The sequence below is a fragment of the Cnuella takakiae genome (assembly GCF_001953305.1).
GTDB lineage: Bacteria > Bacteroidota > Bacteroidia > Chitinophagales > Chitinophagaceae > Flavisolibacter > Flavisolibacter takakiae.
The window spans coordinates 5,495,269-5,552,939 of sequence record NZ_MTFE01000010.1; the positions used below are offsets into that span (position 1 = coordinate 5,495,269).

Annotated in this window: 60 protein-coding genes (1 of these 60 running past the window's edge); 34 read left to right on the forward strand and 26 right to left on the reverse strand. The window is 43.9% G+C overall.

From position 1 onward, the window contains the following. On the forward strand, positions 1-1,135 hold a 1,135-nt coding region (locus BUE76_RS24985; protein WP_254049543.1), incomplete at its 5' end, for a type IV secretory system conjugative DNA transfer family protein. A 1,065-nt stretch (positions 1,136-2,200) separates the two neighbouring features. Here BUE76_RS24985 and BUE76_RS25530 read toward each other — a convergent pair. Next, positions 2,201-2,302 carry a hypothetical protein gene (locus tag BUE76_RS25530; RefSeq protein WP_216820730.1) on the reverse strand — a complete coding sequence of 34 codons (102 nt, stop codon included), beginning with the start codon at positions 2,300-2,302 and terminating at the stop codon, positions 2,201-2,203. Between the two features lie 212 nt (positions 2,303-2,514). Here BUE76_RS25530 and BUE76_RS23445 point away from each other — a divergent pair, with 212 nt between their 5' ends. The 14 genes from BUE76_RS23445 to BUE76_RS23515 all read left to right on the forward strand — a co-directional run bounded on the left by BUE76_RS23445 (position 2,515) and on the right by BUE76_RS23515 (position 13,808). After that, positions 2,515-3,162: a Crp/Fnr family transcriptional regulator gene (locus BUE76_RS23445; RefSeq protein ID WP_073038995.1), complete on the forward strand. Its 648-nt coding sequence runs from the start codon at positions 2,515-2,517 to the stop codon at positions 3,160-3,162. A 58-nt stretch (positions 3,163-3,220) separates the two neighbouring features. Then, a complete protein-coding gene (locus BUE76_RS23450; protein ID WP_073038997.1) occupies positions 3,221-4,036 on the forward strand; it encodes a sulfite exporter TauE/SafE family protein in 816 nt (271 codons plus the stop codon). A gap of 83 nt (positions 4,037-4,119) precedes the next feature. Continuing rightward, a complete protein-coding gene (locus BUE76_RS23455; protein WP_073038998.1) occupies positions 4,120-5,535 on the forward strand; it encodes an MBL fold metallo-hydrolase in 1,416 nt (471 codons plus the stop codon). 120 nt (positions 5,536-5,655) lie between these two features. Beyond that, positions 5,656-7,044 carry an OprD family outer membrane porin gene (locus tag BUE76_RS23460; RefSeq protein WP_073038999.1) on the forward strand — a complete coding sequence of 463 codons (1,389 nt, stop codon included), beginning with the start codon at positions 5,656-5,658 and terminating at the stop codon, positions 7,042-7,044. A gap of 170 nt (positions 7,045-7,214) precedes the next feature. Further along, positions 7,215-7,493, forward strand: coding sequence for a rhodanese-like domain-containing protein (locus BUE76_RS23465; protein WP_073039000.1), 279 nt, complete (start codon positions 7,215-7,217; stop codon positions 7,491-7,493). Next, positions 7,477-7,785, forward strand: coding sequence for a rhodanese-like domain-containing protein (locus BUE76_RS23470; protein ID WP_073039002.1), 309 nt, complete (start codon positions 7,477-7,479; stop codon positions 7,783-7,785). The genes BUE76_RS23465 and BUE76_RS23470 overlap by 17 nt, the downstream gene beginning before the upstream one ends. Continuing rightward, the gene (locus tag BUE76_RS23475) at positions 7,782-8,033 is read left to right on the forward strand and encodes a hypothetical protein (RefSeq protein WP_073039003.1); all 252 of its coding nucleotides are present in this window, start codon (positions 7,782-7,784) and stop codon (positions 8,031-8,033) included. The genes BUE76_RS23470 and BUE76_RS23475 overlap by 4 nt, the downstream gene beginning before the upstream one ends. Then, complete coding sequence (locus BUE76_RS23480) at positions 8,020-8,229, forward strand: DUF6132 family protein (RefSeq protein ID WP_245798239.1); 210 nt, start codon at positions 8,020-8,022, stop codon at positions 8,227-8,229. The genes BUE76_RS23475 and BUE76_RS23480 overlap by 14 nt, the downstream gene beginning before the upstream one ends. A 3-nt stretch (positions 8,230-8,232) precedes the next feature. Further along, on the forward strand, positions 8,233-8,691 hold the full coding sequence (locus BUE76_RS23485) for a DsrE family protein (RefSeq protein WP_083596270.1): 459 nt from the start codon (positions 8,233-8,235) through the stop codon (positions 8,689-8,691). Positions 8,692-8,754: 63 nt separating this feature from the next. Next, positions 8,755-10,107: an MBL fold metallo-hydrolase gene (locus BUE76_RS23490; protein ID WP_073039008.1), complete on the forward strand. Its 1,353-nt coding sequence runs from the start codon at positions 8,755-8,757 to the stop codon at positions 10,105-10,107. Between the two features lie 26 nt (positions 10,108-10,133). Continuing rightward, on the forward strand, positions 10,134-10,520 hold the full coding sequence (locus BUE76_RS23495) for a DUF302 domain-containing protein (RefSeq protein WP_073039009.1): 387 nt from the start codon (positions 10,134-10,136) through the stop codon (positions 10,518-10,520). Between the two features lie 48 nt (positions 10,521-10,568). Continuing rightward, positions 10,569-11,306, forward strand: a complete 738-nt coding sequence (locus BUE76_RS23500) for a substrate-binding domain-containing protein (protein ID WP_073039011.1) — start codon at positions 10,569-10,571, stop codon at positions 11,304-11,306. A 10-nt stretch (positions 11,307-11,316) separates the two neighbouring features. After that, positions 11,317-12,747 (forward strand): bifunctional metallophosphatase/5'-nucleotidase, encoded by a 1,431-nt coding sequence (locus BUE76_RS23505; protein ID WP_073039013.1) that lies wholly within the window; start codon positions 11,317-11,319, stop codon positions 12,745-12,747. Between the two features lie 620 nt (positions 12,748-13,367). Then, positions 13,368-13,808, forward strand: coding sequence for a hypothetical protein (locus BUE76_RS23515; RefSeq protein ID WP_073039015.1), 441 nt, complete (start codon positions 13,368-13,370; stop codon positions 13,806-13,808). A 734-nt stretch (positions 13,809-14,542) separates the two neighbouring features. Here BUE76_RS23515 and BUE76_RS23520 read toward each other — a convergent pair. After that, positions 14,543-14,953, reverse strand: a complete 411-nt coding sequence (locus BUE76_RS23520) for a hypothetical protein (protein WP_073039017.1) — start codon at positions 14,951-14,953, stop codon at positions 14,543-14,545. A gap of 310 nt (positions 14,954-15,263) precedes the next feature. Next, a complete protein-coding gene (locus BUE76_RS23525; protein WP_073039020.1) occupies positions 15,264-15,650 on the reverse strand; it encodes a YidH family protein in 387 nt (128 codons plus the stop codon). A 301-nt stretch (positions 15,651-15,951) separates the two neighbouring features. Between BUE76_RS23525 and BUE76_RS25535 the strand changes: the two genes are divergently transcribed. From BUE76_RS25535 to BUE76_RS23585, 13 genes are all read left to right on the forward strand, one after another. After that, entirely contained in the window at positions 15,952-16,155 is a 204-nt protein-coding gene (locus BUE76_RS25535; RefSeq protein WP_394333557.1) for a YgaP family membrane protein, read from the forward strand. Continuing rightward, the gene (locus tag BUE76_RS23535; RefSeq protein ID WP_394333558.1) at positions 16,058-16,753 is read left to right on the forward strand and encodes a rhodanese-like domain-containing protein; all 696 of its coding nucleotides are present in this window, start codon (positions 16,058-16,060) and stop codon (positions 16,751-16,753) included. Before BUE76_RS25535 ends, BUE76_RS23535 begins: the two co-directional genes overlap by 98 nt. 123 nt (positions 16,754-16,876) lie before the next feature. After that, on the forward strand, positions 16,877-17,893 hold the full coding sequence (locus BUE76_RS23540; RefSeq protein ID WP_073039027.1) for a c-type cytochrome: 1,017 nt from the start codon (positions 16,877-16,879) through the stop codon (positions 17,891-17,893). A gap of 12 nt (positions 17,894-17,905) precedes the next feature. Continuing rightward, positions 17,906-19,603: a bifunctional metallophosphatase/5'-nucleotidase gene (locus BUE76_RS23545; protein ID WP_073039029.1), complete on the forward strand. Its 1,698-nt coding sequence runs from the start codon at positions 17,906-17,908 to the stop codon at positions 19,601-19,603. Between the two features lie 72 nt (positions 19,604-19,675). Beyond that, entirely contained in the window at positions 19,676-20,239 is a 564-nt protein-coding gene (locus BUE76_RS23550; RefSeq protein ID WP_073039031.1) for a YeeE/YedE family protein, read from the forward strand. 31 nt (positions 20,240-20,270) lie between these two features. Further along, entirely contained in the window at positions 20,271-20,795 is a 525-nt protein-coding gene (locus BUE76_RS23555; protein ID WP_245798241.1) for a DUF6691 family protein, read from the forward strand. 326 nt (positions 20,796-21,121) lie between these two features. Next, on the forward strand, positions 21,122-21,541 hold the full coding sequence (locus BUE76_RS24360; RefSeq protein WP_143157151.1) for a hypothetical protein: 420 nt from the start codon (positions 21,122-21,124) through the stop codon (positions 21,539-21,541). A gap of 49 nt (positions 21,542-21,590) precedes the next feature. Next, positions 21,591-22,991 (forward strand): TolC family protein, encoded by a 1,401-nt coding sequence (locus BUE76_RS23560; protein WP_083596272.1) that lies wholly within the window; start codon positions 21,591-21,593, stop codon positions 22,989-22,991. A gap of 5 nt (positions 22,992-22,996) precedes the next feature. After that, on the forward strand, positions 22,997-26,194 hold the full coding sequence (locus tag BUE76_RS23565; RefSeq protein ID WP_073039036.1) for an efflux RND transporter permease subunit: 3,198 nt from the start codon (positions 22,997-22,999) through the stop codon (positions 26,192-26,194). Positions 26,195-26,294: 100 nt separating this feature from the next. Further along, entirely contained in the window at positions 26,295-27,281 is a 987-nt protein-coding gene (locus tag BUE76_RS23570) for an efflux RND transporter periplasmic adaptor subunit (RefSeq protein ID WP_158070035.1), read from the forward strand. A 27-nt stretch (positions 27,282-27,308) separates the two neighbouring features. After that, complete coding sequence (locus BUE76_RS23575; RefSeq protein ID WP_083596274.1) at positions 27,309-27,902, forward strand: TlpA family protein disulfide reductase; 594 nt, start codon at positions 27,309-27,311, stop codon at positions 27,900-27,902. 38 nt (positions 27,903-27,940) lie between these two features. Further along, positions 27,941-28,498: a TlpA family protein disulfide reductase gene (locus BUE76_RS23580; RefSeq protein WP_073039040.1), complete on the forward strand. Its 558-nt coding sequence runs from the start codon at positions 27,941-27,943 to the stop codon at positions 28,496-28,498. A 62-nt stretch (positions 28,499-28,560) separates the two neighbouring features. Continuing rightward, a complete protein-coding gene (locus tag BUE76_RS23585; RefSeq protein WP_073039042.1) occupies positions 28,561-29,328 on the forward strand; it encodes a phosphosulfolactate synthase in 768 nt (255 codons plus the stop codon). Between the two features lie 40 nt (positions 29,329-29,368). Here the strand turns inward: BUE76_RS23585 and trxA are convergent, their stop codons facing one another. The 3 genes from trxA to BUE76_RS23600 all read right to left on the reverse strand — a co-directional run bounded on the left by trxA (position 29,369) and on the right by BUE76_RS23600 (position 31,799). After that, positions 29,369-29,734: a thioredoxin gene (gene trxA, locus BUE76_RS23590; protein ID WP_073039044.1), complete on the reverse strand. Its 366-nt coding sequence runs from the start codon at positions 29,732-29,734 to the stop codon at positions 29,369-29,371. 124 nt (positions 29,735-29,858) lie between these two features. Further along, positions 29,859-30,455, reverse strand: coding sequence for a class I SAM-dependent methyltransferase (locus tag BUE76_RS23595; protein WP_073039046.1), 597 nt, complete (start codon positions 30,453-30,455; stop codon positions 29,859-29,861). Between the two features lie 63 nt (positions 30,456-30,518). Further along, positions 30,519-31,799 (reverse strand): MFS transporter, encoded by a 1,281-nt coding sequence (locus BUE76_RS23600; protein WP_245798243.1) that lies wholly within the window; start codon positions 31,797-31,799, stop codon positions 30,519-30,521. Between the two features lie 54 nt (positions 31,800-31,853). Between BUE76_RS23600 and BUE76_RS23605 the strand changes: the two genes are divergently transcribed. The 3 genes from BUE76_RS23605 to BUE76_RS23615 all read left to right on the forward strand — a co-directional run bounded on the left by BUE76_RS23605 (position 31,854) and on the right by BUE76_RS23615 (position 33,958). After that, on the forward strand, positions 31,854-32,294 hold the full coding sequence (locus BUE76_RS23605; protein WP_073039048.1) for a DUF983 domain-containing protein: 441 nt from the start codon (positions 31,854-31,856) through the stop codon (positions 32,292-32,294). Positions 32,295-32,722: 428 nt separating this feature from the next. Then, positions 32,723-33,226: a rhodanese-like domain-containing protein gene (locus tag BUE76_RS23610; RefSeq protein ID WP_073039050.1), complete on the forward strand. Its 504-nt coding sequence runs from the start codon at positions 32,723-32,725 to the stop codon at positions 33,224-33,226. A gap of 12 nt (positions 33,227-33,238) precedes the next feature. Next, the gene (locus BUE76_RS23615) at positions 33,239-33,958 is read left to right on the forward strand and encodes a sterol desaturase family protein (protein WP_073039053.1); all 720 of its coding nucleotides are present in this window, start codon (positions 33,239-33,241) and stop codon (positions 33,956-33,958) included. A 535-nt stretch (positions 33,959-34,493) separates the two neighbouring features. On the opposite strand, the gene BUE76_RS23620 is transcribed toward BUE76_RS23615, so the two are convergent. The 20 genes from BUE76_RS23620 to BUE76_RS23705 all read right to left on the reverse strand — a co-directional run bounded on the left by BUE76_RS23620 (position 34,494) and on the right by BUE76_RS23705 (position 53,799). Continuing rightward, positions 34,494-34,988 (reverse strand): DUF2243 domain-containing protein, encoded by a 495-nt coding sequence (locus BUE76_RS23620; protein WP_073039055.1) that lies wholly within the window; start codon positions 34,986-34,988, stop codon positions 34,494-34,496. 17 nt (positions 34,989-35,005) lie between these two features. Continuing rightward, positions 35,006-35,218 carry a hypothetical protein gene (locus BUE76_RS24995; protein WP_143157152.1) on the reverse strand — a complete coding sequence of 71 codons (213 nt, stop codon included), beginning with the start codon at positions 35,216-35,218 and terminating at the stop codon, positions 35,006-35,008. A 973-nt stretch (positions 35,219-36,191) separates the two neighbouring features. Next, a complete protein-coding gene (locus tag BUE76_RS23625; RefSeq protein ID WP_073039057.1) occupies positions 36,192-36,752 on the reverse strand; it encodes a helix-turn-helix domain-containing protein in 561 nt (186 codons plus the stop codon). A gap of 18 nt (positions 36,753-36,770) precedes the next feature. Further along, the gene (locus BUE76_RS23630) at positions 36,771-37,529 is read right to left on the reverse strand and encodes a PepSY domain-containing protein (protein WP_073039059.1); all 759 of its coding nucleotides are present in this window, start codon (positions 37,527-37,529) and stop codon (positions 36,771-36,773) included. Between the two features lie 10 nt (positions 37,530-37,539). Continuing rightward, entirely contained in the window at positions 37,540-38,613 is a 1,074-nt protein-coding gene (locus BUE76_RS23635) for a class I fructose-bisphosphate aldolase (RefSeq protein WP_073039061.1), read from the reverse strand. Between the two features lie 113 nt (positions 38,614-38,726). After that, positions 38,727-39,485, reverse strand: coding sequence for a sialidase/neuraminidase family protein (locus BUE76_RS23640; RefSeq protein WP_083596275.1), 759 nt, complete (start codon positions 39,483-39,485; stop codon positions 38,727-38,729). Beyond that, the gene (locus BUE76_RS25000; RefSeq protein ID WP_083596276.1) at positions 39,479-39,781 is read right to left on the reverse strand and encodes a hypothetical protein; all 303 of its coding nucleotides are present in this window, start codon (positions 39,779-39,781) and stop codon (positions 39,479-39,481) included. Before BUE76_RS25000 ends, BUE76_RS23640 begins: the two co-directional genes overlap by 7 nt. A gap of 11 nt (positions 39,782-39,792) precedes the next feature. Continuing rightward, positions 39,793-41,895, reverse strand: coding sequence for a copper-translocating P-type ATPase (locus BUE76_RS23645; protein WP_073039063.1), 2,103 nt, complete (start codon positions 41,893-41,895; stop codon positions 39,793-39,795). Between the two features lie 80 nt (positions 41,896-41,975). Continuing rightward, positions 41,976-42,656: a class I SAM-dependent methyltransferase gene (locus tag BUE76_RS23650; RefSeq protein WP_073039065.1), complete on the reverse strand. Its 681-nt coding sequence runs from the start codon at positions 42,654-42,656 to the stop codon at positions 41,976-41,978. Positions 42,657-42,756: 100 nt separating this feature from the next. Continuing rightward, complete coding sequence (locus tag BUE76_RS23655) at positions 42,757-43,329, reverse strand: DUF2911 domain-containing protein (protein ID WP_073039067.1); 573 nt, start codon at positions 43,327-43,329, stop codon at positions 42,757-42,759. Positions 43,330-43,361: 32 nt separating this feature from the next. Further along, the gene (locus BUE76_RS23660) at positions 43,362-43,961 is read right to left on the reverse strand and encodes a DUF3347 domain-containing protein (protein ID WP_216820731.1); all 600 of its coding nucleotides are present in this window, start codon (positions 43,959-43,961) and stop codon (positions 43,362-43,364) included. Continuing rightward, positions 43,954-45,171, reverse strand: coding sequence for an efflux RND transporter periplasmic adaptor subunit (locus BUE76_RS23665; protein WP_073039069.1), 1,218 nt, complete (start codon positions 45,169-45,171; stop codon positions 43,954-43,956). Before BUE76_RS23665 ends, BUE76_RS23660 begins: the two co-directional genes overlap by 8 nt. A gap of 3 nt (positions 45,172-45,174) precedes the next feature. Continuing rightward, positions 45,175-46,407 (reverse strand): efflux RND transporter periplasmic adaptor subunit, encoded by a 1,233-nt coding sequence (locus tag BUE76_RS23670; RefSeq protein ID WP_216820732.1) that lies wholly within the window; start codon positions 46,405-46,407, stop codon positions 45,175-45,177. Between the two features lie 115 nt (positions 46,408-46,522). Further along, entirely contained in the window at positions 46,523-47,773 is a 1,251-nt protein-coding gene (locus tag BUE76_RS23675) for a TolC family protein (protein WP_216820733.1), read from the reverse strand. Further along, entirely contained in the window at positions 47,757-49,691 is a 1,935-nt protein-coding gene (locus BUE76_RS23680) for an efflux RND transporter permease subunit (protein ID WP_073039074.1), read from the reverse strand. The genes BUE76_RS23675 and BUE76_RS23680 overlap by 17 nt, the downstream gene beginning before the upstream one ends. A 4-nt stretch (positions 49,692-49,695) precedes the next feature. Then, entirely contained in the window at positions 49,696-50,991 is a 1,296-nt protein-coding gene (locus BUE76_RS23685) for an efflux RND transporter permease subunit (protein ID WP_073039075.1), read from the reverse strand. A gap of 63 nt (positions 50,992-51,054) precedes the next feature. After that, the gene (locus tag BUE76_RS23690; protein ID WP_073039077.1) at positions 51,055-51,417 is read right to left on the reverse strand and encodes a heavy-metal-associated domain-containing protein; all 363 of its coding nucleotides are present in this window, start codon (positions 51,415-51,417) and stop codon (positions 51,055-51,057) included. Positions 51,418-51,455: 38 nt separating this feature from the next. After that, entirely contained in the window at positions 51,456-52,544 is a 1,089-nt protein-coding gene (locus BUE76_RS23695; RefSeq protein ID WP_073039079.1) for a hypothetical protein, read from the reverse strand. A gap of 111 nt (positions 52,545-52,655) precedes the next feature. Continuing rightward, on the reverse strand, positions 52,656-53,264 hold the full coding sequence (locus BUE76_RS23700) for a DUF3347 domain-containing protein (protein WP_073039080.1): 609 nt from the start codon (positions 53,262-53,264) through the stop codon (positions 52,656-52,658). Positions 53,265-53,388: 124 nt separating this feature from the next. Further along, positions 53,389-53,799, reverse strand: a complete 411-nt coding sequence (locus BUE76_RS23705; protein ID WP_449506037.1) for an HYC_CC_PP family protein — start codon at positions 53,797-53,799, stop codon at positions 53,389-53,391. Between the two features lie 402 nt (positions 53,800-54,201). On the opposite strand from BUE76_RS23705, the gene BUE76_RS25250 reads away from it, so the two are divergent. From BUE76_RS25250 to BUE76_RS23725, 3 genes are all read left to right on the forward strand, one after another. After that, positions 54,202-54,372, forward strand: coding sequence for an ArsR family transcriptional regulator (locus BUE76_RS25250; protein WP_245798244.1), 171 nt, complete (start codon positions 54,202-54,204; stop codon positions 54,370-54,372). Between the two features lie 96 nt (positions 54,373-54,468). Then, positions 54,469-54,849 carry a hypothetical protein gene (locus BUE76_RS23715; RefSeq protein WP_073039082.1) on the forward strand — a complete coding sequence of 127 codons (381 nt, stop codon included), beginning with the start codon at positions 54,469-54,471 and terminating at the stop codon, positions 54,847-54,849. A 225-nt stretch (positions 54,850-55,074) separates the two neighbouring features. After that, a protein-coding gene (locus BUE76_RS23725; RefSeq protein ID WP_073039086.1) for a CusA/CzcA family heavy metal efflux RND transporter crosses the window boundary here: on the forward strand, positions 55,075-57,671 show its 5' portion. The gene runs 1,768 nt beyond the window's last position; only the first 2,597 of its 4,365 coding nucleotides appear in the window; the start codon lies at positions 55,075-55,077; the stop codon falls past the right edge of the window.

A 57,671-nucleotide genomic window follows, 5' to 3' on the forward strand; every position in this document is an offset into this window, starting at 1 on the left:
CGTCATCAACTTCGACGACCTATCCCGCACCCATCGGTGCAATCCCCTGAACCCCGGAACCATGCACGACATCACCGATGCGGCAGAATCGGCAAGGGCTATCTTGCTGGGACTAAACCGGGAGTGGATCAATAAGCAGGGCGACTTCTTTGTTGAATCGCCCATCAACTTCTTAACTGCGGTGATCTGGTTTTTACGCAAATACGAAGAAGGACGGTATTGTACCCTGCCGCATGTAATAGAGCTGATGCAGTTGCCCTACGAACAACTCTTTCCCATGCTTAGCGGCGAACCGGAAATTGAAGTGCTGATCAACCCGTTTATATCAGCTTACCAGAACGATGCGATGGAGCAACTGGAAGGCCAAGTGGCTTCCGCAAAGATTGGCATGGCAAGGCTGGCTTCGCCTCAACTGTATTGGGTGCTTTCCGGCGATGATTTCACGCTGGACATCAACAATCCTAAAGCGCCCAAAATTGTTTGCATGGGCAACAACCCCGAGAAACAGCAGGTTTATGGGGGAGTGCTCTCCCTGTACCTTTCCAGGATGGTACGGCAGGTAAACAAAAGAGGGGGACACAAATGCAGCTTGGTGTTTGATGAATTCCCCACCCTGTTCCTGAACCATATTGATTCGCTTATTGCAACAGCCCGCAGCAACAAGGTAGCTACTACCCTATGCATGCAGGACTTCAGCCAGCTCAAAAAAGACTATGGCCGCGATCAGGCAGAAGTAATCATGAATATAACTGGCAACATCATCAGCGGGCAGGTAATGGGTGAAACAGCTAAACAACTATCTGAACGCTTTGGCAAGATCATGCAGGAACGGGAAAGCCTGTCTGTTAACCGCACAGACACCTCAATAAGCCGCTCCAGGCAACTGGAGTATGCAATTCCCCTCTCCAAAATATCAGCACTCTCCTCAGGCTCTTTTGTGGGTATGGTAGCCGACAACCCGGATTGCCCTATGGAACTAAAGATGTTTCACAACAAACTGCGGGCCCCGGCAGAAGCAGGCATGCTCCAAAAGGAGCAATGGCATGACCGGCAATTTGGCAATGTCGATACTGAACGCATAACGAAAACTTTTCACCGGATCAAAAAAGAGATCAAAGAATTGGTAAGCCCCTAAAGGATGAGAAAGTGAAATGTTGTGGCGTTTATTGAATAGCTTGTATAGCGATTCATTCCAGTAAAAATGAGAGTAAAATATAGTTTTACCAAAGTATGCAAAACTACCATCCAGCCATAACTAAACTAAAGCAATGTGTAAATGAAAACGAAAAGCGTTTGCAAGATGTGCTTTTGAAACAAGCAGTAATTTTTGGTTTAGACAATACTGCTAATTGTTAGTTTAATTTTTATCATCTAAAAATCAATTTCTATAATACCATCTTTATAAAAAGTTTTTAAAATAAAAATTTGCTATAGTAACGCGAAATACAATTTTTGATATGGTATAAATCAAGATTAAAAAGAACCTTAGTATCATTCAGCACAACGTTTCAAATAGAATTGAAATATTGTAGATCAGTTATAAAATTATTTTAGTTATTCTATTTATCATAAGAAAAGTTATAGGCACATAAATCTAGAAAGGAAAAGAATTCCTGTTTAACATAATAAATCCACTTTATTAATTATATAAATTCAAAATGATTTAAAATTAAAACTGACCATTATGGTTACCGTATGCACCTACACAAACACAGCATTAGATTAACCCATGTATTCGTCAAATCTTTTAACTTTAAAAAACTTATATAGCCCAGCGAGCGTTCTTTGATACCCCCACTTCTGCTCCAGGTATCTGTTATAAGAATAAAAGTAAAAGCTCTTATCTTGGAAGTACTGTTTAACAGTAATTCGCCCCAACTGCAATGCCTTGTTTAGAAAGGCAGGATTGTTGAGCGATGCCAGCAGGATATTATATTCTACCATTCGAATTTTACGTAACTCCAACTGCTCGTATAACCACCGATTTTCCAGCTGGTGCTCAAGGCAATGCCGGTATTGCAGCTGGTAGCTTTAATGAGTTTCATTTGGTGCAATATATCACCTCTTTTAAAGCGCTTTTGATCATGTTCAGTGCAGGTCTCCTTAACGCTCCCTACTGGGTTGTTGCCTACAACTTTGCATAGATATGCACCGCAAGATTTCCGGAGTGAGGGAATAACATCTTTTTCCCGTTCGCCCCTCACCTCAATTTTGAATTGATCGATTTTCTGCCTTTGCTTTTTATAATCGAAATAATATCAATTGCACTGCAACTGCCGAGAGCTGCTAATAATAGTTGCACAGGACGAAAGCCTTAGTCATTACCTCCATTGCTAGCGCTACTATCGGTTTGAATAAAATGGTTGAGCTAGTCCTGTATTTCAAAGCCAAAATCACCAATTTTCCGATTTAATATTATAGTTGTCATGGTTTTAGGCAAAAATAGCTACTCGCTGAAGGGGTGAACGAGACTTTAGTCACGCTATTGACCGATAGCCTGAATATCTTTGTAATATGACAGAAAAAGAGCTTTCTCTACATTTTCCTTCCTTGGAAAAGGGCTTGATTGATGAGTTATTAAAAGTAGCGGATGTAAAAACGGTGCAGGAAGGTGATGTCCTAATGCGTACAGGGCAGAATATCCGTTCGGCCCTATTAGTTCTAGATGGGCTGGTTAAAATCTACCGGGAAGATGATCAGGGTAATGAATTCTTTATGTATTACATAAATTCGGGTAAGGCCTGTGCTATTTCTCTGGTTTGTGCATTAGGGCAGGAAACGAGCGGACTCATGGCAAAAGCTGTGACACCTGCAACTGTTTTAAGTATTCCCGTACATTATGTAGATGAATGGATGGGCAAATACAAGAGCTGGGCGCAATTTGCAGTTAGTTCTTACCGGGAACGCTTCGATGAACTTTTGCAAACCATTGACCATATAGCTTTTCGTAACATGGACGAACGCCTGTTGTTTTACTTAAAACGTCATCAAGAAAAGTTGAACAGTAACATTATACCTATTTCTTTTACTGAAATTGCACACGAGCTGAACTCTTCTCGTGAAGTCATCTCCCGCCTCATGAAGAAACTGTCTGACAGGGGTATTGTAAAGCTACATCGTTCTCACATTGAAGTCATTAATTTAGAAAAATTGCTTTCGTGACCTATATCACGAAATAAAAAAAGAGGATCAACCAGATTTGCATGCAAATAATAATAGCATGGAAATCGCAGGATATGTAGCCTCTTTAATCATAGGGGTATCACTTGGTCTTATCGGAGGCGGAGGTTCAATCTTAACTGTACCGGCTTTGGTTTACCTGTTCAATGTTGAACCGGTACTGGCTACTTCGTATTCATTAATGATCGTTGGTACAACAAGCTTAGTAGGCGCAGTACCAAAATATAAGCAAGGTTTAGTCAACCTAAAAACGGCGCTTATATTTGGTATCCCCTCTATTGCAGCGGTGTTTGCTACACGTAAGTTTATTGTTCCGCTTATTCCATCAGAAGTATTTACCATTGGAAGCTTTGTTATCACCAAGAACATATTAATGATGCTCATTTTTGCGGTATTGATGGTTGCCGCTTCCATCTCTATGATCAGAGAAAAAAGCGTAAAGGATGAGAACCCAGAGCCAGCAGAGCAAAAATTTAATTACCCATTGATCTTTCTTGAGGGCGCCATTGTCGGCACATTAACAGGGCTTGTCGGAGCAGGTGGAGGGTTTCTGATTATACCAGCTTTGGTATTGTTGAGTAAACTGCCCATGAAGCAAGCTGTGGGCACCTCACTGTTGATTATTGCAGCCAAGTCCATTATTGGCTTTACAGGAGATTTATCAAACTACAAAATGGACTGGCATTTATTACTGATCGTAACAGCGCTTGCCATTGCAGGTATATTCATTGGTAATGGTTTAAGTAAGAAAGTGCCAGGACAAAAACTGAAAAAAGGATTTGGCTGGTTTGTGCTCGTGATGGGTATTTACATCATTATAAAAGAAATGCTATTTCCAGGCACCGGAGGACATTAATCTAGACCATACCCTCGTGATTTCAGTCACGAAAAAGTACAAAATCTAAAGTCAATTTTACAATATAAAGTAAACTCCATAAAATGAAAATAGAGCAGATTTACACAGGATGTTTAGCACAAGGTGCATATTACATCGAAAGCGAAGGTGAAGCAGTCGTTATTGACCCACTGCGTGAAGTAGAACCTTACCTGCAAAAAGCAGAAAAGGCCGGCGCTAAAATCAAATACGTTTTTGAAACACACTTTCACGCTGATTTTGTTTCAGGGCACGTTGACCTTTCAAAACAAGCGGGAGCACCCATTGTTTACGGTCCCAATGCGAATCCTACATTCGATGCAATCATAGCAGAAGATGGCCAGGAATTCAAGGTAGGGAAAGTAACTTTTAAAGTGCTGCACACACCTGGGCATACAATGGAAAGCACCTGTTACCTGCTGAAAGATGAGAGTGGCAAAAATGTCGCCCTGTTTTCCGGAGACACCTTGTTTATTGGCGATGTGGGAAGACCCGACCTAGCCCAGAAAGCAGCAAGCATGACACAGGAAGACTTAGCTGGAACACTATTCGATTCCTTGCGCAACAAAGTAATGACACTCGCTGATGATATCATTGTCTACCCTGCCCACGGTGCGGGAAGTGCTTGTGGAAAGAACATGAGTAAAGAAACTTCTGATACGTTGGGTAATCAAAAGAAAACGAACTATGCTTTAAGAGCAAACATGACCAGGGAAGAGTTTATCAAGGAAGTCACCGACGGGCTGGCTACGCCACCTGCCTATTTCCCGCTCAACGTTATGTTGAATAAGCAAGGATATGAGAGCATCACAGAAGTCATGCAGCGTGGAAACCAGGCATTGTCGCCCGATGCATTTGAAGCAGCCGCAAATGAAACAGGAGCCGTTATATTAGATACACGAGATCCGCAAACATTTGCTAAAGGATTCATCCCGAACTCAATCAATATTGGCATTGATGGCAGCTTTGCTCCTTGGGTTGGCGCTTTGATTCCGGATATCAAACAACAGATTCTTTTGGTAACTGATGAAGGCAGAGAGGAAGAAGTGATTACCCGGCTTGCAAGAGTTGGCTACGATTACACCATTGGTTACCTGAAAGGCGGCTTCAATGTCTGGAAAGAGGCCGGTAAAGAAGTAGACCAAATCAACTCCATTGATGCTACAGAACTGGCGCAAAAACTAAAAGAAGAAAAGATTAAAGTGCTTGATGTGCGCAAGCCTGGAGAATACATTAGTGAACACGTTGATGGTGCTCTAAACTTGCCGCTGGACAACATCAATGATCACCTGGCGCAACTGGATAAAGATCATTCATATTTTGTTCACTGTGCTGGTGGATATCGCTCCATGATCTTTAATTCTATCCTGAAGGCAAGGGGTTTTGATAATCTTGTTGATATCAAAGGCGGGTTCAAGGCTATTAAAGATGCAGGTTCAATCCCTGTTTCGGATTATGTATGCCCCAGCACACTTAAATAAGGATTCTCAGAAATCACAAGACCGAAAGACTAATCGTAAAAGCCTTGCCCTGCCACATCCCATCGGCAATAAATGGCAAGGCTTTTCTAATTGACTTCAAACAATTTAAATTATTGCAAAATGAAATGGCAATGGTTGCTGGTAATGATTTTACCGGCGCTACATACCTATGCACAGCACGAAGAGGTGCCAAGTAATAAAGTAACCGATACAACTTCCTTTCAATCGGCATTCAAAAGAGGAAAAGTGTCTGGTCACTTTCGTAATTTCTTTATGGTAACTAATAATGAAGGCAACCTTCCAGATTATCATGCCAATGCAATTGGAGGTGGTTTAAAATATGAAACTGCACCCTTTCATGGTTTTAAACTGGGTATTGGAGGATTCTACATTTTCAATATAGGCTCTTCAAATCTGGGAGCGCGTGATTCTATTAGTGGAGCCACAAACAGGTATGAAATAGCGCTGTTTGATATAGAAGACCCAACTAACAAAACGGATATTGACCGGTTGGAGGAATTATATCTGGCATACAATCATAAGGATCTAAATATTGTTTTTGGCAAGCAAATTATCAATACGCCTTTTATCAATCCGCAGGACAGCAGAATGAGGCCAACAGAAGTTGAGGGACTCATGATAAATGGAAAAGTGCGCAAAAACCTGCAATGGGACGCTGGCTGGCTTTATAATATTTCGCCCAGAAGTACCGTAAAATGGTATTCTGTTGCCCAATCCATTGGCGTGTACACACAAGGCGTTAACAAGAATGGAGATGCTGCCGACTACCACGACAACTTAGTTTCAAAAGGCATTGGCTTATTGGGTGCGCATTATAAAATTCGTAGTGGGATAAATATCTCTTTGTGGGAGCAATATGTACAAAACATCTTCAATACGGCGCAGATTCAATTTGACTTTGAAAAAGAGACTGGACAGCTCCGGTACTTTGCATCCCTGCAATATATCAGGCAAGACCCATTGAATAATGGTGGAAATGCCGACCCGCATAAAACGTATTTTGACAAAAACAACAGGTCGAATATTTTAGGAGCAAGGGCAGGCCTAGCTAAAAAGAACTGGGAAGGCTCACTCAACTATACCCGCATAACTTCGGATGGAAAATTTCTTATGCCTAGGGAGTGGGGACAAGAGCCATTTTTCACCTACTTATCCAGAGAAAGAAACGAAGGGCTTGGTGATGTACACGCTATTGCAGCAAAATTAAAGTACAATTTTTTGGAAGATCGCTTAAAGCTGGAAGCGGGATATGGACAATATTATTCACCGGATGTTACCAATTATGCTTTAAATAAATACGGATTACCTTCTTACCGCCATATAAGAATTATGGGTGACTATGCCTTTAAAAACTTCTTGCAAGGATTTGACATTGCTTTATTGGTAACTTTTAAAGACAAGCTGGGCAACGATCCCTTACCACCAAAAAACATAGTTAACAAAGTGAATGTTTTCAACGGTAATATAATTATGAATTACAGGTTTTGATATCTCTAGCAAGCATTACACTTAATACAGTTCCCGTGACCAAAGTCACGTTACTGGTTAACAATACTTCCGAGATTTGAATAGAGCAGAAAAGCTCAATCAGCCCTTAAACATCATGTAATGATGAAGTGATTTTGGCCATAATAATTCCTGATACCAAACAAAAAAATATGAAAAACAACCAGAAAACGATTATCGATGTGCGAACACCTGAAGAATTTAATAGTGGCCACGTAGCCAGCGCCATCAATGTTCCACTTGACAAGGTGCCGCAACGCATACCTGAATTTCAACAAATGCAAACACCAATAGAAGTGTATTGTCGCAGTGGCAACCGAAGTGCAATGGCGGTATCTATTTTAAAACAAAATGGGATAACAGAAGTTTATAACGGCGGCGGATTGGATGAAATGCTGCAAAAAATGAATCGTGATGCTGTCGCTGATTAAAAGACTGTTTGGCTCAAGGGCCAACCTGAAAGAGGCGCTGTCAAAAGGCGCTCTAATTGTAGATGTACGAACAAAGAAAGAATACGAAGCGGGGCATATTGATGGCTCTCTCAATGTTCCGCTGGACACCATAACATCTCAACTGCCTGTCATAAAAAAAAGAGGCAAACCGATAATAACCGTTTGTGCCAGCGGTACACGCAGTGCCATTGCCAGAGGCATTTTAAAGAACGCTGATGTGGAGGCCTATAATGGCGGGTCTTGGCTCAGCTTTAAAAACAAATACAAATGAAGGCAATCTTAACAAATTGGAATTTTTTCCGGTTCATCCGGTTGATTCTGGGCATTGCCGTGGTGGTAAAAGGCATCATGGACGGCGAAACCATTTTTGCTTTTGCCGGAGGCCTGGTAGCATTTATGGCGCTTGCAAACATTGGCTGCTGCGGCACTTCAGGTTGTGCTCTTCCTGATAACCGTCGCTTAGGAGATCAACAATCTAGAACAAAGGTTTTTTATGAAGAGGTGGATGCAACAAAATAAGCTTTACGCAATTGGCGCTCTGGTTGGAGCAGCAGCAGGTTTATTGTACTGGAAATACATTGGCTGCCTTACCGGCACCTGTGCCATTACATCTAATGCTTTTCGTAGCACCATTTATTTTGCTGTGATGGGTTCAGTGCTGTTTGGGCTGTTTAAAAGACAAAAGGTGTTAATTGAGAAACATTATAAAAATTAAAAAATGAAAGTAATCCTAGTGGTGACCTTGTTAGTTACCGGTCTTTCTCTTACTATACCGGCAGCGGCACAACAAGCTAAAAAGACACCAGTGCAAAGTACTCAGGTACAAAATAATCACAAGGTGGTGATGCAGTTAAGCTCTGCCGATACTTCGGAACACAGAGGGCTGATGAATAATTTAAAACATTTGAAGGAAGGATGGGGTGATAGCGTTATGGTGGAAGTGGTGGTTCATGGTCCTGGTATTGACCTTGTAACAAAAGGGAAAAGCACCCAGCAGCAGGCTTTACAGGCTATGATGGCAAAAGGTGTAAAATTTGTTGTTTGCCGCAATACCATGAAGCAAAAGAATATTACTGAAGAACAAATCCTTCCCAATGTGGGCTTTGTGCCGATGGGCATTGGAGAGATTATACAAAAGCAGGAACAGGGTTGGAGTTATTTAAAAGCGGGCTTTTAGCGGCGTGACAAGTGTCACGAAGTAAGTAGTTTATGCCTTATAATTTTAAAAAAATGATTGAATATGGATATAAAACAATGGGAAGACAAGAACCTTTCGCACTTTAGCTACGCTGTTTTAAGTGAGTCTGAAAAAAAAGTGGTTCTAATAGACCCTGCCCGTAACCCTCAACCTTACTACGATTATGCAAAACAGCACGGTGCGCAAATTGTAGCTGTCATTGAAACTCATCCGCATGCTGATTTTGTCAGCAGCCATTTAGAGATTGCCGAAGTCACCGGAGCCATTATTTACGTGAGCAAATTGGTGCATGCACAATATCCGCATCAAACCTTTGATGAGGGTGATCAGATAGCGATAGGAAAAATCAGGCTTTCTGCTATCAATACACCAGGCCATTCACCAGACAGTATTAGCGTGAAACTGGAACATGAAGACAAAATTGAAGCTATCTTCACCGGAGACACCTTATTCATTGGCGACTGTGGCCGGCCGGATTTGCGGGAAGGAGCTGGCAATATCAAAGCCACCCGGCATGATTTGGCAAAGCAGATGTATTACTCTTTAAGAGAGAAGTTGGCCACACTGCCAGGCGAAACGAAAGTTTACCCGGCACATGGAGCAGGCACGCTTTGTGGCAAGTCGTTGAGCAAGGCCCATAGCAGTACTATTGCCGCAGAACGAAAGACAAACTGGTCTTTGCAGGAAGCAACGGAAGAAGAATTTGTGACGAACCTGCTGACCGACCAACCGTTTGTGCCCCTTTATTTTCCATATGATGTGGAGTTGAACCGGAAAGGAGCACCTGCTTTTAATCAATCTATCAAGAAGGTCAATATAGCAGGTGAAATCAGCAATGAAGAAAGTGCACAAAGGTTAAATCCAGCACTGTGGATGATTGATGCAAGAAAAGCAGACACATACAAAAAAGGACACCTTCCCCACTCCATCAACCTTATGGAGGAAGGAAAGTTTGAAACCTGGCTGGGAAGCATCATCAAGCCCGGTGAAAAGTTTTACCTGGGCGGCGAATCGGAAACGCAACTGAAAAACCTTATTGCTCGTACGGCAGCCATTGGCTACGAGGAGCAGATTGAAGCAGCTTTTGTTATCAACTATGGTCAGCAGCATGCAGCGGAATTTAACCTCAACACCTTCAAAGCACAGCAGGAAAATTATACCATCATTGACGTTCGCAATCCTTCCGAGGTAAAGGAAGGAAAGCCTTTTTCAAACAGCCTGTCCATTCCATTAGCAGAGGTGAGAGAAAGAGTAGGCGAGATACCCACCGACAAACCCCTTGTGGTGCATTGTGCCGGAGGCTATCGCAGTGCAGCCGCCAGTTCACTGCTTCAGTCAACTCTAAATGGCAAAGCAATTGTGTTTGACCTGGGAGAGGCTGTTAAAGCCTTTTAATAAAAATCATTAAAAAACAAGCAGCTATGTCATTTACATTCAGTAAAACAACAAATCACAACTTTAACGATGCTGTAAAAGCAGTTACCGAAGAATTGAAAAAGGAAGGCTTTGGAGTGATCACAGAAATTGACCTAAGGGAGAAGTTCAAAGAAAAGCTTGGTGTTGATTTTCACCATTACAAAATTCTTGGTGCCTGCAATCCGGCACTGGCATACAAGGCAGTTCAGGTAGAGCCAAACATTGGCGTCATGCTACCCTGCAATGTGCTGGTGCAGGAAAGGGAAAACGGCGAAGTAGAAATTGCTGCCATCAACCCCCTGAATTCCATTGGTGCCATTGATAACAATCACCTGCAGTCGCTGGCAAAAGAAGTAAGCGACAAGTTGCAAGCGGTGATGGAGCGGATGTAAGATTATTTAGCGCGCCTCGTATTCTTAAACGTATTAAGAACGACAACAATGAAGCCGGTTTCTTATTTTCTCCTGTTCACCTGTATATATTTCAAGGCCCATAGCCAGGATACATTGTTTGTGTATGGCCCCGGAGGCCCCCAGGCGCCGGTAGAAGAATGCGCCAGGCTCTTTTCACAGCGGTTTTCCATTCCGGTGAAAGTAACAGCCGGTCCTGAAGCCAAATGGATAGAAGAAGCCAAACAAAAAGCAGACATTGTTTTCGGCGGTGCCGAATACATGCTTACTCAATTTGCACTGCAACATCCCGGCATAATCGACAGCACCACCCGAGACGAATTATACAAACGAGCCGCCGGCATTTTGGTAAGGCCCGGCAATCCGAAGAGAATTCGCTCCTTAAAAGACCTGGGAAAGCCAGGTATAAAAATCCTCGATGTCAATGGAGCCGGACAGCTGGGCATGTGGGAAGATCTTGCCGGAAGACAAAATCTTATTGGAGGAATTCAAAAAAATATAGGAGGCTCATTTGAAAATACAGCTTTGGGAATTGAAGCCTGGAAGAGAGATAAAAGCTACGATGCCTGGATCACTTTTGCCTCCTGGCACAACCGGTTGAAAAATGTTACTACCTTAATAAGACTGCCTCCTGCGCAGACGGTTTACCGGGGCACACCTATTGCTGTAACGACCATCACAAATCAAAAAGACTTGTCGCTTCAATTTATAAAATACTTGCAATCACCAGAGGCGCATCAGGTATTTGTTAATTGGGGTTGGGAATAGCCATATTTCAATGAAATTATCCATAGTCTACTTTAACGACGTGCACGGCTACTTGCAGGAGCATCCGGAAATCTTTTTTCAAGGTCCTGCTGAAGTGATAAAGACCGCAGGCGGCTACAGCCGGATATTATCGTTTATAAAGTCGATAAGAAACGAAAACCCTAATACACTTGTCTTTGATGGCGGCGACACCTTCCATGGCACTTATCCAGTAGTGCAAACAAAGGGCGAGATCATTGTACCAATACTAAATGAAATAGGTATTGCGGCTATGGTTGGGCATTGGGATTTTGCGTATGGCAGCGAGCAGTTAGAACACCTAGCCGCAGGCTTAAACTACCCGGTTTTAGGTATCAACGTTTATAAAAAGGACGGTCAATTGCTGCTGCCGCCTTTTTTGATGAAACAAGCCGGAGGTGTGACGATTGGCGTTATTGGCATTTGCAGCAATATCATCAATAATACGATTCCCAGCCGTTTCAGCGAAGAGCTAATAATTACCGATGGTAAAGAAGAATTGCCGCAATATATAAAGGAAGTGAGAGAAAAGGGTGCAGACATTGTTATGCTGTTATCTCATAACGGTTTTCCGCAGGACTGTGCCTTAATAAGTAAAATTGAAGGCATAGATGTGTGCCTTAGTGCACATACCCATAACCGGTTGCATCAGCCTGCGGTAATTAACAACACGCCGATTATTCAATGTGGCTGTCACGGTTCTTTTGTTGGTCACCTGGAACTGAATATTGCCGGCAAAAAAGTTTTGGAATATTCCTATAGGTTAGTACCAATGGATGAAACCGTTGAAAAGGATGAAGCATTGGATAAACAAATTGCAAAAGCGATTGAAGCATTTAACCATTTAAAAGACGAAGACTTAGGAGTTACTTCCCAGAACCTTCATCGTTACAATACCTTGAATGGAAAAATGGATAATTTGTTGTTGGCATCCATTGCCCATGCGGCTGATACAAAGATTGCGTTTTCCAACGGATGGCGCTATGGAAGTCCAGTGCCGGCTGGTACCATAACTCTGAATGATTTATACAACATCATACCCATAAATCCACCCGTTTCCACAACAGAACTTAGCGGGAAGGAAATTAAAGGCATGCTTGAGGAAAATATCGAACGCACTTTTGCCTGTGATGCCTTTCATCAGATGGGTGGTTATTTGAAAAGATGCTTTGGAGTAACAGCATACATTAAGCTGGAAAATCCAAAAGGACAACGCATACAGCAGTTGTTTATTGATAAACAGCCGGTGGATAAAGAACGCAGCTATACCGTCGCTTTTGTTACCAAACAGGGAGTTCCAGAGAATGTAGGAACAAACAGAAAGGACTTAGACATCAAAGCCGTGGATGCCATGCAGCGTTTTTTAGTTGAAAACTTGCTTACAGACGAGATCATTAATACAACCGCTTTTGTTACGGTTTGATGTACCTTATTCGATAACTCAAGATAAATACATAATCATACAGCTAAAAGCGCTTACAAATTGCAAACATTGCATCCTATTTATTTTTAACCATTAAAACAGTCGATGTGAATGGTTATCATCAGTATCAGTCGTGCATTGAAGCATGTTTAAAATGTGCCGCCATTTGTAATCATTGTGCGTCATCCTACACCCAGGAAGAAGAGATGAAGATGATGGAGCGATGCATTCAGCTCGACATGGAATGTTCCGCACTCTGTTATGCCGCCGCCTAACTCATGAGCTTAGGAAGCAGTAAGGCAGCCGAGATCTGCCGCATTTGTGCAGATATTTGTGAAGCGTGCGGAGCAGAATGTGCAAAGCACACGCATATGGAGCACTGCAGGGAATGTGCAGAAGCCTGTAAAGCCTAGGCTGCTGAATGCAGAAGCATGGCAGCTTAGATTAGGAAAGCAGCTCAGCACCGGGCTGCTTTCTTAATGGCCTCCTGTACACCTTCGGGTAAAATGGTTTTATTTCTGTTGCCCCTGTAGGCCTATAGCAGCTTATTGTTATTCAGTTAGTGAAGAAGGTAAAAAGGATAGAACAGATTGGTGATTAATCTTACACTATGAACCATTATGAAAGGTGCGAAAACCTCGATTTTTAAAAGAACAGGGCTGTGGCGTGAAGCCCTCCGCTCTGGCACATTTGCCGCCATTGCAATGATTCCTTTTGGCGTGTTGTTCAGCAAGCTGGGCCTCCGCATTAATGAATATGGACAAAAAATCATTCAAATGGCTTTCCCGCATTTTTCAAAAGGCATCCGTTTTGCGCTATTTGTGCTGGAACATTTTGTACTAAGCTGGATCATCGCCATGCCTCTGCTGCTATTGTTGAAGTATTTTCATCATCGCATTCACCACCTTCTTTTAGGTTTTATATATGGTTTATTATTCTATATAGCGATAAACTCACTGTTGCTGCCGGCTTTGTTCAAAGATGCTACCCCTGGAAAATCGGTTTCAATAAAACTGTTTTTCCAAGTCTTTTCGTGCATACCATGTCCGGTCTTTCTATAGCATTTTCCTCCAAACGTTTTGTTATTCGAGACACCCAATAAGCCGCTACGGGTATCTTTTGCTTGCAGGTGAGTGCCTTTACAATAGCTATTAGGCATTATTTAGACCTTTCTTCCCTTGGCCAAAAGCTTGGAAACATCAATGCCGCAGAAGCAAAATTTATCACGGCACCTTTAAAAACAATAAATGCAGAACTTTTTATTTGCCATTATGGCGTATAAGTGATAAGCCCCATCTCGGCACTAAAGTCAGCAGAACCTTTTGAAAGCGAATCAAATACGGGACTTCTGCCGGAAGCATGACTTCCGCCTGCGGCGGCTAGGTTCATGGTTGTACCATAAACCACTACAGCCAGTAGGCCATTCGGAGCGCCAAAGCGGAAAGCATCTTTTTATGAAGGAAAATCATTAGCCCCACAAAAAGTAGTGGTAAATCTGGCAGTCTTTTAATAATACCGATCTGAAACAGGGAAAGCACACCAAAATCGATTGAACCCAACACTGAAAACCCAATAATTTTTCTTCTTCATTCAAGATCGTCCGATGTTCACTTTCGCAGCTCATTACGTATCGCTATTACATCCATATGGGAAAGTTTGAGGTAAATGGAAAATATGGATGCCATTGTAACCTCACCGCAATTGTAAATCCGGCAATGTTCGGGATTACCAAACGTGGCAGTTAAATCAATGGTCTATTCAAACGTTAAAATGGAAATATATTTTGCTTTAACCCTTATTTGTATCCTAGCGTATCAGCTCCCCTACCTCGTAAAATATCTCTTAAGGCATATTTCTCACGGTCTATTTCTTGCCTGGACCTAACGCCCAACTGACGGAATAAAGCAATAGGTGGACACCAACCCTGTATGGAATGTTGAATGAGAAACGATGTAACTACGCCTGGTAGCCATAACCACTTTTTATGTACGGTGGCTGCTAGAATAACACCCGATAAAGAAAGAACAGCTGCGTTTAAGCCCAACATTCTTGAAACATCCCATTCTGTATCGAGCTCTGCTATTCGTTCTTCAATGGCTTCCGGGCTCTGTTGTTGAAAGTGTTGTAAACTTTGCTCTATTTCCGCATCAATTTTTTGATTTACTTTTTTGGGTGTTACCTTTCTGGTAAGATCAATGGTTTGCATAATTTTTTTTAATTACTTCAAAGGTTATACCATCATCCGAAAGGGTACATGAATTGCACTAGTAATTTGTACGCTGCAATTCTTTTTTTGGGTTGTGAGACAACGTTTCAACTATCCCTTGCATCTTTTTGGTGTTTACCTTATTTTAAATGGGGTTGAACGATTTTCTATTGGGAAGATAAAGGTGAATTACGGGTATAATTGGGGCTTCATACAACCGGCGCAATTGTAAATTACTTCCATATTGGTTGTGGCGACTGGCATCGTCATTTTAATATTTTACAAAAAGCATAAATTTTCCTTACATATTTCACGCATTCGGCAATAAGTAAAAGACCAGAAATATACTTCCAACCAACGTTAGCAAGGTAAGTAAAAAAATGAGTCCGGATGAAGAGCGATAGGAATTGCTATTCAATTGTCGTTCTATGCTTTTAAATCTCAGATAGGCGAGCAATGACATCACAGCGCCTAAGGCCACCAGAAAAATACCGATTAGACCAGAATAACCTTTGCTTGGCACTACAATGTTCTTATCCGTGACTACAAGAGATAACTGCTTTACAAACAATGAGAATTTTACCACCACAAAGCCAAAAGCCATAATAGCAATAGCTGTTCGTATCCAGGCAAGGAAGGTACGTTCATTGGCAAGATGATCGGTGGCATTGGTTTTCTTGAATTCCTTGTTTTCCATAAACTGAAAGCTATAAAATATCTCCGAACAGGCGTAGGCATTATAGCCGTGACTTATGTCACGGCTATAATGCCTACTCTCACGTAATTTTCGCCATGAAGCAATGGTCAATGTGGTTAAAATTAACCCTTGCCTGCATTTTATGCATCGGCACTGTTTGATTTATTGTTGTTATCTCAAAAGAATGATTATGTGATAAACATGGGCTCCGCCGACCGTATGTTCCGAACTTCTTTAGCTGTAACAGGGGCTATTCTTTGATACGGACGTTATTATTGGTACGGTTGCCGTTGTACTGTTGGTGCTTGCCGGAATTTTCATTTTAACCAGCTTCGTGGGATTTTGTCTCCTTTATACCCTGTTAGGCATGAACACTTGTCCAGACGAAGCAATCAATCAAGAGTATGATGACAATAAATTCAATTCCCCTTTTACTGATTTTACTGACAGTGGCGTCCTGCGCTTCCAATGCACAAAAAATGGACATTTCCGTAATTCAATTTAAAGAGGGAATTTCAAAACAGGATATACAAATATTAGATGTGCGCACACAGGCAGAGTATAATAGCGGGCATTTGAAAAATGCTTTTTTGGCCGACTGGACACAACCAAAAGTGTTTGAAGAAAGGATAAAATCGCTTGATCAAAACAGGCCTGTTTACACCTATTGCTTAAGCGGAGGCAGAAGCAGTGCCGCAGCGGAGAAGTTGCGTCAGCTAGGCTTTAAAGAAGTGTATAATATGGAAGGCGGAATAATGGCCTGGAAAGCTGCTCAAATGCCGGTGGAAGGAACCCCCACTACAAAACCGATGATCATGGAAGAATATTTAGCCCTCATACCGAAAGACAAAACCGTTTTGGTTGACATTGGTGCAGTATGGTGCCCGCCATGCAAAAAAATGGCGCCTGTAATTGCTGATTTGGTTCGGAACAGTAAGGATACTTTTGAACTGGTGAACATTGATGGCGGTGCTCAGGAAGGCCTGGCTAGTCAACTAAAGGCCGATGCTTTCCCAACATTTATCATTTATAAAGAGGGCCAAGAAATATGGCGGCAAAGCGGAATTGTTTCAAAAGAAACTCTACTTCAGCACTTGCAATAAACTTCTTTTATTTCCTTTTTTAAGCGGTGCAAGCACCGCTTTTTTAGTTAAAAAGAATAGGCTGTGACATAAGTCACGAAATCGCAACGGAAAGTTTTTCAACTTGAACATAATTCGTTCAAAATGAAAGAGGCCTTACGTTCAAATATGTTTTTGGTTATACTTTTCCTGATAATAGGAATCGTTATAGCCGTTGAGCTTATTAACAATAAGAGCTCTGAAAAGCAAATAGTGGTAAAGCCTGAAACTCCCGATAGTACCTGGGTGGCACCCAGCTTATTTTCTGATCAACTTACACAAGGTAAGCAACGAGAGATGGTAATTTATGGACAAGAACTTATAACAAATACGGCAAAATATCTAGGCCCTCACGGTTCGGTTTCACAGATAACCAATGGCATGAATTGCCAAAACTGTCATTTAGATGCAGGCACCAGGCCATGGGGCAATAATTATAGTGCTGTTTATTCAACCTACCCGAAGTTTAGAGCCCGAAGCGGCACGATAGAGAACATATACAAGCGGGTGAACGACTGCTTTGAAAGAAGCTTGAATGGAAAGCCATTGGACACTGCCTCATATGAAATGCAGTCAATTTACACCTACCTCAAATGGCTGGGCCAGGATGTATCTAAAGGCAAAAAACCACATAGTGCCGGCTTAGCCACGCTGGCTTTCATGGACCGAGCTGCCGACCCGCAAAAAGGCAAGATTATTTATACCAATTCTTGTCAAAGTTGCCATGGGCAAAATGGTGAAGGCGTGCCAAACCCGGATGGCATTACATTCATCTATCCACCCCTTTGGGGAGATCAAAGCTATAATGACGGTGCAGGCCTGTACCGCATTACTAAATTTTCATCATTTGTAAAGAGCAACATGCCGTTCAACCAGGCCACACATCGGTCGCCTAAATTAACGGATGAAGAAGCCTGGGATGTTGCTGCCTTTGTCAACTCGCAACTCCGTCCCCATAAAGACCAAAGTAAAGATTGGGTTGATATTTCACAAAAATCAGTGGATGAGCCTTTTGGCCCTTATGTCGACGGGTTCAGCGAGGCACAACACAAGTATGGTCCATTTAAACCCATACAAGGAGCCCGTAAAGCAAAAGCTGCAAATAAAAACATTGCCAAATAAATAGTAGCGAAAATGAATGACACTAATTCCCGGAGAAACTTTTTACGGTACACTACGCTTGCGGGGTTCGGCCTGAGCCTAAATCCACTGGCATCCCTTGCCAATAATCAACATAACCTGCTGAATGAATCAGAAGGTAGTAAAGAGTTGACCCATAAGCAACACATCGTAACGATCCTGCAAACAACAGATGTACACTGCCAGCTTCACCCGCATGATGAACTTTTCTGGGAGAACGAAAAAGCTGTTTTCAGGACTGCCGGAGGCTACGCCCATTTGGCCAATCTTTTTAAAAATATACGGGCTAAAAATCCCGATACTTTTATCATTGATACCGGAGATATGTTTCAAGGCAGCCAGTTGAGCGTGGAAACAACCGGCAAAGCATTGCAACCTATTTTAAATGCGATGGGCTACAATCTTTACCTGCCCGGCAATTGGGAAGTAGTTTACTACAAAGAAGCCATGCAAAAATTATTAGGCGGGTTGGATGCGCCCAAGATTTGCGCTAACATGTATCACGACTTAGGTGACGGTAAAAAAGGAGAACTTATTTTTCCACCCTACTACACCTGGAGTGCCGGCGGTATTAAAATTGGATTTGTTGGATACACTGACCCTTTAGTGCCTATCCGGCAATCGCCTGCATACAGCAAAGGAATTATTTATACCAAACCGGAAGAAAACCTGGAACATTACGTAAAAGTGCTGCGAGACCAAGAACAGTGTGATTTTGTCATTTTGCTTTCTCATCTTGGATTATCACAACAGATTGCATTGGCAAATGATAAAGTCTGTGAAGGTGTAGATTATATTTTTGGTGGAGATACCCATGAAAGAGTGCGCAAGCCTATTCAATGCAAATATGCAAAAGTTGTGGAACCAGGTGCCTTCGGAACATTTGTTGGCAGATTGGATTTAGTTGTAGAAAACGGAAAGATAGTTGACGACCGGTATGCGCTTATTGAGGTAGACGCCACCAACAACAAAGCTGATACCCAAGTGGCGTCGGTCATCAAGGCGAATGAAGGTCCCTATGCAGCAGAAATCAATAAAGTGATTGGGTACAGTGCAGTACCGCTTTATAGATACTTTGTTGTGGAAAATACGATAGACACACTGATTATCGATGCCCTAAAATGGAAAATTAAACCTGACATTGTTTTGTCAAATGGCTTTCGGTTTTGCCCACCCCGAAAGAAAAAGGATGCAACAGGCAACATTCCTATCACCGAAGGATACTTGTATGACATGCTGCCGGTTGATTCGCAGGTACGAACAGTAAAAGTTACAGGGGCGCAATTAACCGAATGGCTGGAAAAAGAATTAAACAATGTGTTTGCAAAAGATGCATCTAAACGGCTCGGTGGTTGGGTAGTAAAGTTCAAAGGCATGAAAGTGGAGTTTAAAGCATTTGAAGATATGGGTAAAAGGGTAAGGAAAGTTTCCATAAATGGTACTCCACTTGTAGCAGATAAACTTTATTCGGTTTGTGCCTGTGAACGGGAAGGCGATGCGCCGGATATGCTTTGCAGGATGCCTAACGTGAAAGATGCCGCTAACACTCCTTACACCTTGCACCAAGTATTAAAAGATTACTTAAAAGTAAATTCCCCGGTATCTCCTTTACCGAAAGGAAACGCCATTATTTTGGATGCGCCACAAACACTGCTGACGCAGGTTACCGGTGTTGATTATAATTTCACATAATCAGCTGGTGTATCGTGATTTTTGTCACAAGTGCCTTAATTATAATCGTTCATTTTTGTAAAAAATATATTTATGTTGGAGTTTTTGAGACAACCGTGGACCTGGTATGTGGCTGGCACACTCATTGGTCTGACAGTGCCTGCACTACTAATTTTGGGAAACAAACATTTTGGCATTTCTGCTAACCTGCGGCATGCCTGTGCCGCCTGCCTGCCGGCAAACATCAAGTTTTTTAAATATGATTGGAAAAAGGAAATCTGGAATTTTTTCTTTGTTGGCGGTGTCATCATCGGTGCCTTTTTTGCCACCCAGTTTTTGTCGAACCCAGAGCCGGTACAGGTAGCACCAGCCTTATTGGCTGAATTAAAAGGTTATGGCATAGAAGACCACTCAAAGCTTTTGCCTCGTGAATTATTTAGTATCGAAAGTCTGTTTACACTTCGTGGATTTATCATGTTAGTGGTTGGCGGGTTTCTGGTTGGTTTTGGAGCAAGGTACGCCGGAGGATGTACAAGCGGACATGCAATTATGGGCATCAGCGACCTGCAAGTGCCGTCTGTGATTGCAACTGCGTCTTTTATGGTCGGCGGCTTTATAATGGCTAACCTGATCTTACCTTCTATCCTTAGATTATAAAATAATTATCAACAATTCAACCTAATTAGAAGTGAATAATAAACGAAATTCAACAATAGCAATAGAAACATTGCCACAAACTGACTTTGAAGTCCGTTCAATGGACACCATGTGTGTTAATGAATCGCATCTGAAACACAGATGGTATCATAACCTTAAGTATGCGGTGGTAGGTATTTTCTTTGGCATTGCCTTTACCAAAGCAGAAATCATCTCCTGGTTCCGTATTCAGGAAATGTTCCGTCTGCAAAGCTTTCACATGTATGGTGTGATTGGAACTGCAATCGTTATAGGAATGATTTCAGTATGGCTGATTAAAAAATTCAAGGTAAAAACGATTCACAGTGAGTCTATAGAGTTTCATCCTAAAAAATTTAATAAGGGGCAGATTATTGGCGGTGTAATTTTTGGGCTCGGCTGGGCCATGACCGGAGCTTGTCCCGGGCCGTTGTTTGCACAAATTGGCGCCGGTTTCCTGGTGATTGTTGTGGTGTTGTTGAGTGCTATTGCTGGCACCTGGGTGTATGGTTACTTTCGGGAACGATTGCCGCATTGACCTTGTAGTAATACAAAAATTCATGCTTGCGAATAAAATCAAACATGGCGGCAATTTATTTTCTGCTACATGCTTTCAATAACCAGGTGATAGCATTACCTCTACCACAAGGCCTACTATTGCAAACATTTAAATGTGTAATGATTGTGCGCAATGGGGACACACTTAGTGATTATACATTCCACTGCATATTTTTTATCGCCAAAAGATAGAATAAGCATAATGAGATAAACTACGAACAATGTACAATGATAATTTTCAGCTCTTAACAACCTTTTATAGGGAATACATACTTACCTCTGCAACTGATTATTAACTTCGCTCACATGCAAAACAGAAACTTAAATCAACGCAACTTATCTGGCAGAGTTGGTGCTGCAGGTTTAGTTGCGTTGGCTGTTTTGTTGCTATTTTTTTCCTGCCCGATGAAGCGGCTACTGCACGAGCACGTATCTATTCCGGTTGCGGCGAATAAGGGCCAGCATACAAAGACTCGTCATATTGTAGCGTTTCAATTTGAAAGCGGAACATTTTGCTATGCTACTCAAAAGCAGGAGTCTGTAACAGGAGCCAGGGTTACCCATAAGCAAAATTTACCTTCATCAGACAACGTTACTACTGATGGCCAGAGCGGCTTTTCCATTTACTATTTTCTAAGCGGAATCTACAATTCGACATTCTCATTTTCAACTACACCGCTTACTCAACTTCCCCTCTTTTTGCAGCATCGCCGCCTGCTGATATAATATTTCTTTCCTTTTTTTCGAGTCATCCTGCTGTCAGCATTTCGCTGATATGGCAATTGTTCATCTATACGGAAAGAAAATGAAATTAAAAATCTGGCTGCTGGCAACATTGTTGCCAATGGCAACCTCTGTATTCGCCCAAAAGAAAATTTACACCTTAGAAGAAGTTTGGCAAAAAGTATTGCTTTATCCCTCCGTTACTTCAAAAGAAGAACTGGTTCGCAGGCAGCAAGCGTTGAAAAATTTGATCCAACAGCAAAGCATGCCCGAAGTACAGGTTCAGGCACAGCAAACGTATGGCAGCTATGCTTCCGTTCCTGGCTCGTTCTTTCCGCTTCCGGGCATTTACAATACCAGCGGAACCAAGCAGTCCAACGAAGCCCTTTATGGCTCAAACATGTATGTCTCCGCCTTGCTTCAATGGGATTTTATGCAGTTTGGCAGACAACAGAAAAAGATTGCCGTTGCTGACAGCCGTATAAAACTGAGCCAGGCTGCCGTTTCGCAAGAGGCCTTTCGTTTGCAGTCCCTCAGCACACGCTATTATTTTGGGGTGCTTGAAAGCAGCACTCTTTTGACGCATTTTACCGCTGATGCCAAACGCTTATCGGACTTGCTGGACCTGGAAAGAGCGCAAGCCGATGCCGGGCTGCGTCCGGGTGCAGATACCCTGCTGGTAAAGGCGGCGTATCTGGATGCTATATCCCGAATAGCAAACCAACAGGCGATTCTTGCCTCTCTTCGCGAACAACTCTCCGCACTTACAGGAGAAGCAGCTTTTAACTTCGGGTTTGACACGACGCTTTACCAACGCTTTACCGAAAGCACTTATTTAGAGGGGGCACCTAAATCCACCCATCCTTATTTGGTTTACCTGGATGCGGCCATCCAACAATACAACGCAGAGTTAGCGGCTGTTAAAAAGGAGCCATACCCTTCTATTGGGCTTCTAGCCGGCACAGGAATCAGAGGCTCAGGCATTGAGGTGAACGGCGATATCAATAAAAGCATCACCGCACCCTGGACAAACAACAACGGTAGCTATTTAGTGGGTGTAGGTGTTACCTGGAAGCTTTCTTCCCTCTACAATAACCGGCAGAAGCGCAAAGCCGTCGTTCACCAGGCGGAAGCTGCTAAATCGGAATATGAAGCGGCGGATCGCCAGCTGCAAGCCGCATACGCCGCTGCTTTGGAAAGCTGGAAAGAGCAAAAACTCAAAGTGCAAAATGCCCGTCTCTCACTGCAGGCGTCACAGCAGGCTTACGATCTATACACCGTCCGTTACGAAAGTGGGTTAATTAGTTTGGTTGAGCTGCTGCAACTGCAAAAAAGCCTGCAGGATGCAGAAATCAATTACGTCCGCTCGGTTTTCACTTTCTGGAATAGTCTTATCGAGCAAAGTGAAGCCTTTGGAGATCCATCCCTTTTATTAACCGCTATTAAACCTTAACCCAGATGAACATTATTCGATTAGCACTAAGGAAGCCAATTGCCGTTATGGTGATGGTGTTGGCCATAGGCTATTTCTCTTTTCTGGTTGTCAAAAAAATCAACGTTGATATCTTTCCTAAAATCGAATCCCCTGCTATCTATATTGCCATGCCATATGGTGGTTTAACGCCGTCTTATATGGATGGTTTTATGGCCAATGAGTTTCAAAAAGTATTGGTCTTTGTCAGCGGCGTGAAAGACATCGAGTTTAAAAGTATTCAAGGCTTTACGCTCATGAAACTTAGCTTCTACGCGGGTACCGACATGGCACAAGCCGCTGCCGAAGTATCAACACAAGTTTCGCGGGCCATGGGATTTTTACCGCCCGGAGCCGTTCCACCGCAGGTTGTTAGGTTTGACGGCAGTTCCCTACCGATTGGCCAACTGGTGTTTGAAAGCGACAAACGTTCCATTGGCGAAGTTCAAAACCTGGTGATGACCCGCATCCGCCCACAATTTGTATCCATACCCGGCATTACAGCTCCCGCACCTTTTGGTGGCAATGTCCGCTCGATTGTCGTAAAAGTAAACCCTGGCTTGATGCAATCTTATGGCTTGTCGGAAGAGCAGGTGATGACCGCTATTGCAAAAAATAACCTGCCCTCGCCTGCGGGCAATATTCGCATTGGTGATAAGAATTACATGAGCCCCGTAAACTCTATGGCGAAAGGACCCGAAGAATTTCTGAATCTGCCAGTACGAACGGAAGGCGCGGCTACAGTTTTTATCAGGGACATTGCCACCGTAGAGGATGGAGCCGACGTAACCACCGGGTATGCCGTGATCAACGGGAAACGGTCGGTTTATTTGCCTGTCATTAAGAAAGCTGATGCTTCCACGCTCAAAGTGGTAGAGAGTCTAAAGTCTTCTTTACCCATGTTAAAAGAGAGCCTGCCGGACGATGTCAACATTGATTATGTTTTTGACCAATCGGTTTATATCGAACGTTCCATTGAAAATTTAATTCACGAAGGTATCCTGGGAGCAATTCTTACAGGCCTTATGGTGTTATTGTTCCTGGGCGACAACCGCGGAGCACTTATCGTTGTGCTTACCATTCCCATCTCTATTTTAACAGCGGTGCTTTTGTTGTCTGCATTTGGCCAAACCATCAATATGATGACCCTGAGCGGTCTGGCACTGGCTATTGGCATCCTGGTAGATGAAGCTACTGTAACGATAGAAAACATTCACCAGCACTTTGAAAAAGGCAAGTACAAATCCCGGGCCATTGTGGATGCCTTGTTAGAAATATCGATCCCCAAATTGCTTATTTTATTGTGCATCCTTGCGGTATTGCTTCCCTCGTTCATTATGACCGGCATTCCAAAAGACATGTTTTTGCCGCTCTCACTTGCGGTGGGCTTTTCAATGATTGCTTCGTTTGTTTTCTCACAAACGTTTGTACCGGTCATGGCCAATTGGCTTATGAAGATAAAAAAGCACAAGCATCATGTAGATAAGAACGGGAAGATGAAACTGACCCGTTTTGAGAAATTTAAGCGGCGTTATTTGGTGCTCACCCGGAGTTTTCAACGCAACCGAAAGACGGTCGTTGCCACTTACGCCATTGTTGTAGGTGCTTTGGTTGCTGTTGGCTTTATGTCCATCGGCACCGACATTATGCCGCCGAGTGGAACCACTGATTTGCAAGTGCGGATAACAGCACCTGCCGGTACACGGATAGAAAAAACCGAAGAATACCTGCACAGTGTCATGGATATTGTTTCTGCTGAAGCCGGCGCGGAGGCAGTAACCATTACATCGGCCTTTGTGGGCACCCAACCTTCCGGCACGGCCATCAACCCGATTTTTCTTTTTACCAGCGGCTCGCAGGAAGCAGTGCTTCAAATTTCCCTGGATAAGAATGGTTTACCTAATTCAATTGATGCCATAAAAGAAGGTATCCGTAAAAGCGTAGCGGAAAAGCTTCCCGAATTACAGCTGTCGTTTGAGCCGATTGAACTGGTAGAAAAGATCATGAGCAGCGGGACCAATACACCAGTACAAATACGGGTGGCTGCCGGTCAACTGGCGCAGGCAGCGGTATATGCAAAAAAGATTGAGGCCAATTTGAAGCAGGTGCATTTTTTACGTGATGTGCGCATGGAGGAAGCGGTACATTATCCCAGCCTTCAAATAGAAGTTGATCGTGAAAGGGCAGCGCAGTTCGGGCTAACCATGCAAGACGTTACGCAGGTCATGACAATGGCAACTTCCTCTACTCGTTTTGTCAATAAGACGTTGTGGCGGGACCCGAAATCAGGATTGATTTTCCAGGTGCAATTGCAGGTTCCGGAAGCCAGCATGCAAACCATTAACGACATAAAGATGCTTCCGCTAAAGGCCGGCCAGGCACGCCCTATTTTGGATGATGTATCCAGCATATCGGCAGGCATGGAACCAGGGCAGGTTAACCGGCAGGGGGCGAACCGATACGTAACCGTCGCTGCCAATATCCATCAAAAAGATTTGGGTGCTGCGGCTGAGGCCGTGAAAAAAGCCATTGAAGGCGCAGGCGAACGGCCTAAAGGGGTGCTTGTTTCTACGCAGGGGCAGCTAACCCTTTTGGCCGATACGCTGGACGGGCTGAAGACAGGACTGGTCATCGCCATTGTAGTGATCTTCCTGCTATTGGCGGCCTATTACCAATCATTTGCTTTATCGGCTATGATTTTATCGGTAATTCCGGCAGTAATTGCCGGCAGCTTGTTGGTGTTACTGGCTTTTGGCAGTACGCTCAACCTGCAATCCTACATGGGTATTATCATGTCCGTCGGCGTATCAGTCTCCAATGCATTTCTCCTGGCTGATCATGCAGAGCGGAGCCGCTTTAAATATAAACTTGATACCGGCGTATCGGCCATACTATCCGCTTCGTCCCGTCTGCGGCCCATCATCATGACCACGCTGGCCATGATTGCCGGCATGGTACCGATGGCCATAGGCTTTGGTGAAGGTGGCGAACAGGTCGCACCGCTAGGGCAATCAGTCATAGGTGGATTGTTGATGTCAACTCTTACGACATTGCTAGTGATGCCGCACCTTTTTGTAATGGTACGTAAAAAAGCTACCCTTCAGAGTGCATCGCTTGACCCGGATGACAGTGAAAGCCGGTTTTTCAAAAAAGAAACGCTCATTCTTGAACCTCAAAAATTTTAAACGAATGCAAAAGATATTTTTATTGATTTTACCGGCACTTGTACTGGCCCAAAGTTGCTCACAGAAGCAGGAAACAAAAGTTCCTGCGGCAAAAAAGGAAATGAAAACATTCAAACTGGCAACGGTTGTTTCAGACCAGCCCTCCTTTACGATTACTTTGCCCGGCGAATTAAAGCCGTATGAAGAAGTGAAAATTTATCCCAAGATCAAAGGGTTTGTAAAAAAGACCTATGTGGACCGGGGCAGCTATGTACGTAAAGGACAACTGCTAGCACAACTGGAAGCAGGTGAAATTGGTGCTCAATATGCCGCCCGAACATCGTCCAGCACCACAGCCTACCAAAAATTGTTATTCAGCAGGCAGTCCTATCATCGCTTAAAAGAGGCGGCCAAAAAGAACGGTGCGGTGGCCACTATTGAATTAGAAAGGGCCTATGCGCAATATCTTGCCGACAGTGCTGCTTACAGCAGCAGCAGGTCGGAAGCGGCTGCCACCGGGCAGGTTGCGAACTATTTGCGCATCACGGCACCTTTTGATGGTGTTATAACAGGGCGGTTTGTATCGGAAGGGGCTCTTGTTGGGGAAGGCGGCGCCAGCACAGAACCCATGTTTCAATTAACACAGCAAAGCAAACTGCGTTTGGAAGTAGCTATTCCCGAAAAGCAGGCACAAGCCTTACAACCCGGCAGCAAAGCCACATTCAGGTTGTTGGATAACCCAGGACAGACATTCACGGCCACGCTTTCAAGGAACAGCAGGGCACTTGATGGCCAAACCAAATCACTGCTTGCGGAGTTTGACGTGGATAATGCCGGTTCAGCCCTGCGATCAGGCCAATACGCCAAGGCGATTGTGCAACTGCGGCGGCCACAGGCTACGTTATGGGTACCGGTGAGTAGCGTGGTGCAATCGCAGGCCGATATATTTGTCGTTAAAGCTGCGAGTGGCGTCGCGAAGAGAGTGCCAGTGCAGACAGGCGTATCAAAAGACAGTTTGATTGAAGTTTTTGGCGACCTCACCGCAGGAGACAAGGTGCTGTTGAAAGGCACTGAAGAATTGAAAGAGGGTACAAAGATTGGACAATAAATAAGCCTTTAAAATAAAAAGACAATTATGGATAATCAGAAACAGGCAAGAAAAAAGAGAATCATCAAAACTGCTGGAAATATTATTTTTTTTGGCGTATTCCTGCTTCTGGTTTTTAATGCCGATGCAAAAGCCTGGCTGCTGCGCCAGCTTATGAGTATTGGGCTTTTTAATACGGAAATTAAGGCTAGTAAGCAACCGGCAACCGAAGAGGTAACACCTGCCTTTACGTATTATGATGCCACTGGCAATACGGTGTCCACAAGTGATCTAAAAGGCAAGGTGGTTTTTGTCAACTTCTGGGCAACCTGGTGTCCGCCTTGCCTTGCAGAGATGCCTTCCTTGCAGTCCCTCTACCAGCAATTTGAAAAAGATAACCGGATTGTGTTCTTGTTTATGAATGAGGATGATGATCCGTCAAAAGGAATACAGTATTTGCAACAGAAGGGTTACAGTGTTCCTCTGGCAAATCGGGCAGGCAGCATTCCATCCGAACTATTTAGCGGCACTCTGCCTACCACGATAATACTCGATAAGGAAGGGAAGGTGGTGTATAAACACGAGGGGCTGGCGCAGTACAACACAAAAAACTTTGTCAGTCAGTTAAAAGCCCTATTGTAAGCTTATTTCAACAACTATTAAAAACAAAATACCTACGCATGAAACAATTATTTTTTTTATCCGCAGTCATATTCAGCAGTTCCCTCGTTGCATGTTCTAACAACGCAGCAGAACAAAATACAACATCAACGGCTACGGAACAAACAATCAGCACCAGCGAAAACGCTGCTGCCGCACCGTCTGCCAATACAAACGCTACATCGTTGCCGGCCTTTGCCATGCAGGATGTAAACGGCAACCCTGTAAGCCTCGAGTCGTTTAAAGGGAAAAAAGTCTTTGTAAATCTTTGGGCCTCCTGGTGTCCTCCCTGCAGACGGGAGATGTCTTCGATAGAAAAGCTCCGAAACGGCGTTGACTCCAATAAAGTGGCTTTCGTTATGCTCTCGTTAGACGACAATTTTAACAAGGCGAAAACATTCATTAAGCGGCAAAAGCTTTCACTGCCACTTTATTATCCAGCGGAAAACTTGCCTGCGCTATTTAATGTACAGGCTATACCCACAACATTCATATTTAATGAAGCTGGAAATCTATTGCAGCGTGTAGACGGAGGCGATGAGTATAATTCAGAGGCGTATCGCAAGTTGTTGCAGTAGAACTCAAAATAAGTCTAATTATTTTTGACTCTCTATTTCGATTTCAAATTAATAGTCTGTTGATGAATTTTTCCCTTTCCAAAATCCCCGCCCGTACCGTACAGCCGCGTAAGCATGGATTGACCGTAGTGAGCGACAAAGGGCTTAGCTTAATGGAAACAAAAAACCTAATGTCAGGTGCAGCGCCCTATGTTGATATGATAAAACTTGCCTTTGGTACGGCACTGGTTACACCTATGCTTAAAGAAAAAATCCAGTTGTACCAATCCTATAATGTCCCGGTTTTCTTTGGCGGGCTTTTGTTCGAAGCCTTTGTCATTCGAAATGAACTGGCTGCATTTGAACGACTGGTTGATGAACACAACATTCCTTGTATGGAAATCTCCGATGGCGCTATTGATATTTCGCACGAACAAAAATGCGCCTATATCCGTCGTTTTAGCCAGGAGAGAGTCGTGCTGAGTGAGATCGGTTCTAAGGACAAGGACAAAGTACAGGTAACGCCACCATACAAATGGATCCAGTTGATGCAGGCAGAACTGGAGGCAGGTTCTTCCTATCTTATAGCTGAAGCTAAGGAGCTGGGTAATGTGGGCTTGTACCGCGATTCAGGTGAAGTGAGGGAAGGACTGGTACAGGAAATCTTAACAAAAATTCCTGCTGAAAAGATTATTTGGGAAGCACCTGCAAAAGATCAGCAATTAAATTTCATCGAGCTGTTAGGCTGCAATGCCAATCTCGGGAACATCAACCCCTCAGAAATCATCGCATTGGAAGCAATGCGTGTTGGTTTACGAAGTGACAGTTTCTCGTTTTTCTTGAATAATTAAATAGAGAGCGATTCTTTCGGGAATCGCTCTTTTGTTTTGTTTACTTCAATGTTTGCAGCAGGCGTTCTTCAATCACCTGTTGAAACGCCTTTTTCGGAAGCGCACCGGGCTGCATGACAGGCTCACCCTTTACTGGTATAAATAAAAAAGTAGGAATACTCCGGATGCCAAATATCGCAGAAAGTTCTCCTTCTTTTTCTGTATCTATTTTATAGATCACTAATTCGCCTTCATATTGCTTTGAGAGTTCTTCCAGCACTGGCGCTACCATTTTACAGGGTCCGCACCAGTCGGCATAAAAATCAATGACTGCAGGAACAGAACCTTTGTATTTCCATTCCTGCTCCTTTTCATAGTCAAAAACCTTGTCCTTAAAATCCTGTGTTGTTAATTGAATCGTCGCCATTTTACTGCTTTGTTGTAAAGATAAAATTGAAGTGAATGATAAACCGTGACACGAGTCACACCAAAAAGCCCTTTGTAGAAACAAAGGGCTCAACCAAAACCAACTGCCACGTGGACGTAGTTTATTATAACTTTTGGCCTACTAGCTGTAAAACGGCTGCCTTGCCTTTATGAAATTTACCCTCATTCAATTCAATTTCTTTTTGTCCGCAGGATAGCAAATGGAGAAAAGGAAAATCACTGCAAATGGAAGGCGCATCATATAACATTTGCTTGTCCTTCGGCCCGCCAGAATCAAATTCTACCTGTTCCTTCGCAAATGCCTCTAAAATGAGATACCCGCCTGAGTTTAGCGATTTAAATATCTGTTCATGGAATAAAGAGCGCAGGGCCTGAGGCAGATGCACATAAATCAAGGCAACAGCGTCATATTTTTTCTCGGCCTTGTAGGTCTCAATTTCCTGAACCCAATAGTTGATGGTTACATTTTTTGCAGTGGCTTGTAGCAGCGCTTTTTCTCTGGCCACCTCGCTAAAGTCAAATGCATCAACCAGCCAACCTTTCGAAGCTGCATAGATTGCATTGCGTCCTTCCCCTTCAGCCGGCAACAAAATTGAACCGGGTTTGTGTTTATCAATATACTGCTTAAAGTAATGGTTGGGCTCTTGCCCATACACTGATGCATTTTCTATATAGCGTGTATTCCAAAACTCTTGTTTCATAAGAGCAAAAATGCAAGGATGCTGTCGCAATTGTCGTGATAACAGTCACGTCAAACCCATATCTTACCTAAGCTCCGGACAGCGGGTGCTTTTCCATAAGAACTTTGCAGTACAGCACATGCGTAAATGTGCCAATAACCCACCGGCTCCTGTCAAAGCTGCTACGAAAACAAAGGTAACAGACAGACCAAATTTGTCAGCCAGAAAGCCCGAAAGTAAAGCACCCGCCACATAGCCGCTGTCCCGCCAAAAACGGAAGATGCTTAAGCTTTCGGAACGTTGTTGGGGGTGGGTGTGTTCAGCAATGACCGTTAGAAAATTAGGATAAACCAAGGCTGTTCCCAGGCCCATCAGTACCATCGCCGCCAGGGCCATATAAAAGTTAGAAGCATAGGTCAACAGTAGCAGACCAATAGCTTGTAGTAACATGCCAGTGGTTATTAATTGCTTTTTACAGAAAACATCGCCCATTTTACCGGTAGCCATCTGCCCAAGGCCCCATACAGCAGGATATACTCCTGCCAACAATCCAATTTCAGACAGATTAAACTGTTTGTTTAGCAATAACACAGGCAGCAATCCCCAGATTACCCCATCGTTAAGATTATTTATAAAACCACTGATGGTAACACTACCAAGGTTGTAATGCTGAAAAGTCGTTTGCTTCCAGATACACTTCAAAATCGACTGCTTGCTTTGCTGTGCTTCTACCTGGACATGCCTCTCTGTATCTTTTACAAATAAAAGCGTTAGGATCAATCCTCCCATCGAAAAAAGAATGCCTGGCAGAAATGGATAAAAACTAAAGCCTTTTGCCGATGCAATCTGCGTAGCCAGAAAGGCAGCAAAGCCTACTGTTAAGTATCCTGCAAACTCATTCAAGCCCATTGCGAAGCCACGATCTTTTTCACCAACCAGGTCAATTTTCATCATAACGGTTGCCGACCAGGCCAGACCTTGGTTGATGCCTAATAAAATATTAGCGGCAATTACCCAGCTCCATTCTTGTGCATACATCAATAAATAGGGCACCGGAAGAGCGGCAGCCCAGCCGATCAGCAAAACCCGCCTGCGGTTGTATCGATTCGCTAGCTTTCCTGCAACTAGGTTGAAAAGAGCCTTTACGCTTCCAAAAGCTATGATAAAGGACAGAAGTGCTGTATAGCTGTTAATACCAAGCGTTTCGGCCAATCCTGGCAAAACAGCCCGTTCCAAGCCAATCATGCTGCCCACAAACGCATTTATCAATACTAATAGATAGAACTGCCGCCAATTTGCTTTTAGACCTTGCACACTTTTTTTGTAACGCAAAATAATCTTACTAAAAGATTTCAGGAGTGACACAAGTCACGGGTGAGTAACTGCATGAACAATAAGTTTGCATTATAAGCAAATTTTATGCAAAATGAAGGTCAAAGGCGGTCACCCAATTATCTTTTCAGCCTCCTGCAACTCAAATGCCCACGCTGCCGGCAAGGCGATATGTTTCTGCAAAAAAGTTCCTACAAAAAGGGAATGATGAAAATGTATGATACCTGTTCTTTTTGCGAACAGAAAATGGAAATAGAGCCTGCATTTTACTATGGCACGGGTTACGTAAGCTACGCTTTATCGGTAGCGCTAACTGTCGCCAGCTTCATTGCATGGTGGGTTATTATCGGGATGTCGCTGAAGGATGATCGCTTTTTCTGGTGGATAGGCTTCAATGCTGTTCTTTTGCTTGCTACACAGCCTTATCTGATGCGCTTATCAAGAACGGTGTGGTTATCGTTCTTTGTTCGGTATAAAAAAGACGCTGCCTGCGATTGGATTGCTCAGGATGAACATACTGTCGGGTAGTCAGCAACGCACTCGTAAACGTCTAAATATTCCATCGTTGACATAGAAGTGTCGCATCTGTAAATTTTACCTATTCAACTATTCTAAAATAATTGGTTTGCGATTTATGCGAGAAAGAAAAACTTAGGGAACATGAAGGGATATCTTCAGAAATTCGTCCACACTGGCATACTCTTTTCAGCAGACCTTTTTTATCTTCTGCACAAAACCGTCAATACGACTGCCCGGTTATGGTAAGTTAGTATTAGCTGAATGTGATTATAATAACTAACCAATGAAAACTTACATTTTCGACCAAGGAAAGGAACGATGGGGCATGTACCAACTCAAAACGAAGGTCTTACATTGGCTGAATTGGAACAAAATAATATCCGGAAGGCATAATTTTCTGAAAACTTTATTGGCTAAAAGTTTGTTGAACTTATAACATGAAAACGATTATAGCATCAATGATCTTTGGCTTATCCTTCATTGCTTGCCAATCCCATGCGCAAGTGAAAAGCGGCACATTTAATTTTACCCTTAAAATGTTGCTCTCAAGGGATGTTCCGGAAATTACAGTTGCCGATGCTGCAAAAAACTCCGGTCGTTATATGTTTTTAGATGCACGTGAACAAAAAGAATACAATGTTAGCCATCTTCCCAGCACCAGGTTTGTTGGCTATGATAGCTTTTCCATTACGTTTTTAAACGATTTACCAAAAGATAAGCCCTTAGTCGTGTATTGCTCTATTGGGAAACGAAGTGAGGATATTACACGCAAGCTGAAAAAAGCAGGTTTTACAAATGTTCATAACCTGTATGGCGGCATCTTTGAATGGGTCAACCAGGGCAACCAGGTATATGACCTTCAGAATAAGCCAACTGACAAGATACATGCCTACGGGAAGCTTTGGGGCAGATTTTTAGACAAGGGCACAAAAGTCTATTAATTCCTATTCATCATGAATGCATTTGCAGACATAGTGCGTACCCTTCAGCCTTATGCAATAGGCATTTCTTTTGCCGCTGTGTACATTGCCGAACACCTTATTCCACAACGTAGGGAACTGATAGACCATACCCATGATGGTAAAAATATACTGGTAGGGTTGCTTAATTTGGCAATAGCGGGCGTTGGCGGCTACTTTTTACAGCACTGGCTTACCTACACCAGCAGCCACCATTTTGGTCTGCTCCATTTGTTGCCTCCTATTTTCTGGTTAAAAATAGCGTCCGGTTTTATTTTGATTGATATCCTTATGTACTGGTGGCACCGGGTAAATCATGAGTACCGTTTTCTTTGGCAGTTTCACCGCTTTCATCATATGGATGAAAAGATGAACAGCACCACTGCTGTTCGTTTTCATGCAGCAGAAATCATATTTTCTTATGTATTGCGCTTTAGTTTATTTCCGCTTTTGGGTATTGATATAGCTGCCGTTTTTTTGCACGGCATTGTTCTTTTCCCCGTTATTCTATTTCACCATTCCAATGTGCGTATTTCAGAAAGATGGGACAAGCTATTGCGTTTCTTTTTTGTTACCCCACATATGCATCGCATCCATCATTCCAGGATCCGAAAGGAAACCGATTCAAATTACGGGTCTGTATTTCCTTATTGGGATCCGCTGTTTGGAAGCTATACACACAAACCCGAGAAGGATATTGAATTTGGTGTGTAGCAATTGAACAAATATCTGATCTATAACTTAAAAAGTAAAGTGACTACCCTTAGCGGGAAACAGCTTTAAAAAGTTTGCTTGCATCAGTATCCATTTTGGAAGACGATTTGACCACTTCATCAAAACCACCGCTTAGGAGTTGTAGTGCATGCTTTTTCGACTCACTTTTTTTGCCTGTCCTAATTTTAAAAGACGCAGTATTGGCACAGGATGACACCAACCTTTTACTAAATGTTGAAAGAAGAACACTAAAACTATTGCTGGCAAGACCAATTAGTTTATATGTACAAATTATGCAAGTGCTAAACCGATCATTACAAGGGTTGACATATTAATGTCCAAGATCTTTCTATATCCCACTCTTTATTAGGTTTATTTGTTTGTGCAGACATCATTACATGGCTCTTGTTGGAATAATCAAATACCTACTGCCATATTTTGGCTTCATTTTTTTTCATTTCAGGAAGAAGGGGCCGCTTCTTCCCCCTATTCATTCTGTTAATTTGTTTTTCTAGCCATAAAAAGGTCTATTTGTTCAAACCTGCTTGTATCGTTGCGAAACATTTGTTGAAGCTCCATCTTTTGAACCTGTACGGATGAACGCCCATCCTATCAGAATAAACAAAACGCCTGATGTAAGAAATAAGTAGTCATACAAAGACAACCCTTGCAGCTCCACTACATGATGTATCCCTAAAATGTGATGGTCTATGATACCTTCAACTAAATTAAAGATACCCCATCCTAAAACTAAGGAACCAAAGAATGTATTACCTGATAAAGGCACATCTTTTCGTTTTACAGCATTCCAAAGCATCCCGATTGAAATAGCGGTTGCCACCCATGTTAAGGCATGGAATAAGCCATCCCAAACCATGTTTGTTTTTGCATTAACCAATGTATCAGGAGGTAGTTTTGCAGAAAGCATATTGTGTAGCTGAAAAATCTGGTGGAATAATATTCCATCTACAAAGCCGCCCATGCCGATGCCCATGAGTGTGCCTGCTGCTATTAGAGGTTTGCTATTCATTGTTTGCTATTTTTATGTTACGTTTTTATTGTTTTACCACCTTTATAAATAAATACTATGATGCCTGTAAATACGACAAAAGGCAATACTGAAGACAATAGGTTGTTGTAAAAATCGTCCCCGAATACTAATGCCCTAACCTCAGTTGCCTGTTTTGAACTGCACATTGTACAAGCCTCACTGGTAAGGGAAAAGAAAAACATTGCAAGGGTTGTAAGTATGACTTTCATATAATGTCTATTTACTCTTTGAAGTGGATTGGAAATTAAGATTTTTGCACAATTTATAGGCGAGCGGAATTTTGTACGTTCATGCTATTAGAACTTGCAACATAAATCGTAGCACATCCCAGTTCTCATCTAGCTTCGCTTTACTGTTTTGGTACAGCAATTACACCAAAATCCAGAAGCGATACAAAATTTCTTTTATATATGAATATTATTTGTCAGAGAATGTACATCTGTCGTTGAAGGTAAGGCAGTACTTTATGTTACAATGTGACATAAGTCACGCCAACTAACGTTTCTGCATAGTAATGATTATACGATATTTACACCTTTAACCGGGTCAATACAAGCCCTATCTTATCTATCTCCCTTTAGATATCCTAATTACACCACATTGATTAAATGAACCAAACTGGCCAGCTCTTCCTTTCTCTGGCACTTCTATAATAATATCGACATCATTTTGGCACGAATTCGCCGACGAAAGTTTCCATCCTTGGTCGACTGAAATATTAAGCAAACAATCATGAGAGATTTTGAGTTTTCAATCTATTAGATCTTCTGGCTCTAGGCCAAGTTAGTTCACATTATCTAACATTATTAAATCATAAGCCCTCAACGATTTATGAAGGACAGCTGATACAAAGATTTAAATTTATCACTAAGGCGCGCTATCAAGGTTTTCTACTCCTGCGCATTAAGTTTGCCTCATGGGTTGTCGAAGAAAAAAGCCGACAATTTCGAAAAGAACAACACTCCCAGCGCTAAACTTATAAAATATTAAGTTTTTAAACTGTTTAAAGTTAATGTGTTAGGTTGAAGGCACTACCCTGAAACACTACTTTTTTTATTATTATTTAATAAGGTGTTCCGAAAATAATTTGCATTCTTCTGAACAGCTTATTCAAGTCCTATATATGAGATATTTATACTTTTGAATTCTTCAAGTGCAGGTTGCACATTTAATGACGTATAATCATAACTTATCAATGGTCGTACGATCTGCCAGGTCTTTATTTTTATATACCGATGGCGTTACTCCGAATGCCTGCTTAAACTGCTTAGATAGGTGCTGTGCACTGCTATAACCTAATTGTATCGCAATTTCATTTAAATTGAACTCCTCGTAGGTTAGCAACTCTTTTGCTTTTTCAAGCTTCAATAGAATAAAGTAACGTTCAATAGATCGTCCTTCCTGCTCAGAGAATGTTTTACTTAGCAGGGAATAATCTTTATTGATTTCTTTTGATAAATATTCTTTGAACTTAAACTGCCTATCTAGCTTGCCTTCTTCCACGGCCATGATCAGAAGGGCTTTGATTTGACTAACCAACTTTTCCTTATTGCTGTGCAGAACGGAAAACCCCAATGACTCCAGCTTTTCTTCCAACTGCTGCAGCGCGCTACCATCAAGCAGGCTTTCGCATTCCACAATACCCAAACCAACTCCATTATGGACGATGCCTAATTCACTTAGTACCTTTCCGACGGCCATAATGCACCGCGGACAAACCATATTTTTAATATAAAGCTTCATCTACCTCTTCTTCTTTTACTAAATCGTAAGCGAACCAGGCCACTGCCCCGCCATCTTTTTTCGTTTACTCATTTTACTGCTCATCCAGAACAGCACAAAACCAGAAATAATGGTCAGCAGGCCAAATATTGAAAATGCCCGCAACAACCAGTTATTGATATCATCTCTGCCTTTATAATCCATAGTATGCATCATCCATAGCAAGTCGAACAATCGCCATTTATTATTCCTAAAAGATTCAACCCTCCCCCACTCAGCTGATACATAAACTGTAGTGTTAGTAGGATGATTGAATGTTATCGCCCAGGCTGGCAAAGGCTTTTCCCGGTACTCATGATGGCCATTTGTTGTAACCAGGTACTCTACTTTTTCAACAGCAGGCTTCCCGTTGAAACTGGCTGCTGCAATCTGCACTGCTTCATTTTTGCTGATGGCTTGCCGAATCCTTCCGGTGCCAGCATCAGCCAGTACTTTCTTTAAATGGCCCTTGGAGTAAAAGCTGAAGTTGTAATAAGGCTTGTTCAGCACGCTGATCAACTGCAATGATTGGATGGAGTCAACATTTGACAACTGCCGTAAAATGCTATCGGGTGATATCAGTTGTAAGTTGCCTCTTAGATGGGATGGCTGCCGGTGCTGAAAGTCACCATGAATTTCATCGATGTCTGTCCAGCTGAAGTAAAGCCCTCCAATGGTCCACAATAGAAACTGAACTCCCAGAATCACACCTAAATACCGGTGGCTTTTCCGAATGTAATAGTGCTTGCTTTTGGCCATCTGCAATAGTTTATGCGACGTCAATATCCTTTGCTAAGTATATGTCCTGAATGGCCTGCAGCAGTGTCACACCTTCTTTAAAAGGCCGCTGAAAAGCTTTACGTCCTGAAATGAGTCCCATGCCTCCAGCCCGTTTGTTAATGACTGCAGTACGTATGGCTTCCTTTGTATCTGATTGTCCGCTAGATGCACCTCCGGAGTTGATTAATCCTATCCGGCCATTATAGCAGTTCAGCACCTGGTAGCGGCACAGGTCAATAGGATGTTCAGAAGAAAGTTCACTGTACATGCGCTTATCCAGTTTGCCGTAAGGGCTGCTGCCTATGTTTAAAGCCTGATAGCCACCATTGGTTTCCGGAAGCTTTTGTTTTATGATATCAGCCTGTATGGTTACGCCCAGGTGATTGGCTTGCCCTGTGAGATCGGCAGCTACGTGATAATCTGTGTTGCCCGACTTAAAAGCATCATTGCGCAGGTAGCACCATAAAATGGTGGCCATACCCAAGCTATGCGCTTCTTCAAATGCTTTGGCAACTTCAATAATTTGGCGACCAGCATTTTCAGAACCAAAGTAAATGGTTGCGCCTACTGCAACCGCACCCAGGTTCCAGGCATCCCTTACAGACCCAAACATGATCTGGTCGTACTTGTTGGGATAGGTCAGCAGCTCATTGTGGTTGATCTTAACAATGAAAGGAATCTTGTGGGCGTACTTCCGCGACAGCAGGGCAAGCCCACCAAATGTTGTTGCCACACCGTTGCAACCACCTTCCAATGCAAGCCGGATTATGTTTTCCGGATCAAAGTACATTGGATTGGAAGCAAAGGAAGCACCGGCACTGTGTTCGATGCCTTGATCAATGGGAAGTATGGATACATAACCTGTTTTCGCCAACCGCCCAGAATTGAACAACTGTGCAAGACTCCTGAGGGTTTGTGGACTGCGGTTGGAAAGCGCAAAGTTCTGATCGATAAAATCTGCTGATGGCAAATACAGGTGTTCTTTTGGAATGGCTGTGCTCTTGTAAGTGAGCAAAGACTGGGCTTCGTCGCCCAGTATGGCTGTAATTTCTGTAAGGCTCATAATTGTCTTTTTAAAAGTTTAGTTGATTGTTGCAAACAGATTGAATTTTTCCTGACCTCATTATGAAAAAGCTATTGCAGCAATGTCCTTTCAAATGCAGAGATCCCAAATGATCAAATGGCAACAACAGCTTTCATTATTTGACCTTCTTTTTCCCACACACAAACCGCTTGTTTTTCACCTGTGGCCTGCAGTACCGGCAACTGTCCCTTTCCTAAATTCAATTTGCTTCCATCAGGCTTCTTCACCACTATCTCACCACCTTCCATCCAGGTATAAGCCGTTTTGCCATTTACCGTTTCTATTGTACAGCTCCTGCCCCATCCTACCTCTTGCTCTTCCGCTCCTGGTTGGGCAACAAAGATTTTATCCTGCCTGCGCCAAACCGTTTGTACCCTGCCGCCTGGCCCAATCACCAAACCACCACCATCCATGGGGCAGCTATCCAGTTTCCAATTGCCGAGGCCCAGCTTCTCTGCCCCTTGAAAGGTTTGGCCTCCATCAAAGGAGCGGATCAGGTACAAATTCCGGTTGCCCGCAAGCCAGTTGCGGAACATAATGGCTACCTGCTTTCCCTGTACCGCAACCGAAGGCTTGCAGCACTCGCATACATGACCGTCCGGGGAAGTGTAGATCATTTTGTTTTTCGACCAGGTTTTACCCCCATCCATCGACTGCGCACCATAGATATTGTTCTGCCCCTGACGCAGGTCGAGCCAAGCGGCAAACAATCCTTTCTTACCATCACCGTCCAGGGCCAGAAAACCTTCTTTGGCAACCGTATCTCGGTCATTTACCCGGACCGGGCCTTCCCATTTTCCTGCACCTCCTTTTCGGAACGCCAGGATATCCCCCTGCTGGGTTGCTACCAAAATGCAGGGTCCATTTTCAGAAGCGGTGATTTGCGGCCCCGCATGGCAAAAGAAAAAAGGTCCGGCACCCTGCCCACCAGTTTTGGTTTAGAAAATGACGTTCCGCCATCTTCAGAAAAAGCATAAAGGACACTATCTCCTTTGCCAAATACCAAATGCAGCATATTTCGGCTATCCTTTACAAGCCGTGGAACACTGCCCATGGCTATTACTTCAGCATCAGAACTGCCGGTCCTGTAATTAAAAGAGGCAAAGCCGATCAGGCATGTAACGAGTGCAATGCAAATCTTTATCATGGTAGTTTTTATTAACTGGTTTTGAACTGTCGCTTTAAGAGTTGTGCATTGAAAGCAACAACGATGGTGCTTAAACTCATCAGCACAGCGCCCATGGCCGGACTTAAGACAAAGCGGGGGTACAGGACTCCGGCTGCAAGTGGAATGGCTATGATGTTATAGCCAACGGCCCAGAAAAGGTTCTGGATCATTTTCCGGTAAGTAGCCCTTCCAAATGAAATCATATTTACCACATCCATCGGATCGCTGTTCACCAGAATGATATCGGCTGTTTCAGCAGCCACGTCGGTGCCACTGCCTACGGCAATGCCCACATCCGCCTGAGCAAGAGCCGGGGCGTCGTTCACGCCATCGCCGGTCATGGCTACTATCTCACCCTTATCCTGAAACTCCTTAAGCTTTTCCTGTTTTTGGTGGGGCAGCACGTTTGCCAGGTAACCATCCATGCCCAGTTTTGCAGAAACGGCAGCCGCAATCTTTTCATTATCGCCAGTAAGAAGGAACGAACGAATGTTCATGCTTTTGAGGGTACTAATAGCCTGTGCTGCGGTTTCCCTGATAGAATCTGCCAAGGTTATAATGCCGGCCACTGTACCATTGATCAGCACAAAACTTACTGTTTCGGTGTTCTGGTCAAAAATTGGAGGTATGGAAGGCAAGGGTTTACCTTCCCTTTTGAAATAGTTTGGTCCCCCCACAACTACTTGCCTGCCTTTAACTACGGCGCTTACCCCTACTCCTTGCCAGTACTGGAAGTTTTCGGATGGCCAAAGCTCTAGCTCTCTTTCTTTCAATTTCCGGATTATACCTCGGGCAATGTAATGCTCTGAATGTTGTTGTGCCGCTGCTGCGTACTGCAGTATCTCTTTGGCTGAAAATTCATTGCTGACCGAAACAAAATTTTGGACCTCATGGGAGCCTTTGGTCAGGGTACCTGTTTTGTCGAAAATAATAGTGGTGAGCTTGCGGGCATTTTCAAAGGCCGTACGGTTGCGGATCAGCAGGCCGCTTACTGCTGCCCTGGTGGTGGAAATAGCCACCACCAGGGGAATAGCAACCCCTAGAGCATGTGGACAGGAGGTTACCATCACTGTTACCAACCGTTCCAAGGCTACAGCAAGATCCTTTTCTACTCCAAACCAGTAAAAGAATGTGGTAACACCTACCACGATAGAAATGATGGTAAGCCACCCAGCTACCCGGTCGGCGATATTTTGTGTATTGGATTTCGCGCCTTGTGCTGTTTGTACCAGATGAATGACTTTATTGAGATAGCTGTCTTCACCAGCACCAGTCACGACGGCTTTAAGTGAACCATCACCGTTTAGTGAGCCTGCAATAAGCTTTAAGTCTTTTTCCTTTTTTACCGGCACGCTTTCGCCGGTCAGCATGCTTTCATTAACATAGGAAACTCCATCCAGAACCAATGCATCAGCGGGGATCTTTTCACCAGGTTTGATCACGATTACATCCTTATTCCTGAGATGTTTAAGGTCAATATCTGAAACGACACCTTCACGCTCTATATGTACCTTGGAAGGCAGCAGGGCAACAAGTGATTCCAGAGCATTGGATGCTGCCATTTGGGAGCGCATTTCCAGCCAGTGGCCCAGCAACATGATATCGATCAAAGTAGCTAACTCCCAAAAGAAGTCCATGCCCTCAAGGCCTAAAGCGACAGCAACGCTATACACATAAGCCACTGTAATGGCCAAGGCCACCAAGGTCATCATACCGATCTTACGGTGCTTGATTTCTTGTACCATTCCTATCAGGAAAGGAGACCCACCATAGAAGTATATGACGGTTCCAAGGGCTAGCAATACGTACCTGTCACCTAAAAAAGAGATATGAAACCCGAACCAATGCTGAATCATTTCGGAAAGCAGCAACACCGGTATTGTGAGCACCAGGCAAATCCAAAAACGCCTGAGGAAATCTTCGGTGTGATGGCCTGCATGTTTATCATGCATACCTGCTTCGGCGGCCCTCCCCTCCTGTTCCATGCTATGATGGCTATGCACAGGGCTTCTTCCGGAAGAATTTTTCGAAGTATCCTGCGGTTTTTCCTGGCTTTCATGGTGACGACCATGGTGGTGATGTTCGTGGTTCATATTGTATGTTTTTAATAACCTTCACTCAGACGGCCCTTCCGTTTACCCATCACAGCACCTATCCTTAAAACACATTTAGTTCATATGTAGTAGAACCTGTTTTTTGTTTTTGGCCTATATGCGGTATAATACCGGAACGTTCCGAAAAGGGTCTCCAGTTGATCGTTTTCTAAAAGCATTTTAAATCCAGCTCGCTCTACCAAAGAGGGTATGGTTCCTTTTACATTATCCTCAGTTGTTTTGAACCCATCAAGGATTTGAACGAGATAGAATTTCCACCTGCTCTTCCTATTAGCAGGTAGCCCCCAATCAGCGAGAATGAACCTGCCGCCCGGTTTTAATACCCGAAATATTTCAAGAAGCGCTTCCTTTTTCAAGTCACTTTCTAAGTGGTGGAACACCAAGGAACTAAATACACAATCAAAGTGGCTGCTGCTAAAAGGAAGCTTTTGACCATTATAGGACATTAGCTCTACTTCCTTAGAAAGAGCTTGTTTTTTACGTGCAACCTTCAATATCCTTTCATCGGTGTCAATGCCAATCCATTTTGTTCTTGGGCCTCTGACAGAACCAATGGCTAGGTTTTGTCCCGATCCACAACCGAATTCTAAAATGAGCTCTCCTTCCTTAGGGGAAATAAGATCCATTAGCTTTTTCCTTATCAGTCTTTCAGGTAAAGTGGCTGCAATAGCTGCATCATACCACCTGGTGAGGACATGATAGCTCAATGCTGGTTTATATTTAGAACCGGTCGAAGTCATAGATGTTTGAAATGATTTTCATTCAGCTTGCCTTAGCCCTCGGCTTGTCGCTTACAGTATCACATTCAGATGGTAATCAACGGAACCTCAAGGTGGGCAACTATTGTACGGTTATAGGCACAGTAGCCTTCACCTTTTCCCAGGCAACAGAAAGGCTTCCTTTACTCTTAGCGGAGGGCTCAATGAAATACTGGAGCCGTTCCAAATGGTTAGTTTTCTCCGGCTTCACCTGTACCCGTACAATGTCATCTTTACTATTATATTCGGAAGCAAGGTGCTGTTCCCAATGTTTGTTGATGATAAAAACCCACTGGTTTTCCCCAGGTATAGTAAAAAGCGCATACTTACCGGCCGGCACCTTTTGCCCGTTTACAAGGATGTCTTTGTTGAATTCAAGCGTAGTGGCATTGTGTGCACCGGTTACCCACACTTCTTCAAAAGGCACAAGCCCGCCCCAAATAACCCTTTTACGTACCCCAGGCGAGTGATAGTTGATTGTGAATTGGGCATCTCCGATTTTTCCTACTGCAACCGATTTGATACTTTTCTTTGTTGTGTCTTTTATTAAGTTCGGATTATAGCAGACCTCACTTTCTTTCTGGGCATAGAGGCTGGAAAACGAAAGCAATAAGGTTGAAAAGAGCAGGCCTCTGATAATTTTCTTTACTTCCATAATATTCTATGTTGTGCTTGGTGGTGATTTGTTTACTTAATCGTTTCTTTTACTTCTCCGCAGGTTAACATCTCTTCTCCGAAATATGGGTTGCGGATCTCTTTATCAGTACTTAACCAATAAGCGCCCTTATTATCAAGTGCCATCGGGCAGTAATCCATATATAGTTCTCCTTCAACACCTGCTTTTTTCACAAGGCCAATCATTGCATCGCTAAGGCTTGCAAAGTGAGCCCGTTGCTTTTCTATACTGGGAGCTTCGACGATCCGTGCGGCAGCAGAAGCCAAACCTTTCCCACCCTGTACTTCAGCAGCACCTGCTTCTAGGGCATTAGAAGCAATTTTTGCCTCAGCGAGTTTTCCATTGGTTAATGCTGAAGTAAGTTGTTGGTATTGCTGGTAAACCGCATTTAAACCATCATCTTTGATCCTAAACCTTTGTAACGGTGCCAGGGAAACTGCTCCGGGTGCATGCACTGCATGATCAATGGTATTGGTACCGGTTGCTCTTTTTGTTTCTTTTTTTTGACTTCCGCCGCAGGAAGCAAGCATGAAAGCCACAGTTAATGGAATAATGTAATGATGGAACTTTTGCATGTCAACAATCTTGTTAGTTATTTGAGCCTTACCCATGATTATGACCTGCCATGGGGTTTTTCCCTTTCTTCAATATGAACTCGCTGTACAAGAGGTAAGCACCTGTGGCTACAACCTTATCGCCTTCAGCTAGCCCGCTGGTAATTTCAACCAGGCCTGCGGTTTCCATACCGGTGGTAACCATCCTGGGTTCGTATTTGCCCTTCTCTTTTTCAATCCAGACATGCATTCCTTTTTGCTCACGGATAACAGCGTCTACTGGAAGTGTCAGTGCATTGGCGGCGGACTTACCGGGCAGCAACACGTTGGCTTGCAAACCTGGCTGCCACTGACCATTTACATTTGGTATGCTACCTCTTATTTGCATCAGTTGCGTACCGGATTGAAGCGCGGGTGTAATAAATTGAATGGTCATACGGTGGGGCTGGTCCTCCCATCCCGGAACGATTACTTTTACCTGTTGACCGATGCGAACATTGCCGGCTTCTGAGGGATAAACATCCGCTTCGACCCACAAGCTGCCATATCCTTCAATTCGCATAATGGTGGCGCCTTCTGCAACATATTGACCTTCTGTAATGGAGAGTTCTGCCACAACACCGCTGGCTGGAGCAAAGTAGGTTACATAAGGGTCGGTTTTTTGGCTCTTTACAATGTTTGCTATTTGGGCCTCACTCATGTTATACAGCAGAAGCTTCTGACGGGAGGCCTTTAATATTTGCTGAAAATGGGCATCTCCGGGAAACTCAGAGGCTTGTCTTACTGCCAGCAGGTATTCCTGCTGTAAGGTGGCCAGCTGCTCAGAGTAGATTTTATAAACAGCTTGGCCTTTTCGTACTGGCACGCCAAGCTCTTTAAAATAAAGAACCTCGATTCTACCAGGAACACGGCTGGATACATATTCAGTTGCTTCCGGGTTGATAACCAACCGACCATTGAGCTGCGTAAAGTTGGAAAGCGATCCCGTGCCTACGGTAGTGGTAGTAATACCAGCCAAGGCCTGTTGGGCCTCACTTAACTGGAGCGCATCATCCGTATTGTTCTTATCAAAGGGAACCAGGTCCATGCCACATATGGGGCAAGTTCCTGGGCTATTTTGAACAATCTGCGGGTGCATTGGACAGGTATAAGTCTGCTTTTTGGCGTCAGTTACAGCAGCTTGTCCCTTTTGCTTGCAGGCGCTAAGCAAAACAGCGGGGGCTGTAAGGGCTATTGCTATGTTCTTTATAAACTGTTTGCGTTGCATGCTTTATTCTTCTGTTTGATTATCGGACTCTGTCCGGATAAAGCTTTCACTATCTACTAAATAGGCAGCATTCTGGGCTATTTCCCAACCACCAATGTTATCCGTGATTTGCACGAGCCCTTCCTGGGTGGCTCCTGTCTCAACATTTTTAGGTTGGAAAACTGTTCCTTCTTTTTTAAATACAACAGAGGTGGTCCCCAGCTGCACAACAGCAGATTTAGGCACCCACCATCCTCTTGCAACAATGGGAATATTTGCCGTAAGGAGCTGCCCTATAGTAAAGCGCTGGTCATTGAGGTATACACGAGCAATGGTGAAGTTGCTACCGGCCCTGAAAGTGGGTTGAACGAGGCCGATGGTGCCGGTATAGACTGTTTGGGGTTCCGCTGTTGGACGGAATACCAACTTCTGGCCCCTTTTTATTTGTGCAGCCAGGCTTGGTTCAAAGGCAAATTCAGCTACCAGGCTGTTGTTGTTATATATAGTAAAAATGGACTGCCCTGCTGCCACATATTGCCCCTCTCTGATCATGACAGGGGAATTTTCAGCAGGCATGCCGGAAGCATTGGTGGTAGAAGCTGATGAGGAGCCTGAAGGGCCCATAGAGCTGCCACCGGCACCCATGCCACCCATACTGCCGCCGGCATCAGCGGATGTGCCGGAAACAGCACTTTGAGCAGGTGTGGCAGTTTGAGCAGCGGATCTTTCCAGAATATAACCGCTTGCCCCGCTATAAACAGGCACCCTGTATAAGGCTTTTCCGGAGCGAATTACCTGCCGGATCTGCCCTTCCCCCATACCCAGGAGCATCAGCCTTTGTTTTGCTTTTTGAAGTAAGCTCGAATTTTGATCTACCCTGCTTAAGTATAACAGTTCCTGCTGCGCAGCAGCCAGTTCCGGGGAATAAATTTCCATGATCAGTTGCCCCTTCCGAACGGGTTGATAGTTGTACTTGATGTAAAGGCGTTCGATGCGGCCACTTACGCGGCTGGCCAGGCTCGTCTGCCGGCGGGTATCGTAAGTAATTGAACCCTGGACCTCACGGGAAAAAATACGGGTGCCGCTTTCAGCAGTAATAGTAGGTGTACTTGCCACCACTTGTTGGTTAACTGGCTTCAACAATGGAGTCAGGCTGCTATCTACTCCTTCTGCGGATGCAACTCCATTTTTAGGCACCAGGTCCATACCGCAGATCGGACACTTACCAGGTTTATCCTGTACAATCTGTGGATGCATAGGGCAGGTATATTGCTGCGATGCTGCATGCTGATGTGCATCCTTTCCTGGCGTTGTCTCCTTGCCTTTACAACTTGCAAGCATCAAAAGACCTATCACAAAGACGATACTTATGTTAACGGTATAACTCTTTCTCATAATCAACGATCATTTGATACAGCTTTGCCTTTTCATCCAGTAAGTTCATCTGCATCATGGTTAATGCTTCCCAGGAATCAATGACAACGGGCAATGCCAGCTTATTTTCCTTGTAATTCAGGATGTTTACATCAAGTGCTTTATGGAGGGAAGGAATGATTTTGTTTTCCATGCCTTGGATGCGTTTTTGCATCGACTCGATTTCAGCCCTCATGCCGTACAGCATGCCTCCTGTTTCCTGCAACATGGCAGCACGCTCCTTTTCCATGGCTTGCACATTCAACTGCATGGCTTTTATGTCGGACTTGTACATCTTTGAAGCCCATGGAGCAATAGGAATGGATACCATGCCCATAACGCTGTATGAATTTGGCATCATTGCATCCAATGGATACATATGATCATACTGAATCCTGAAATCCGGTTTCCGCTGCTGCCTCATAGAGGCAATATTGAGTTCCATGGAGCGGATGCTTTCATTCATCCGCCTGATGTCTCCCCGCTGCTCTGAAAGACCAACAGAGTCTGGGACAGCAGGATTGAAAAACACTTTCCGGCTCGTGTCAATTTGGAAAGGGGTATTCCCTTGCTGGTTCATTAGGCCATTGAGGTATCCCCGGGCACGTCCGATCTCTCCCTCCTGCATCCGGATCATGTTCCTGTTTTCTTCAATCCTGGCATCCGCTCCGTACACACCACTGAGCTGCGATTGATTATAAGGGTAGCGGACTTCTTCAATTTTCCGCATCATCTCCATAATATCTCCTGCCTGCTCCAGTACTTTTATCCTTTGTTCGGCAACCAGCCAGGAATAATATTGTCGTTTAGCCTGTGCTTTTAAATCATTCAGCGTCACTGCGCGGGATGCTCTTTCAACATTGCCTTGCGATTCAATATATCTCCTGGTAGCATTTTGCTTTGCCCGGTTTGGAATATCCTGTTCTATGCGCAGCATTAGCGAACCGGCATCACTGGGCTCCATCTTCATTTGACCAGGATAGGGCGTCATAAAAGTGCCCACTCCAACCATTGGTGCCATCCATGCTGTAGCGGCATCCGCACTATAGCGGTAGCTCTGCGCCTTCAGCTCATAGGTTTGCAGTAAAATGTTATTCCGGTCAATGCGCTTAAGTATTGTATCAAGTGTAAGCACAGGCGCTTGCTGGCTCAGCGCCGTAAGGGGCAGCAGCAAGAGGACTCCTATAACATTTTTAGTGTTGAACATCATATACCTCCAGTTTTCCATGCTTGCGTAATTCGTATTCCTTAGCCATCAAAAAAATCAATGGCGTCACCAGCAGAATGTGCGTGGAAGATGTTAGTACCCCGCCAATCATGGGTAGTACTATTGGCTTCATTACATCCGTCCCGACCCCTGTAGCCCACAGGACAGGTATCAGTCCAAAAAGTGAAACACAAACAGTCATCAGCTTTGGCCGCAGACGTTTCGCAGCACCATGTATCACATACTCCCGAAGATCTTCTTTAGTGATTGTCTCCCTTGAATTGCCTTTTAGGGCAATAAGCTGCTTCATGGCATCATTGAGGTAAATAACCATCACAATACCTGTTTCTACTGCTATACCGAACAGCGCAATAAAGCCAACCGCTACCGCCACGGAAAGGTTAACACCCCAGAAATAGATCATATAAGCGCCACCAATCAGGGCAAAAGGAACGGTGATAAGACTAAGGAATGCCTCCCTAATGGAGTGAAAGGCAAAGTATAGGGAGAAGAAAATGATTACCAGTACGATGGGAGCAATCCACATTAGGGTTTGTTGGCCCCGGATCAGGTTTTCATACTGGCCGCTCCACTCTACAAAGTAGCCTTGCGGCAATATACCCCGTTCGTTATTGATCTTTTTAATAGCATCCTGAACAGTACTGCCCAAATCACGGCCGCGAACATTAAACATAACAGCTCCTCGGAGCAATGCATTTTCCGATGAAATCATGGGCGGGCCATCTTCAAATCGAATATCTGCAACTGCGGAAAGCGGCACCTCACCAAATACAGGAGACTGCAATGGAATGCGGCGAATATTATCTACACTGTTGCGGTACTGCTGGGCCAGGCGTGTACTGATGGAAAACCGCTGCCGCCCTTCGATGGTGGTTCCGATAGTGGCACCACCTAAGGCGGTTTCAACCGTTTGGTTGACATTGTCTACGTTCAGCCCATACCGGCTTAGATCTCCCCTACGTACATTGATGGACAGATATTTGCCTCCGGTAACGGGTTCTACATATAGGTCCTGAATGCCTTCGGTTCCTTCCAGTGCAGTTTTTACCCGCTCCGATACAGAGGCAATAGAATCCAGGCTTTGACCATATACTTTTACACCCACATCCGTACGGATGCCGGTTGCCAGCATATTGATCCGGTTGATGATGGGCTGGGTCCAACCATTTACAACACCGGGTATTTGCAGCTTTTTATCCAGTTCATTGATAATATCTTTTTTGGTGATGCCTTCCCGCCACTCCTTTTTGGGCTTGAGCATGATAATGGTTTCAATCATGCTGATGGGGGAGTTATCGGTAGCTGTAGCAGCACGGCCCGCCTTTCCCAGCACCTTGTCAACTTCAGGAACAGATTTGATGATCTTATCCTGTATTTGAAGTATACGCTTGGCTTCTGCATTTGAAATATCCGGAAGAGTCACAGGCATAAACAAAATGCTTTGCTCATCCAGCGGGGGCATAAACTCACTTCCAAGGCTGCGTAGCAACGGAATAGTAATCAGCAGGGCAATGATGTTGATGGCCAGAGTGGTTTTGCGCCATTTCAGCACCCCTTTGATTAGGGGGGTATAAAGCCGTTCCAAAAAGCGGTTGACAGGATTGGCATTATCAGGCCGGAATTTTCCTTTCATAAAAAAGGAAATCAGTACTGGAGCAAGTGTTATCACAAGCAATGCATCCACCACCATGATAAAGGTTTTGGTAAATGCAAGCGGGTGAAAAAGCTTGCCTTCTTGCCCGGTCAACATAAATACCGGAAGGAAAGAAGTAATGATGATCACCGTAGCGAAGAAAACGCCGCGGGAAACCTGCTTGCTGGATTTTTCAATTATTTGGAGGCGCTCCTCTTCTGAAATCCACTGTTCAGGCTTGCGAAATATTTTTGAAAACAGTTTCATACTGTTACTTGATTTTATATTTTTTCTCTTTTTCCCATAATGCATAGCGTTCAGCCAGGTGCTTATAGGCATTCTCGCTCATGATGATGCCATTATCTACAATCACTCCAATGGCCAGCGCAATCCCGGTGAGCGACATGATGTTGGAGGAAATGCCAAAGGCATTAAGCAGAATAAAGGCAATGGCAATGGTGATTGGAATTTGGATAACAATACTGAGCGCACTGCGCCAGTGAAAAAGAAAAATGATCACGATCAGAGACACCACGATCATTTCTTCAATAAGGGTGTTCTTGATGGAATCTACCGACTCCTGTATCAGTTCACCGCGATCGTAGACAATGTCGAACTTTACGCCTTCAGGAAGGCCTTTTGCAACTTCCAGCATTTTCTTTTTGATGCCTTCAATCACAGAGGCTGCATTTTCACCGTAACGCATTACCACAATACCGCCAACGCGTTCCCCTTCACCATTCTGGTCAAATATGCCCAGCCTGGTTTCACCGATCATCTGTACGGTAGCTATATCTGCAACACGTACGGCAACTCCTGCCTGGTTCTGTACGGGAATGTTTTCTATTTGTTCTAAAGACTGGAGATAACCCGATGTCTTGATGATATATCCGATGTCACTTAATTCAAACTTGCGTCCGCCGGATTCATTGTTGTTGGTTCGCACGGCATTTATTACATCCCCTACAGAGAGCTTATAATAAAGGAGTTTATTAGGACTAAGGGTGATAGAATACTGTTTTTGAAAGCCGCCAAAGGAAGCGATCTCACTGACGCCAGGGACATTCTGTAAGGCAAATTTGACATACCAGTCCTGTATGGCCCTTTGCTCACCCAGATCCAGTTTAGGTGCATCCAATGTATACCACAGGATGTGCCCGACACCTGTACCATCGGGGCCCAGCTGCGGCGTTGCGCCTTGGGGAAGCGATTGGGAAACAGTACTAAGGCGTTCCAATACCCGGGCCCTGGCCCAGTAAACATCTACATCATCTTCAAATATGACGTAGATAAAGCTCATCCCAAACATGGAAGTACCACGTACGTATTTGATACGGGGCATTCCCTGCAGGTTGGTAACAAGTGGATAGGTGATCTGATCCTCTATCAGCTGTGGAGCCCTGCCCATCCATTCGGTAAAAACAATTACCTGGTTTTCTGACAAATCTGGGATGGCATCAATAGGATTTCTTTTGACGCTTATGATGCCCCAGACAAATAATCCTGCCACCAGTGTAAGTACAATAAACCGGTTGCGTAAAGACCATTCAATTATTCGATGTACCATTGATCTACTCTCTTTTAAGGAGCGGCGCACAACAACAAAGCTGCTCCTTTGCTTGATTGGTTACTAATGCTTGTGTCCGGAATGACTTTCTGTTTGGGCTTTCCGGTCATACCGGCAGCATCCCGGAAGCTTCTTATAAATGGCATCTTCTGCCCTTACGTTCTCAGTATCATGACCTGCAGCCGCTACCTTCTTCTGTATATCACTAAAATTGGTTTTGCCGGAATCGTAGGTAACAGTGAGCATTTTGGTATCTACGTCCCAACCGGCTTTTTTTACTCCATCTATCTGTATGGCTTTTTCGACCCTGCTTTTACACATTTCACAATTGCCGTAAACTTTTACAGATTCTGTTTTATCCTGCGCAAAAACACTGGTGGCAAGTGCTAAAAAAATGATGAGTAGTAAATGCTTCGTATTTTTCATCTGATTCACTTTTGATTTAATTATTAGCAGGTTGTGCTTTAATATTTTATAACAATGCCGTTAGGCTTTTTACCAACCAGGATGTCCTTTATTTTGGTGTGGGTAGTAACATCTATAACCGAAACACTACCCGCCATTTGGTTGGTAACATAAGCAACGGAGCCATCGTTAGTAAAGGCTGTAGCATGTGCCCCCATAGCTGTATTGAAAACACCGCCCTGCACCCATGTGTTCCCTGTTGTGCTCCATGTCCAATAATGTACCTTGCCCCCTTCCGGGTCCGTTACCCATAGCTCGTTTTTAAGGTTATTGTGGGCTACACTTCCGGGCATAAAATGGAGGTTGATGGTTTGCACTACTGTATTAGCAGCTACGTCAATCACGCTTACGGTTTGCCCGTCTTCGTTGTCCACATACATCTTTCCATCATAGCCAACCCAAGCCGCTACAGGGTTGTCACCAACAGGTATGGTGGCAATGATGGCCTTGGTGGCTGGATTGATCACCATTATGTTATCATCACCGCCATTGGCGACATATGCCTTTGTACCATCAGCCGAGAAGGTGATTTCTGCAGGCTCATCCCCAACAGGGATGGTGTTTTTCACGGCGTAAGTGGCTGCATTTAGAACGAGGATTTTTTGATCATTCATTTGCGAAGTCCATATTTCGGAGCCGTCTGGTGAATACACAGCATTGTGGTTCATGCCAGGCACTTCCAGGTCTTTGATCATGGTGCCTTTAACTGCATCTACGACCATTACCCGGCCTTTCATGCCGGCCATGCTTCCGCTATGGCCTTCGCTCAAATCCATACCCGGCATGGCTATGGCTAGCTGATGGCTGCTGGCATTAACGCTGTGGTAAATATGGTGAGGCCACATATCCATTTGAGCACCTGCGCTCATCAGCTCGATTGTTTCTGCAAGGCTGTTGTCCGAAAGCTTGATCACAGAAAGCGTATTGCTTTCACCATTTACCACATAGGCTGCCGGGTAGGAGATGTTTCTTTCGGCCATTCCATCATCCATGCCATCCATCTTATGTTTCCTGCATGCCTGCAGCACAACAAGTGGCAGGACAAATAGGGATAGGCGGTAAAGGAGGTTGATTGATAATTGCTTCATTATAGGGATTTTACATGTAGCGAAACAGTAAGAAATAACATGAGCTCATTTCTGGAACGGGCCAACAAACCAGGAGAGCTAAATTGACCCGCCCATACTCTGAGACCATCCTTACTGGTTGGTAAGCACTTGTTCCACCTTGCCGCACTCAGGCATCTTCTTGCCCATGTAGGGGTTTACGATCTCCTTCTTTTCGCTGATCCAGTTTGCGCCCTTATTGTTGTCGGCCATAGGACAATGGTCGAGGTAAAGGGTTTTGTTCGAACCAAAGGTTTTTACCAGTTCTGCTACATCCTCACTCATACCTACAAAATGTTCCCGTTGGTGATCGATCTTGCCGGCATTAGCAGCAGTATGTTCTGCATGCTCTTTTAGGTCTTCAAATACATCATTGAAGGTTTTTTGCTGATCCGCTGTGAACTTGGACCTGTCTACCTGGCCCAGGCTTTCGGTAAGGGCTTTGGCGCCACTGGCTGCCTCTGCAGCATTATCGCTGGCAAGGGCATTTTTAACGTGCAGGTAGTGATCAATGACCATGCTTACCTCATTTGCTGATGCATTGGCTTGGTTAGAGGCTGCATTCCCAGCTTCGGCACCTGTAGCCGAGGTTTCTTGCTGGGTGACGGAACCATTTTGATTTTCTGAACCGGCTTGGTTACCACATGAAGTGAACAGGATGGCAGCAGTAGCCATCAGGGCGCTAAAAACTCTGATTGTCATCGTTTTAAGGTTTGATTGTTATGTATAGAAGAAATAAGAATAGCAAGCAGTTACAATCCCTTATTGGGCATGTAACGCAAAAAGCCCGACAAGCAGGAGTTGTCAGGCAGTAAGCCAGAAGATATTAAATTCTGAATACGCGGTATTGTAAATACAAAGGCTCTTTTTCCCTATCGGGAGGAGCGTTGCTAAAAGGGAGCCTGTAGGATGTGCCTACATAAAGAGTCGGCTGGTAATCCGGAAAAAGAGGAGTAACAACTTCTGAAAATGACAAAAGATAGCTTAGGGATGCTTCAGTAGCCTTCTGATCAGCGTCAACTTTTACTTGTTTGTGTTCATCCTTACAGCAGCCTTTGGTATCTTCTTTAGCCATACCACAATTGCTGCAAGAATCGCTAACATCCTTATCAATCCCCCAGCTCACCAACTCATCCATGCAATAGTGCAAATGGATGGTAGCTCCGGTGGAGGCTGTAAGGTAAAGAAGGGATAATATGAGAATAGCGAGCCTTTTCAAAACACTGTCTGTGAGCAAAAGTAGGCATTGTCATCTGGAAATAATATAAAAGTTGTTGTCGGGTGAACAAAAAGGCTAGTTAAAAGCCTAAGAAGCGACGAATGCTTCTGCTCTGGAACCCGTTAAGCAACACATCATTTTAGCACCATTTAAATGCTAAATAATGAACTCCTACTTTATTCAACCAGATATAGAAGTGGGACAAACGTAATCATTTAAGCAAATGCTTAAATGATTACGTTTGTATAATGGAAAATAACTGTACCTGTGCGTTTGCTGACGCTGTACTAATTTAAGAGCGCTAGAAAAAAGTCCAATTGGTAAATCATTCCCTTACTCAATTGAGTCAGATCCTGAGCTTGGTTGGAAATGACGTTCGTCTGAAAATACTTTATCTTCTGGATCAAGAAGGACAGCTTTGTGTGCGATCTCAGTGACAGTATTCAGATAACGATTCCCGCTGTTTCCCAGCATCTTCATAAGCTGAAGGATTGCAACCTGATCCAAAGCCAGAGGCAGACAATCTTCTATTCATTAAAACAGATCAGCTACATATTCTTAAGCCTTTGTTTGAACGCATTACAATTGTAAACCCCCAAAACAGAAAGGCCTTCCATCTATTAATTTACGGTTAAGTTTACAATTTCACGTCTTAGAATTTAAGATTCACTGTACTTTTGCGCCTACTTGAAAAAAGTAACTGCCATATTGCTCTTATTTGTGCAACTTAGCGCAACCACTGAGTTTTCGCAGCTTTTTAAGCTGCCTGTACTTTGGCAGCATTACCAGGAGCATAAGGAAGAGAATAAGGATGTTTCCTTTATTAGTTACCTGACGATGCACTATCTGAATGGCGATGCAAAGGATGCAGATTATGAAAGAGACATGCAATTGCCTTTCAAAACCGGTTCAAACTATCAGGTCAGTAGTGTAGCCTCTATACTTCCTGCTCCAATAACCGCAACTGAACCCCCTGTATATTATCACTTGTCCGAAATCGTGACCTCCGACGATACCTTTATCTCCTCTCAGTTTCTATCTGCTATCTGGCAGCCTCCGAAAGCTTAAGCTTTTCTATTACTGTTTTCCATTCTTACTGCGAGATGAGCTTTGTCTTTATCTCGTAATGAACACTCATAGTCACGATCAGCTATGCAGTGTCGCCATTGTTCCTGTGTATGGACGTAAGACGGTTCAAATAGTGCCTTCCCATTCTGACTTTCATGGTTCAATGGCAATCTGCGCGAAAAGCGTTGCCATGCCATCTGTTTTTCAAACTGCATTGATTTTACCATGCTTAAGCAAATTATTCATTTTTCTATCCGGAATAAACTAATCATTGGCCTGCTAACCCTTGGGCTTCTTGTTTGGGGAGCATACCAGGCCACACAATTACCGATAGATGCCGTACCGGATATTACTGATAATCAGGTACAGGTGATTACGGTTTCTCCTTCTCTTGGCGCTCCCGACATAGAACGCCTTATTACGTTCCCCATTGAACAGGCAAACAGCAACATACCTGGCCTAAAAGAAATCCGAAGCTTTTCCCGTTTCGGCTTGTCTGTTGTTACGATTGTTTTCAACGATGCCGTTGATGTGTATTGGGCCCGACAGCAGGTAGCCGAACGGCTGCAGCAAGTGCAAAGCCAGATACCGGTTCAATTTGGCAAACCTGAATTAGCACCTGTTACCACCGGTCTTGGTGAAATCTACCAATATGTCGTCAGGCCAAAGGCGGGCTTTGAAGGCAAATACGATGTGATGCAACTGCGCACCATTCAGGATTGGATTGTGCGCCGGCAATTGCTGGGTACCCAAGGAGTGGCGGAAGTCGCCAGCTTTGGCGGAAAGCTGAAGCAGTACGAGATTGCCCTCAATCCCTACAAGCTCAAATCGTACAACCTTACCGTTGATGATGTATTCACCGCCCTGGCAAAAAACAACCAAAATACGGGAGGCGCCTACATTGAAAAAGGGCCTACGGTTTTGTTTATCCGTAGCGAGGGGCTGGTTGCCAACGAAGAAGATCTCAACAACATTGTAGTTAGCAGCACCGCAAGCAACATTCCGGTTTTGATTCGTGATGTGGGTGCAGTTCAACTGGGCAATGCTACCCGTTATGGCGCCATGACATTTAACGATAAAGGCGAAGTGGCCGGAGCCGTTGTAATGATGTTGAAAGGTGAAAATTCTTCTGCGGTCATTAGAAGAGTGAAAGAAAAAATTGCTCAAGTTCAAAAATCACTACCCGAAGGTGTTGTAATTGAGCCTTTCCTTGACCGGACAAAAATGGTGAACAATGCCATTTCAACAGTGGAGCGGAACCTGACGGAAGGTGCTTTGATTGTCATCTTCGTGTTGGTTCTTTTCTTGGGAAATTTAAGAGCAGGGCTGGTCGTAGCATCGGTCATTCCACTGGCCATGTTGTTTGCCATTATTATGATGAACGCTTTTGGCGTGAGTGGCAATCTGATGAGCCTTGGTGCCATTGATTTCGGGTTGATAGTGGACGGCGCTGTTATCATTGTAGAAGCCGTGATGCACCAGCTAAAACACTCAAAACATTTCAGTGGGGTAAACCGGCTCACGCAGGAGAAAATGGATGATGAAGTAGAACACAGCGCATCCCGCATGATGAATGCTTCCATCTTTGGGCAAATCATTATCCTGATTGTTTACCTCCCCATCTTTTCGCTACAAGGCATTGAGGGAAAAATGTTTAAGCCAATGGCTCAGACGGTTACGTTTGCCCTCATCGGCGCTTTTATATTATCACTGACCTACGTACCTATGATGACTTCTTTGGCAATCAGCAAAAAAATCTCGCATAAGCCAAATCTAAGCGACCGGGTGATGAACAGGCTGGAAAGGATTTATCAGCATGCGCTGGCAAAATCACTGCGGCTATCGAAAGTATTTATCGCATCAGCAGTAGCGCTGTTTATCATTAGTGTCTTCATTCTAAGCCGGATGGGCGGTGAGTTTATTCCCAAGTTGGAAGAAGGCGACTTTGCCGTAGAAACAAGGGTGCTAACCGGAAGCAACATTACCACCTCTGTCAATACACTTCTTAAAGCCTCACAAATTCTGAAGGCAAGATTTCCGGAAGTGGAAAAAGTGGTGGGTAAGAATGGCAGCAGTGAAATTCCTACTGACCCCATGCCGATTGAAGCCAGTGACCTGATGATTATTTTAAAAGACAAAAGCACCTGGACCAGCGCCAAAACCTTTGATGAATTGTCGGAGAAGATGCAGGCTGCCTTGCAGGAAATACCAGGTGTAACGTTTGGCTTTCAGTATCCCGTTCAAATGCGGTTTAATGAGTTGATTAGCGGCGCCAGGCAGGATGTGGTGTGCAAAATTTTTGGGGAAGACCTGGACTCGCTTGCCAGTTATGCCAATAAACTGGGAGCCGTGGTAAGCACAGTTGATGGTGCTGCCGATTTATATATTGAAACCGTTACCGGTATGCCGCAGATTGTCATTCGCTACAACCGGCCGGCGATAGCACAATACGGCCTTACGATTGAAGACATTAACCGTGTCATCAACACTGGCTTTGCAGGGCAAAGCACCGGACAGGTTTACGAAGGCGAAAAACGATTTGACCTCGTCGTACGTCTGGAAAGTGGCCAGCGGCAGAACATTGCAGACGTGCAAAACCTGCTGATAGCAACGCCGTCCGGCACGCAAATCACATTAAGCCAGGTGGCCGATGTTCGCATAACAGAAGGGCCCAACCAAATACAACGGGAAGATGCCAAACGCCGCATCATCGTTGGCTTTAATGTCCGGGGCCGGGATGTAAAAAGCGTGGTGAATGAGTTACAGGAGAAAGTAGAACAGCAAATAAAATTACCCGCAGGCTATTTTGTAACGTATGGCGG

Coding starts and splice junctions, on each gene's coding strand:
- BUE76_RS24360 (WP_143157151.1), top strand. CDS start 21,122: ATGCAAAACAGAAACTTAAATCAACGCAACTTATCTGGCAGAGTTGGT.
- BUE76_RS23680 (WP_073039074.1), bottom strand. CDS start 49,691: ATGAAACTGTTTTCAAAAATATTTCGCAAGCCTGAACAGTGGATTTCA.
- BUE76_RS23580 (WP_073039040.1), top strand. CDS start 27,941: ATGAAACAATTATTTTTTTTATCCGCAGTCATATTCAGCAGTTCCCTC.
- BUE76_RS23620 (WP_073039055.1), bottom strand. CDS start 34,988: ATGAATAGCAAACCTCTAATAGCAGCAGGCACACTCATGGGCATCGGC.
- BUE76_RS23685 (WP_073039075.1), bottom strand. CDS start 50,991: ATGGTACATCGAATAATTGAATGGTCTTTACGCAACCGGTTTATTGTA.
- BUE76_RS23495 (WP_073039009.1), top strand. CDS start 10,134: ATGTCATTTACATTCAGTAAAACAACAAATCACAACTTTAACGATGCT.
- BUE76_RS23630 (WP_073039059.1), bottom strand. CDS start 37,529: ATGGCCAAAAGCAAGCACTATTACATTCGGAAAAGCCACCGGTATTTA.
- BUE76_RS23455 (WP_073038998.1), top strand. CDS start 4,120: ATGAAAATAGAGCAGATTTACACAGGATGTTTAGCACAAGGTGCATAT.
- BUE76_RS23625 (WP_073039057.1), bottom strand. CDS start 36,752: ATGAAGCTTTATATTAAAAATATGGTTTGTCCGCGGTGCATTATGGCC.
- BUE76_RS23525 (WP_073039020.1), bottom strand. CDS start 15,650: ATGGAAAACAAGGAATTCAAGAAAACCAATGCCACCGATCATCTTGCC.
- BUE76_RS23615 (WP_073039053.1), top strand. CDS start 33,239: ATGAATGCATTTGCAGACATAGTGCGTACCCTTCAGCCTTATGCAATA.
- BUE76_RS23465 (WP_073039000.1), top strand. CDS start 7,215: ATGAAAAACAACCAGAAAACGATTATCGATGTGCGAACACCTGAAGAA.
- BUE76_RS23545 (WP_073039029.1), top strand. CDS start 17,906: ATGAATGACACTAATTCCCGGAGAAACTTTTTACGGTACACTACGCTT.
- BUE76_RS23550 (WP_073039031.1), top strand. CDS start 19,676: ATGTTGGAGTTTTTGAGACAACCGTGGACCTGGTATGTGGCTGGCACA.
- BUE76_RS23505 (WP_073039013.1), top strand. CDS start 11,317: ATGAAATTATCCATAGTCTACTTTAACGACGTGCACGGCTACTTGCAG.
- BUE76_RS23635 (WP_073039061.1), bottom strand. CDS start 38,613: ATGAGCCTTACAGAAATTACAGCCATACTGGGCGACGAAGCCCAGTCT.
- BUE76_RS23450 (WP_073038997.1), top strand. CDS start 3,221: ATGGAAATCGCAGGATATGTAGCCTCTTTAATCATAGGGGTATCACTT.
- BUE76_RS23480 (WP_245798239.1), top strand. CDS start 8,020: ATGCAACAAAATAAGCTTTACGCAATTGGCGCTCTGGTTGGAGCAGCA.
- BUE76_RS23675 (WP_216820733.1), bottom strand. CDS start 47,773: ATGATGTTCAACACTAAAAATGTTATAGGAGTCCTCTTGCTGCTGCCC.
- BUE76_RS25000 (WP_083596276.1), bottom strand. CDS start 39,781: ATGATAAAGATTTGCATTGCACTCGTTACATGCCTGATCGGCTTTGCC.
- BUE76_RS23560 (WP_083596272.1), top strand. CDS start 21,591: ATGGCAATTGTTCATCTATACGGAAAGAAAATGAAATTAAAAATCTGG.
- BUE76_RS23475 (WP_073039003.1), top strand. CDS start 7,782: ATGAAGGCAATCTTAACAAATTGGAATTTTTTCCGGTTCATCCGGTTG.
- BUE76_RS23690 (WP_073039077.1), bottom strand. CDS start 51,417: ATGAAAAATACGAAGCATTTACTACTCATCATTTTTTTAGCACTTGCC.
- BUE76_RS23595 (WP_073039046.1), bottom strand. CDS start 30,455: ATGAAACAAGAGTTTTGGAATACACGCTATATAGAAAATGCATCAGTG.
- BUE76_RS23515 (WP_073039015.1), top strand. CDS start 13,368: ATGAAAGGTGCGAAAACCTCGATTTTTAAAAGAACAGGGCTGTGGCGT.
- BUE76_RS23570 (WP_158070035.1), top strand. CDS start 26,295: ATGAAAACATTCAAACTGGCAACGGTTGTTTCAGACCAGCCCTCCTTT.
- BUE76_RS23460 (WP_073038999.1), top strand. CDS start 5,656: ATGAAATGGCAATGGTTGCTGGTAATGATTTTACCGGCGCTACATACC.
- BUE76_RS23575 (WP_083596274.1), top strand. CDS start 27,309: ATGGATAATCAGAAACAGGCAAGAAAAAAGAGAATCATCAAAACTGCT.
- BUE76_RS23585 (WP_073039042.1), top strand. CDS start 28,561: ATGAATTTTTCCCTTTCCAAAATCCCCGCCCGTACCGTACAGCCGCGT.
- BUE76_RS23645 (WP_073039063.1), bottom strand. CDS start 41,895: ATGAACCACGAACATCACCACCATGGTCGTCACCATGAAAGCCAGGAA.
- BUE76_RS23650 (WP_073039065.1), bottom strand. CDS start 42,656: ATGACTTCGACCGGTTCTAAATATAAACCAGCATTGAGCTATCATGTC.
- BUE76_RS23470 (WP_073039002.1), top strand. CDS start 7,477: ATGCTGTCGCTGATTAAAAGACTGTTTGGCTCAAGGGCCAACCTGAAA.
- BUE76_RS23520 (WP_073039017.1), bottom strand. CDS start 14,953: ATGCAAACCATTGATCTTACCAGAAAGGTAACACCCAAAAAAGTAAAT.
- BUE76_RS23700 (WP_073039080.1), bottom strand. CDS start 53,264: ATGACAATCAGAGTTTTTAGCGCCCTGATGGCTACTGCTGCCATCCTG.
- BUE76_RS23665 (WP_073039069.1), bottom strand. CDS start 45,171: ATGCAACGCAAACAGTTTATAAAGAACATAGCAATAGCCCTTACAGCC.
- BUE76_RS23695 (WP_073039079.1), bottom strand. CDS start 52,544: ATGAAGCAATTATCAATCAACCTCCTTTACCGCCTATCCCTATTTGTC.
- BUE76_RS23660 (WP_216820731.1), bottom strand. CDS start 43,961: ATGGGTAAGGCTCAAATAACTAACAAGATTGTTGACATGCAAAAGTTC.
- BUE76_RS24995 (WP_143157152.1), bottom strand. CDS start 35,218: ATGAAAGTCATACTTACAACCCTTGCAATGTTTTTCTTTTCCCTTACC.
- BUE76_RS23670 (WP_216820732.1), bottom strand. CDS start 46,407: ATGCATCCACAGATTGTACAGGATAAACCTGGTAAGTGTCCGATCTGC.
- BUE76_RS23565 (WP_073039036.1), top strand. CDS start 22,997: ATGAACATTATTCGATTAGCACTAAGGAAGCCAATTGCCGTTATGGTG.
- BUE76_RS23445 (WP_073038995.1), top strand. CDS start 2,515: ATGACAGAAAAAGAGCTTTCTCTACATTTTCCTTCCTTGGAAAAGGGC.
- trxA (WP_073039044.1), bottom strand. CDS start 29,734: ATGGCGACGATTCAATTAACAACACAGGATTTTAAGGACAAGGTTTTT.
- BUE76_RS23535 (WP_394333558.1), top strand. CDS start 16,058: ATGACAATAAATTCAATTCCCCTTTTACTGATTTTACTGACAGTGGCG.
- BUE76_RS23500 (WP_073039011.1), top strand. CDS start 10,569: ATGAAGCCGGTTTCTTATTTTCTCCTGTTCACCTGTATATATTTCAAG.
- BUE76_RS23610 (WP_073039050.1), top strand. CDS start 32,723: ATGAAAACGATTATAGCATCAATGATCTTTGGCTTATCCTTCATTGCT.
- BUE76_RS23490 (WP_073039008.1), top strand. CDS start 8,755: ATGGATATAAAACAATGGGAAGACAAGAACCTTTCGCACTTTAGCTAC.
- BUE76_RS23655 (WP_073039067.1), bottom strand. CDS start 43,329: ATGGAAGTAAAGAAAATTATCAGAGGCCTGCTCTTTTCAACCTTATTG.
- BUE76_RS23540 (WP_073039027.1), top strand. CDS start 16,877: ATGAAAGAGGCCTTACGTTCAAATATGTTTTTGGTTATACTTTTCCTG.
- BUE76_RS23485 (WP_083596270.1), top strand. CDS start 8,233: ATGAAAGTAATCCTAGTGGTGACCTTGTTAGTTACCGGTCTTTCTCTT.
- BUE76_RS23605 (WP_073039048.1), top strand. CDS start 31,854: ATGCAAAATGAAGGTCAAAGGCGGTCACCCAATTATCTTTTCAGCCTC.